Annotated in this window: 64 protein-coding genes, 1 tRNA gene and 2 pseudogenes (1 of these 67 only partly in view); 24 read left to right on the top strand and 43 right to left on the bottom strand. The window is 58.8% G+C overall.

Annotated features, from left to right (window positions below; all coding sequences use genetic code 11):
* Positions 1-4: 4 nt before the first annotated feature.
* From rplO to rpsJ, 21 genes are all read right to left on the bottom strand, one after another.
* Positions 5-442, bottom strand: coding sequence for a 50S ribosomal protein L15 (gene rplO, locus CK911_RS18435; RefSeq protein ID WP_042019377.1), 438 nt, complete (start codon positions 440-442; stop codon positions 5-7).
* A gap of 2 nt (positions 443-444) precedes the next feature.
* On the bottom strand, positions 445-624 hold the full coding sequence (gene rpmD / locus CK911_RS18430; protein ID WP_005307985.1) for a 50S ribosomal protein L30: 180 nt from the start codon (positions 622-624) through the stop codon (positions 445-447).
* A gap of 6 nt (positions 625-630) precedes the next feature.
* Positions 631-1,131, bottom strand: a complete 501-nt coding sequence (rpsE, locus tag CK911_RS18425) for a 30S ribosomal protein S5 (protein ID WP_005319713.1) — start codon at positions 1,129-1,131, stop codon at positions 631-633.
* A 14-nt stretch (positions 1,132-1,145) separates the two neighbouring features.
* Positions 1,146-1,499: a 50S ribosomal protein L18 gene (rplR, locus tag CK911_RS18420; RefSeq protein WP_042019374.1), complete on the bottom strand. Its 354-nt coding sequence runs from the start codon at positions 1,497-1,499 to the stop codon at positions 1,146-1,148.
* A 9-nt stretch (positions 1,500-1,508) separates the two neighbouring features.
* Complete coding sequence (gene rplF, locus CK911_RS18415; RefSeq protein ID WP_042019373.1) at positions 1,509-2,042, bottom strand: 50S ribosomal protein L6; 534 nt, start codon at positions 2,040-2,042, stop codon at positions 1,509-1,511.
* 13 nt (positions 2,043-2,055) lie between these two features.
* Entirely contained in the window at positions 2,056-2,448 is a 393-nt protein-coding gene (gene rpsH / locus CK911_RS18410; RefSeq protein WP_042019371.1) for a 30S ribosomal protein S8, read from the bottom strand.
* Positions 2,449-2,469: 21 nt separating this feature from the next.
* On the bottom strand, positions 2,470-2,775 hold the full coding sequence (rpsN, locus tag CK911_RS18405) for a 30S ribosomal protein S14 (RefSeq protein WP_042010205.1): 306 nt from the start codon (positions 2,773-2,775) through the stop codon (positions 2,470-2,472).
* A 10-nt stretch (positions 2,776-2,785) separates the two neighbouring features.
* On the bottom strand, positions 2,786-3,325 hold the full coding sequence (rplE, locus tag CK911_RS18400; RefSeq protein ID WP_005319725.1) for a 50S ribosomal protein L5: 540 nt from the start codon (positions 3,323-3,325) through the stop codon (positions 2,786-2,788).
* Positions 3,326-3,338: 13 nt separating this feature from the next.
* Entirely contained in the window at positions 3,339-3,656 is a 318-nt protein-coding gene (rplX, locus tag CK911_RS18395; protein ID WP_042019369.1) for a 50S ribosomal protein L24, read from the bottom strand.
* 11 nt (positions 3,657-3,667) lie between these two features.
* Positions 3,668-4,036, bottom strand: coding sequence for a 50S ribosomal protein L14 (gene rplN / locus CK911_RS18390; protein ID WP_005890908.1), 369 nt, complete (start codon positions 4,034-4,036; stop codon positions 3,668-3,670).
* Between the two features lie 148 nt (positions 4,037-4,184).
* Positions 4,185-4,433: a 30S ribosomal protein S17 gene (gene rpsQ / locus CK911_RS18385; protein WP_042019367.1), complete on the bottom strand. Its 249-nt coding sequence runs from the start codon at positions 4,431-4,433 to the stop codon at positions 4,185-4,187.
* Positions 4,433-4,624, bottom strand: a complete 192-nt coding sequence (gene rpmC, locus CK911_RS18380) for a 50S ribosomal protein L29 (protein ID WP_042019365.1) — start codon at positions 4,622-4,624, stop codon at positions 4,433-4,435. The genes rpsQ and rpmC overlap by 1 nt, the downstream gene beginning before the upstream one ends.
* Positions 4,624-5,037: a 50S ribosomal protein L16 gene (gene rplP, locus CK911_RS18375; protein WP_005319737.1), complete on the bottom strand. Its 414-nt coding sequence runs from the start codon at positions 5,035-5,037 to the stop codon at positions 4,624-4,626. The genes rpmC and rplP overlap by 1 nt, the downstream gene beginning before the upstream one ends.
* 13 nt (positions 5,038-5,050) lie before the next feature.
* Positions 5,051-5,764, bottom strand: a complete 714-nt coding sequence (gene rpsC / locus CK911_RS18370) for a 30S ribosomal protein S3 (RefSeq protein WP_042019362.1) — start codon at positions 5,762-5,764, stop codon at positions 5,051-5,053.
* A gap of 3 nt (positions 5,765-5,767) precedes the next feature.
* Positions 5,768-6,112 (bottom strand): 50S ribosomal protein L22, encoded by a 345-nt coding sequence (gene rplV / locus CK911_RS18365; protein ID WP_005890899.1) that lies wholly within the window; start codon positions 6,110-6,112, stop codon positions 5,768-5,770.
* 10 nt (positions 6,113-6,122) lie between these two features.
* On the bottom strand, positions 6,123-6,401 hold the full coding sequence (gene rpsS, locus CK911_RS18360) for a 30S ribosomal protein S19 (protein ID WP_005307960.1): 279 nt from the start codon (positions 6,399-6,401) through the stop codon (positions 6,123-6,125).
* A gap of 22 nt (positions 6,402-6,423) precedes the next feature.
* Positions 6,424-7,245, bottom strand: a complete 822-nt coding sequence (gene rplB, locus CK911_RS18355; protein WP_033130006.1) for a 50S ribosomal protein L2 — start codon at positions 7,243-7,245, stop codon at positions 6,424-6,426.
* A gap of 15 nt (positions 7,246-7,260) precedes the next feature.
* Entirely contained in the window at positions 7,261-7,560 is a 300-nt protein-coding gene (gene rplW, locus CK911_RS18350; protein WP_345893614.1) for a 50S ribosomal protein L23, read from the bottom strand.
* Complete coding sequence (gene rplD / locus CK911_RS18345) at positions 7,560-8,165, bottom strand: 50S ribosomal protein L4 (RefSeq protein WP_042019358.1); 606 nt, start codon at positions 8,163-8,165, stop codon at positions 7,560-7,562. The genes rplW and rplD overlap by 1 nt, the downstream gene beginning before the upstream one ends.
* A 17-nt stretch (positions 8,166-8,182) precedes the next feature.
* Positions 8,183-8,815 (bottom strand): 50S ribosomal protein L3, encoded by a 633-nt coding sequence (rplC, locus tag CK911_RS18340; protein WP_042019356.1) that lies wholly within the window; start codon positions 8,813-8,815, stop codon positions 8,183-8,185.
* Positions 8,816-8,837: 22 nt separating this feature from the next.
* Positions 8,838-9,149, bottom strand: coding sequence for a 30S ribosomal protein S10 (rpsJ, locus tag CK911_RS18335; RefSeq protein ID WP_042019353.1), 312 nt, complete (start codon positions 9,147-9,149; stop codon positions 8,838-8,840).
* A 378-nt stretch (positions 9,150-9,527) separates the two neighbouring features.
* Between rpsJ and CK911_RS18330 the strand changes: the two genes are divergently transcribed.
* The gene (locus CK911_RS18330; protein WP_098971759.1) at positions 9,528-10,454 is read left to right on the top strand and encodes a DMT family transporter; all 927 of its coding nucleotides are present in this window, start codon (positions 9,528-9,530) and stop codon (positions 10,452-10,454) included.
* Between the two features lie 52 nt (positions 10,455-10,506).
* Here the strand turns inward: CK911_RS18330 and envZ are convergent, their stop codons facing one another.
* The gene (envZ, locus tag CK911_RS18325) at positions 10,507-11,817 is read right to left on the bottom strand and encodes a two-component system sensor histidine kinase EnvZ (protein ID WP_172954055.1); all 1,311 of its coding nucleotides are present in this window, start codon (positions 11,815-11,817) and stop codon (positions 10,507-10,509) included.
* Positions 11,814-12,536 carry a two-component system response regulator OmpR gene (gene ompR / locus CK911_RS18320; protein WP_042019348.1) on the bottom strand — a complete coding sequence of 241 codons (723 nt, stop codon included), beginning with the start codon at positions 12,534-12,536 and terminating at the stop codon, positions 11,814-11,816. Before ompR ends, envZ begins: the two co-directional genes overlap by 4 nt.
* Before the next feature lie 247 nt (positions 12,537-12,783).
* On the opposite strand from ompR, the gene greB reads away from it, so the two are divergent.
* Together greB and CK911_RS18310 are read left to right on the top strand one after the other, a co-directional pair.
* Positions 12,784-13,257: a transcription elongation factor GreB gene (greB, locus tag CK911_RS18315; RefSeq protein ID WP_068978209.1), complete on the top strand. Its 474-nt coding sequence runs from the start codon at positions 12,784-12,786 to the stop codon at positions 13,255-13,257.
* Between the two features lie 266 nt (positions 13,258-13,523).
* Positions 13,524-15,836, top strand: a complete 2,313-nt coding sequence (locus CK911_RS18310; RefSeq protein ID WP_098971757.1) for a Tex family protein — start codon at positions 13,524-13,526, stop codon at positions 15,834-15,836.
* 56 nt (positions 15,837-15,892) lie between these two features.
* On the opposite strand, the gene CK911_RS18305 is transcribed toward CK911_RS18310, so the two are convergent.
* From CK911_RS18305 to bioH, 4 genes are all read right to left on the bottom strand, one after another.
* Positions 15,893-16,171: a hypothetical protein gene (locus CK911_RS18305; protein WP_068978207.1), complete on the bottom strand. Its 279-nt coding sequence runs from the start codon at positions 16,169-16,171 to the stop codon at positions 15,893-15,895.
* Between the two features lie 86 nt (positions 16,172-16,257).
* Positions 16,258-17,028 carry a putative metalloprotease CJM1_0395 family protein gene (locus CK911_RS18300; protein ID WP_098971755.1) on the bottom strand — a complete coding sequence of 257 codons (771 nt, stop codon included), beginning with the start codon at positions 17,026-17,028 and terminating at the stop codon, positions 16,258-16,260.
* Position 17,029: 1 nt separating this feature from the next.
* Positions 17,030-17,263 (bottom strand): flagellar biosynthesis protein FlgE, encoded by a 234-nt coding sequence (locus CK911_RS18295; RefSeq protein ID WP_098971753.1) that lies wholly within the window; start codon positions 17,261-17,263, stop codon positions 17,030-17,032.
* A gap of 71 nt (positions 17,264-17,334) precedes the next feature.
* Complete coding sequence (gene bioH / locus CK911_RS18290; protein ID WP_098971751.1) at positions 17,335-18,099, bottom strand: pimeloyl-ACP methyl ester esterase BioH; 765 nt, start codon at positions 18,097-18,099, stop codon at positions 17,335-17,337.
* A 38-nt stretch (positions 18,100-18,137) separates the two neighbouring features.
* On the opposite strand from bioH, the gene CK911_RS18285 reads away from it, so the two are divergent.
* Positions 18,138-18,866 (top strand): ComF family protein, encoded by a 729-nt coding sequence (locus CK911_RS18285; RefSeq protein ID WP_098971749.1) that lies wholly within the window; start codon positions 18,138-18,140, stop codon positions 18,864-18,866.
* An 81-nt stretch (positions 18,867-18,947) separates the two neighbouring features.
* The gene (gene nfuA, locus CK911_RS18280) at positions 18,948-19,526 is read left to right on the top strand and encodes a Fe-S biogenesis protein NfuA (RefSeq protein WP_042019334.1); all 579 of its coding nucleotides are present in this window, start codon (positions 18,948-18,950) and stop codon (positions 19,524-19,526) included.
* Positions 19,527-19,855: 329 nt separating this feature from the next.
* Here the strand turns inward: nfuA and pntB are convergent, their stop codons facing one another.
* The 3 genes from pntB to yqhD all read right to left on the bottom strand — a co-directional run bounded on the left by pntB (position 19,856) and on the right by yqhD (position 24,547).
* Positions 19,856-21,340 (bottom strand): Re/Si-specific NAD(P)(+) transhydrogenase subunit beta, encoded by a 1,485-nt coding sequence (gene pntB / locus CK911_RS18275; RefSeq protein WP_042018262.1) that lies wholly within the window; start codon positions 21,338-21,340, stop codon positions 19,856-19,858.
* Positions 21,341-21,351: 11 nt separating this feature from the next.
* On the bottom strand, positions 21,352-22,875 hold the full coding sequence (locus CK911_RS18270) for a Re/Si-specific NAD(P)(+) transhydrogenase subunit alpha (protein WP_098971747.1): 1,524 nt from the start codon (positions 22,873-22,875) through the stop codon (positions 21,352-21,354).
* Between the two features lie 508 nt (positions 22,876-23,383).
* On the bottom strand, positions 23,384-24,547 hold the full coding sequence (gene yqhD, locus CK911_RS18265; RefSeq protein WP_098971745.1) for an alcohol dehydrogenase: 1,164 nt from the start codon (positions 24,545-24,547) through the stop codon (positions 23,384-23,386).
* Between the two features lie 157 nt (positions 24,548-24,704).
* Here yqhD and CK911_RS18260 point away from each other — a divergent pair, with 157 nt between their 5' ends.
* Together CK911_RS18260 and CK911_RS18255 are read left to right on the top strand one after the other, a co-directional pair.
* Positions 24,705-25,607: an AraC family transcriptional regulator gene (locus CK911_RS18260; RefSeq protein ID WP_098971743.1), complete on the top strand. Its 903-nt coding sequence runs from the start codon at positions 24,705-24,707 to the stop codon at positions 25,605-25,607.
* A 17-nt stretch (positions 25,608-25,624) separates the two neighbouring features.
* Positions 25,625-26,137 carry a lipocalin family protein gene (locus tag CK911_RS18255; protein ID WP_098971741.1) on the top strand — a complete coding sequence of 171 codons (513 nt, stop codon included), beginning with the start codon at positions 25,625-25,627 and terminating at the stop codon, positions 26,135-26,137.
* Between the two features lie 233 nt (positions 26,138-26,370).
* Here the strand turns inward: CK911_RS18255 and CK911_RS21255 are convergent, their stop codons facing one another.
* A complete protein-coding gene (locus CK911_RS21255; protein WP_157774570.1) occupies positions 26,371-26,601 on the bottom strand; it encodes a hypothetical protein in 231 nt (76 codons plus the stop codon).
* A gap of 72 nt (positions 26,602-26,673) precedes the next feature.
* Here CK911_RS21255 and CK911_RS18250 point away from each other — a divergent pair, with 72 nt between their 5' ends.
* Genes CK911_RS18250 through CK911_RS18235 form a run of 4 tightly spaced genes read left to right on the top strand, consistent with a single transcriptional unit; the run spans position 26,674 to position 29,415 of the window.
* Positions 26,674-27,369 (top strand): DUF969 domain-containing protein, encoded by a 696-nt coding sequence (locus tag CK911_RS18250; protein ID WP_042018459.1) that lies wholly within the window; start codon positions 26,674-26,676, stop codon positions 27,367-27,369.
* A complete protein-coding gene (locus CK911_RS18245) occupies positions 27,369-28,292 on the top strand; it encodes a DUF979 domain-containing protein (RefSeq protein ID WP_098971739.1) in 924 nt (307 codons plus the stop codon). The genes CK911_RS18250 and CK911_RS18245 overlap by 1 nt, the downstream gene beginning before the upstream one ends.
* Before the next feature lie 14 nt (positions 28,293-28,306).
* The gene (gene pcp / locus CK911_RS18240) at positions 28,307-28,954 is read left to right on the top strand and encodes a pyroglutamyl-peptidase I (RefSeq protein WP_253860343.1); all 648 of its coding nucleotides are present in this window, start codon (positions 28,307-28,309) and stop codon (positions 28,952-28,954) included.
* Positions 28,951-29,415, top strand: coding sequence for a gamma-glutamylcyclotransferase (locus CK911_RS18235; RefSeq protein ID WP_098971734.1), 465 nt, complete (start codon positions 28,951-28,953; stop codon positions 29,413-29,415). Before pcp ends, CK911_RS18235 begins: the two co-directional genes overlap by 4 nt.
* Positions 29,416-29,486: 71 nt before the next feature.
* On the opposite strand, the gene CK911_RS18230 is transcribed toward CK911_RS18235, so the two are convergent.
* A complete protein-coding gene (locus CK911_RS18230) occupies positions 29,487-31,379 on the bottom strand; it encodes a methyl-accepting chemotaxis protein (protein WP_098971732.1) in 1,893 nt (630 codons plus the stop codon).
* A 319-nt stretch (positions 31,380-31,698) separates the two neighbouring features.
* A tRNA-Trp gene (locus tag CK911_RS18225) sits at positions 31,699-31,775 on the bottom strand.
* Between the two features lie 201 nt (positions 31,776-31,976).
* Here CK911_RS18225 and CK911_RS18220 point away from each other — a divergent pair.
* The 5 genes from CK911_RS18220 to CK911_RS18205 all read left to right on the top strand — a co-directional run bounded on the left by CK911_RS18220 (position 31,977) and on the right by CK911_RS18205 (position 34,885).
* Positions 31,977-32,519, top strand: coding sequence for a hypothetical protein (locus CK911_RS18220; protein ID WP_098971730.1), 543 nt, complete (start codon positions 31,977-31,979; stop codon positions 32,517-32,519).
* A 98-nt stretch (positions 32,520-32,617) separates the two neighbouring features.
* Positions 32,618-32,812 (top strand): hypothetical protein, encoded by a 195-nt coding sequence (locus tag CK911_RS21400; RefSeq protein WP_139730017.1) that lies wholly within the window; start codon positions 32,618-32,620, stop codon positions 32,810-32,812.
* Entirely contained in the window at positions 32,793-33,713 is a 921-nt protein-coding gene (pyrB, locus tag CK911_RS18215; protein ID WP_005339735.1) for an aspartate carbamoyltransferase, read from the top strand. The genes CK911_RS21400 and pyrB overlap by 20 nt, the downstream gene beginning before the upstream one ends.
* A 15-nt stretch (positions 33,714-33,728) precedes the next feature.
* Positions 33,729-34,193, top strand: coding sequence for an aspartate carbamoyltransferase regulatory subunit (pyrI, locus tag CK911_RS18210; protein WP_042018277.1), 465 nt, complete (start codon positions 33,729-33,731; stop codon positions 34,191-34,193).
* A 200-nt stretch (positions 34,194-34,393) separates the two neighbouring features.
* Positions 34,394-34,885, top strand: a complete 492-nt coding sequence (locus CK911_RS18205; RefSeq protein WP_042018278.1) for an arginine repressor — start codon at positions 34,394-34,396, stop codon at positions 34,883-34,885.
* 237 nt (positions 34,886-35,122) lie between these two features.
* Here the strand turns inward: CK911_RS18205 and gpsA are convergent, their stop codons facing one another.
* The 3 genes from gpsA to CK911_RS18190 are packed head-to-tail and all read right to left on the bottom strand — an operon-like array spanning position 35,123 to position 37,083.
* Positions 35,123-36,127 (bottom strand): NAD(P)H-dependent glycerol-3-phosphate dehydrogenase, encoded by a 1,005-nt coding sequence (gene gpsA / locus CK911_RS18200; protein ID WP_042018280.1) that lies wholly within the window; start codon positions 36,125-36,127, stop codon positions 35,123-35,125.
* Between the two features lie 2 nt (positions 36,128-36,129).
* Positions 36,130-36,600: a protein-export chaperone SecB gene (gene secB / locus CK911_RS18195; protein ID WP_042018281.1), complete on the bottom strand. Its 471-nt coding sequence runs from the start codon at positions 36,598-36,600 to the stop codon at positions 36,130-36,132.
* A 51-nt stretch (positions 36,601-36,651) separates the two neighbouring features.
* Positions 36,652-37,083: a rhodanese-like domain-containing protein gene (locus tag CK911_RS18190; protein WP_042018282.1), complete on the bottom strand. Its 432-nt coding sequence runs from the start codon at positions 37,081-37,083 to the stop codon at positions 36,652-36,654.
* A 246-nt stretch (positions 37,084-37,329) separates the two neighbouring features.
* Here CK911_RS18190 and gpmM point away from each other — a divergent pair, with 246 nt between their 5' ends.
* Positions 37,330-38,859: a 2,3-bisphosphoglycerate-independent phosphoglycerate mutase gene (gene gpmM, locus CK911_RS18185; RefSeq protein WP_042018284.1), complete on the top strand. Its 1,530-nt coding sequence runs from the start codon at positions 37,330-37,332 to the stop codon at positions 38,857-38,859.
* Between the two features lie 9 nt (positions 38,860-38,868).
* Positions 38,869-40,272, top strand: a complete 1,404-nt coding sequence (locus CK911_RS18180; protein WP_098971728.1) for a peptidoglycan DD-metalloendopeptidase family protein — start codon at positions 38,869-38,871, stop codon at positions 40,270-40,272.
* A gap of 132 nt (positions 40,273-40,404) precedes the next feature.
* Here the strand turns inward: CK911_RS18180 and CK911_RS18175 are convergent, their stop codons facing one another.
* Entirely contained in the window at positions 40,405-41,055 is a 651-nt protein-coding gene (locus CK911_RS18175; RefSeq protein WP_068978189.1) for a Qnr family pentapeptide repeat protein, read from the bottom strand.
* Positions 41,056-41,143: 88 nt separating this feature from the next.
* Between CK911_RS18175 and CK911_RS18170 the strand changes: the two genes are divergently transcribed.
* Positions 41,144-42,151 (top strand): substrate-binding domain-containing protein, encoded by a 1,008-nt coding sequence (locus CK911_RS18170; protein ID WP_098972788.1) that lies wholly within the window; start codon positions 41,144-41,146, stop codon positions 42,149-42,151.
* A gap of 123 nt (positions 42,152-42,274) precedes the next feature.
* Here CK911_RS18170 and CK911_RS18165 read toward each other — a convergent pair whose 3' ends face one another.
* Genes CK911_RS18165 through CK911_RS18155 form a run of 3 tightly spaced genes read right to left on the bottom strand, consistent with a single transcriptional unit; the run spans position 42,275 to position 45,239 of the window.
* Positions 42,275-42,916 carry a bifunctional 4-hydroxy-2-oxoglutarate aldolase/2-dehydro-3-deoxy-phosphogluconate aldolase gene (locus CK911_RS18165; RefSeq protein ID WP_098971726.1) on the bottom strand — a complete coding sequence of 214 codons (642 nt, stop codon included), beginning with the start codon at positions 42,914-42,916 and terminating at the stop codon, positions 42,275-42,277.
* 20 nt (positions 42,917-42,936) lie between these two features.
* Positions 42,937-44,733: a phosphogluconate dehydratase gene (gene edd / locus CK911_RS18160; protein ID WP_098971723.1), complete on the bottom strand. Its 1,797-nt coding sequence runs from the start codon at positions 44,731-44,733 to the stop codon at positions 42,937-42,939.
* A complete protein-coding gene (locus tag CK911_RS18155; protein ID WP_068978188.1) occupies positions 44,730-45,239 on the bottom strand; it encodes a gluconokinase in 510 nt (169 codons plus the stop codon). Before CK911_RS18155 ends, edd begins: the two co-directional genes overlap by 4 nt.
* 243 nt (positions 45,240-45,482) lie before the next feature.
* On the opposite strand from CK911_RS18155, the gene gntU reads away from it, so the two are divergent.
* The 4 genes from gntU to CK911_RS18135 all read left to right on the top strand — a co-directional run bounded on the left by gntU (position 45,483) and on the right by CK911_RS18135 (position 52,710).
* Positions 45,483-46,823: a gluconate transporter gene (gene gntU / locus CK911_RS18150; RefSeq protein ID WP_042018292.1), complete on the top strand. Its 1,341-nt coding sequence runs from the start codon at positions 45,483-45,485 to the stop codon at positions 46,821-46,823.
* A gap of 150 nt (positions 46,824-46,973) precedes the next feature.
* Positions 46,974-48,323 (top strand): CDP-diacylglycerol--serine O-phosphatidyltransferase, encoded by a 1,350-nt coding sequence (gene pssA / locus CK911_RS18145; protein ID WP_172954054.1) that lies wholly within the window; start codon positions 46,974-46,976, stop codon positions 48,321-48,323.
* A gap of 180 nt (positions 48,324-48,503) precedes the next feature.
* Positions 48,504-50,573, top strand: a complete 2,070-nt coding sequence (gene recG / locus CK911_RS18140; RefSeq protein ID WP_172954053.1) for an ATP-dependent DNA helicase RecG — start codon at positions 48,504-48,506, stop codon at positions 50,571-50,573.
* A 31-nt stretch (positions 50,574-50,604) separates the two neighbouring features.
* Positions 50,605-52,710 carry an AsmA-like C-terminal region-containing protein gene (locus CK911_RS18135; protein WP_098971717.1) on the top strand — a complete coding sequence of 702 codons (2,106 nt, stop codon included), beginning with the start codon at positions 50,605-50,607 and terminating at the stop codon, positions 52,708-52,710.
* A gap of 54 nt (positions 52,711-52,764) precedes the next feature.
* On the opposite strand, the gene CK911_RS18130 is transcribed toward CK911_RS18135, so the two are convergent.
* The 3 genes and pseudogenes from CK911_RS18130 to CK911_RS21665 form a co-directional block, all read right to left on the bottom strand.
* Entirely contained in the window at positions 52,765-53,673 is a 909-nt protein-coding gene (locus tag CK911_RS18130; protein ID WP_042059211.1) for a bifunctional GNAT family N-acetyltransferase/hotdog fold thioesterase, read from the bottom strand.
* 17 nt (positions 53,674-53,690) lie between these two features.
* Positions 53,691-53,792: pseudogene (locus CK911_RS21555) on the bottom strand (GNAT family N-acetyltransferase); the annotation flags it as partial.
* Positions 53,793-53,809: 17 nt separating this feature from the next.
* Positions 53,810-53,911 (bottom strand): annotated as a pseudogene (locus CK911_RS21665) (GNAT family N-acetyltransferase); the annotation flags it as partial.
* Positions 53,912-53,962: 51 nt separating this feature from the next.
* Here CK911_RS21665 and CK911_RS18125 point away from each other — a divergent pair.
* Positions 53,963-54,171 carry the 5' portion of a spermidine synthase gene (locus CK911_RS18125; protein WP_172954111.1) on the top strand. 472 nt of this gene lie beyond the right edge of the window, so the window shows 209 of its 681 coding nt (coding positions 1-209); it begins with the start codon at positions 53,963-53,965; its stop codon lies beyond the right edge, outside the window.

The following is a 54,171-nucleotide window of genomic DNA, read 5'->3' as shown; positions in this document are numbered from 1 at the left end:
CTGATTATTCCTCGATTTTACCGCCAGCGGCCTCGATGGCTGCACGTGCACCTTTAGTGACGGACACACCACGAACGGTCACAGCACGGTCAATGTTGCCAGACAGAACAACTTTAGCGAAAACGATGTTCTTAGTAACAACACCGGCTTGCTTCAGAGTGCTCAGATCGACCACATCACCTTCTACCATGGCGATTTCGTTCAGACGCACTTCAGCTGAAATCAGCGATTTGCGAGAGAAGAAACCGAACTTTGGCAGACGGATTTTCAAAGGCATCTGACCACCTTCGAAACCGTTGCGGACTTTACCGCCACCGGAACGAGAGGTTTGGCCTTTAACACCACGACCACCAGTCTTGCCTAAGCCGGAGCCGATACCACGACCACGACGTTGTTTTTCAGGCTTGGAACCAGCGGCCGGAGACAGAGTGTTCAGACGCATGCTTAGCCCTCCACCTTAACCATGTAATAAACCTGGTTGATCATACCGCGTACGCAAGGAGTATCTTCCAGCTCAACGGTGTGACCAATGCGACGCAGACCCAGACCACGCAGAGTCGCCTTGTGCTTTGGCAGACGGCCGATAGAGCTGCGAGTTTGAGTTACTTTTACAGTGTTAGCCATGTCGCATTACCCCAGAATTTCTTCAACGCGCAGACCACGCTTGGCAGCGATCTGGGCCGGGGATTGACCCTGTACCAGAGCGTCTACAGTTGCGCGAACAACGTTGATTGGGTTGGTGGAACCGTAGGTCTTGGCCAGCACGTTGTGGATACCAGCAACTTCCAGAACAGCACGCATGGCGCCGCCTGCAATGATACCAGTACCTTGTGAGGCCGGCTTCATGAACACGGAAGAACCTGAGTGAACACCACGCACCGGGTGGTGCAGAGTGCCATTGTTCAGCTCAACCTTGCTCAGGTTACGCTTAGCCTGTTCCATTGCTTTTTGAATAGCAGCTGGAACTTCACGGGCTTTACCGTAACCGTAACCTACACGGCCGTTACCATCACCCACCACGGTCAACGCGGTGAAGGACATGATACGACCACCTTTAACAGTTTTCGAAACACGGTTGACTGCAATCAGCTTTTCTTGCAGTTCGCCGGCTTGAGATTCGACTTTAGCCATCTTCGACTCCTAGCTTAGAACTGAAGACCAGCGTCACGTGCAGCAGTTGCCAGAGCGGCAATGCGACCATGATACTTGAAACCGGAACGATCGAAAGATACGTTCTGAACGCCTTTGGCAATAGCACGCTCAGCGATTGCTTTACCCACTGCGGTAGCTGCATCAGCATTACCGGAGTGTTTGAGCCCTTCACTGATGGCTTTCTCTACTGTGGAAGCAGAGGCCAGAACTTCGGAACCGTTGGCTGCGATTACCTGCGCGTAGATATGACGCGGGGTACGGTGAACAACCAGACGGGTAGCTCCCAGTTCCTGCATCTTCTTCCGAGCACGAGTAGCACGACGGAGACGAGCTGCTTTCTTGTCCATAGTGTTACCTTACTTCTTCTTAGCTTCTTTAGTACGCACTTGCTCATTGGCATAGCGTACACCCTTGCCCTTGTAGGGCTCCGGAGCGCGGTAAGAACGGATATCGGCGGCGACTTGGCCAACCATCTGCTTGTCGACACCACGCAGAACGATTTCTGTGGCAGTCGGACACTCAGCGGTCACACCAGCCGGCAGCGCATGCTCTACCGGGTGAGAGAAGCCCAGAGCCAGCGCTACAGCATTGCCCTTGATGGAGGCTTTGTAACCTACACCAACCAGCTGCAGCTTGCGCTCGAAGCCTTGGGTAACACCGATTACCATGTTGTTGACCAATGCACGTGCAGTACCGGCCTGAGCGTCAGCACCAGCGATGCTGTCGCGCGGGGCGAACTTCAGTACATTGTCTTCTTTGGTCACTTCTACACCGGCGTGAATAGAGCGAACCAGAGAACCTTTACCACCTTTGATGGTCAGTTCCTGGCCGTTCAGAGTCACCTCTACGCCAGCAGGAATAGTGACGGGTGCCTTAGCAACACGAGACATTTCCTACCTCCTATTAAGCGACGTAGCAGATGATCTCACCGCCCATGCTTGCTTTGCGAGCAGCACGGTCAGTCATCACACCTTTAGACGTGGACACGATAGCAACACCGAGACCGCCCATAACTTTCGGCAGATCAGTAGTGCGCTTGTAAATACGCAGGCCGGGACGGCTCACGCGTTGGATCAGTTCTACAACTGGCTTGCCCTGGAAATATTTCAGTTCAATTTCCAGTTCCGGCTTCACATCACCAGCTACGGAGTAGCCAGCAATGTAACCTTCTTCTTTCAGCACGTTGGCAATCGCCACTTTCAGCTTGGAAGAAGGCATGGAAACCGCAACTTTGCTCGCCGCCTGACCGTTACGGATGCGGGTCAGCATATCCGCGATCGGATCTTGCATGCTCATAAGTCTAACTCCCGAGATTCGTTACCAAGAAGCCTTCTTCAGGCCCGGAATTTCGCCCTTCATGGCATGCTCACGCACCTTGATGCGAGACAAACCAAACTTGCGCAGGAAACCGTGCGGACGACCAGTAATATTGCAACGGTTACGCTGGCGGGACGGACTGGAATCACGGGGCAGCTGTTGCAGTTGCAGTACAGCATCCCAACGCGCTTCTTCAGAAGCGTTCATATCAACGATGATAGCTTTCAGCTCGGTACGCTTGGTGGCGTACTTGGCTACCAGCTTCGCACGCTTTGCTTCGCGCGCTTTCATGGATGTTTTAGCCATAACCCTAACCTTACTTGCGGAATGGGAAGTTAAAGGCAGCCAGCAGAGCACGGCCTTCTTCATCGGTATTCGCGGAAGTGGTGATGGTGATATCCAGACCACGGACGCGATCGACTTTGTCATAGTCGATTTCCGGGAAGATGATTTGCTCACGCACGCCCATGGAGTAGTTACCACGACCGTCGAACGCTTTAGCGTTCAGGCCACGGAAGTCACGGATACGCGGTACGGAGATGCAAATCAGCCGTTCCAGGAACTCCCACATACGCTCGCCACGCAGGGTTACTTTACAACCTATCGGGTAGCCTTCACGAATCTTGAAGCCCGCAACAGATTTGCGAGCTTTGGTGATCAGCGGCTTCTGACCGGAAATGGCAGCCATATCGGCAGCAGCATTTTCCAGCAACTTCTTGTCAGAGATCGCTTCACCAACACCCATATTCAGGGTGATTTTCTCGATCCGAGGGACTTGCATGATAGTCTTGTAACCGAACTGTTTGGCCAGTTCATTTACTACATCTGATTTGTAGTAATCATGCAGTTTCGCCATCGTTAAACTCCAATTACTTCACAAGTTCGCCGGTGGATTTGAAGAAACGAACTTTTTTGCCGTCTTCAATCCGGAAACCAACGCGGTCAGCTTTGCCAGTGGCAGAGTTGAACAGCGCTACGTTTGATACATCGATCGGGGCTTCTTTGGTGATGATACCGCCAGCCTGACCCAATGCGGGTACCGGCTTCTGGTGCTTCTTCACCTGGTTGATGCCTTCGACGAATACCTTACCTTTTGCAATCAGGACTTGAGTGACTTTGCCACGCTTGCCCTTGTCTTTGCCGGTAAGTACGATCACTTCGTCTTCGCGACGGATTTTAGCTGCCATCGTTCGACTCCTTACAGTACTTCGGGTGCCAGGGACACAATCTTCATGAACTTCTCATTACGCAGTTCACGGGTCACCGGGCCAAAAATACGAGTACCGATTGGCTGTTGGTTGCCGTTAAGCAAAACAGCCGCATTGTTGTCGAAACGGATGACTGAGCCGTCCGGACGACGAACGCCTTTACGGGTGCGTACGACCACCGCGTTATATACATCACCTTTCTTCACTTTACCGCGAGGAATGGCTTCCTTGATGGAAACTTTGATGATGTCGCCGATGCCGGCGTAACGGCGGTGCGAGCCACCCAGAACCTTAATACACATTACACTGCGAGCGCCGGAGTTGTCGGCTACGCCCAGCATACTTTGCATCTGGATCATTTTAGTGCTCCGCTTTGTTTACTTCTTATCCCTTTCGGGATCTGGCTGCCCTCAAAAGGCGCGAAACTATAACACAGCTTTTTCAGAAAAGGTAGCCTAAAAAACAAACGGCCCCGCAATGGGGGCCGTTTGAAGTACAAAGTACCGATTAGGCCTTTTCTAAGATACCAACCAGGGTCCAGGACTTGGTCTTGGACAGCGGACGGCACTCGCGGATTTCCACGAGATCGCCAGCTTTACACTCGTTGTTCTCATCGTGCACGTGCAGCTTGGTAGTACGCTTGATGATCTTACCGTAGATCGGGTGCTTTACCTTGCGCTCGATAGCAACAGTGATGGATTTCTCCATCTTGTCGCTGATTACACGACCTTGCAGAGTACGGATTTTGTCAGTCATTACGCACCTGCCTTCTCAGTCAGTACAGTCTTGATACGTGCGGCGTCACGACGCACTTGTTTCAGAGTGTGAGTCTGAGCCAGTTGGCCGGTGGATGCTTGCATGCGCATGTTGAATTGCTCACGCAGCAGGCCCAGCAGCTCCTGGTTCAGTTCTTCGACGCTCTTTTGACGCAGATCTTGAGCTTTCATCACATCACCGTCTTAATTACGAAAGTGGTCTGAACGGACAGCTTAGCAGCAGCCAAGGCAAACGCTTCACGCGCCAGAGCCTCAGGTACACCATCCATCTCGTACAGAACCTTGCCAGGCTGGATCGGGCAAACCCAGTATTCCACGTTACCCTTACCTTTACCCATACGTACTTCGAGGGGCTTTTCGGTGATGGGCTTGTCCGGGAACACACGGATCCAGATCTTACCTTGACGCTTAACGTGACGGGTCATGGCACGACGGGCTGCTTCGATTTGACGAGCAGTCAGTTGACCACGGGATGTCGCCTTCAGGCCAAAGGTACCGAAGGATACTTCGTTACCAGTGTTGGCCAGACCGCGGTTACGACCCTTATGGGTCTTGCGGAATTTGGTACGCTTAGGTTGCAACATTTACCGAATCTCCTTACTTAGCAGCGCGGCGCTTGTTGTCACGCTTGGGCTTTGCAGGAGCTTGCTCTTGAGCAGCAGCGGCAGCAACAGCAGCCAGACCGCCCAGAACTTCACCCTTGAAGATCCAAACTTTAACGCCGATCACACCGTAAGTGGTGTGGGCTTCAGAAGTTGCGTAGTCGATGTCGGCACGCAGGGTGTGCAAAGGCACACGACCTTCACGGTACCATTCGGTACGCGCGATTTCAGCGCCGCCCAGACGACCGGAAACTTCCACTTTGATGCCCTTGGCACCCAGGCGCATTGCGTTCTGTACGGCGCGCTTCATAGCACGACGGAACATTACGCGACGTTCCAGTTGGGAAGTAATGCTGTCAGCAACAAGTTTGCTGTCCAGCTCCGGCTTGCGGACTTCGGAAATGTTGATCTGAGCAGGCACGCCAGCAATAACGGCTACAGCTTTGCGCAGTTTCTCAACGTCTTCGCCTTTCTTACCAATCACGATGCCCGGACGAGCGGTGTGAATAGTCACACGGATGCTCTTGGCCGGACGCTCGATGGTGATCTTGGACAAGGACGCGTTTTTCAGTTCCTTGGTCAGGAACTGGCGCACTTGAAAATCGCTGAACAAGTTGTCAGCGAAATCTTTGGTGTTCGCGAACCAGGTAGAATTCCAAGGCTTGGTAATACCCAGGCGAATGCCATTAGGATGTACTTTCTGACCCATTGCTTATCTCCCAGCCTTAGCGTCGGATACCACTACAGTGATGTGAGCGGTACGCTTGAGGATACGATCCGCACGACCTTTGGCACGCGGACGGATGCGCTTCATGGAGGGACCTTCGTCGACCATGATAGTAGCAACACGCAGCGCGTCGATATCGGCGCCTTCGTTGTGCTCAGCGTTTGCAATGGCAGATTCCAGCACTTTCTTAACCAGCACTGCAGCCTTTTTCGGGCTGAAGGTCAGGAGAGTCAGAGCCTTGTCTACAGACAGACCACGTACTTGATCGGCTACCAGACGAGCTTTCTGGGCAGAAGTACGGGCATAACGGTGTTTAGCGATAGCTTCCATCATTTATCCCTTAGCGCTTCTTAGCCTTCTTATCAGCAGCATGGCCGCGATAAGTACGAGTCGGTGCGAATTCACCCAGTTTGTGACCGATCATTTCTTCGGTAACAAAAACCGGAACGTGCTGACGACCATTATGGACAGCGATGGTCAAACCGATCATGTTCGGGATGATCATTGAACGACGGGACCAGGTTTTAACCGGCTTTTTATCCCCGCTTTCCACCGCTTTCTCTACCTTCTTCAGCAAGTGCAGGTCAATAAATGGACCCTTCTTGAGAGAACGTGGCATGGTGATTCCTCTATGTTAACAATTACTTGTTACGACGACGTACGATGTACTTGTCGGTACGCTTGTTCTTACGGGTCTTGAAGCCTTTAGCCTTCTGGCCCCATGGGGACACAGGCTGCATGCCTTTGTTACGACCCTCACCACCACCGTGCGGGTGGTCGACCGGGTTCATCGCCATACCGCGAACGGTCGGACGAATACCACGCCAGCGGTTGGCACCGGCTTTACCCAGTTGACGCAACATGTGCTCGGAGTTACCGACTTCACCGATGGTGGCGCGGCACTCGGCCAGAACTTTACGTACTTCGCCGGAACGCAGACGCAGAGTTACATAGTTACCATCACGAGCCAGGATCTGGATGAAAGTACCAGCGGAACGAGCCAGCTGTGCACCTTTACCAGGCTTCATCTCAACTGCGTGAACAGTAGAACCAACCGGGATGTTGCGCATCGGCAGGGTGTTACCTACCTTGATGGCAGCATCAGCACCAGATGCGATCGCGTCACCAGCTTTCAGGCCTTTCGGAGCCAGGATGTAACGACGCTCACCGTCTGCATACAACACCAGAGCGATGTTAGCGGTACGGTTAGGATCGTATTCCAGGCGCTCTACTTTAGCCGGGATACCGTCTTTGTCGCGCTTGAAGTCGACCAGACGGTAGTGCTGCTTGTGACCACCACCGATATGACGGGTAGTGATACGGCCGTTGTTGTTACGACCACCGGACTTGCTTTTGCTGTCCAGCAGAGCGGCGAAGGGCTTGCCCTTGTACAGCTCTTGATTGACGATCTTGACGACGTGACGGCGGCCCGGAGAGGTAGGCTTGCACTTAACGATTGCCATTTTTGAGAACTCCTCTTACTCGGCTGCGCCCATGAAGTCGATGTCCTGACCAGCTTTCAGGGTCACATAAGCCTTTTTCCAATCGGAACGACGGCCTACGCGTGCACCTGCGCGCTTGGTTTTACCCTTCATGTTCAGGGTACGGACGGTCTCAACTTCAACCTCGAACAGTTTCGCAACTGCTGCTTTGACTTCCGCTTTGGTAGCATCAACAGCAATTTTGAACACGATAGTGTTCTGCTTTTCTGCGACCATAGTGCTCTTTTCAGAGATATGCGGAGCCTTCAGAACTTTCAACAGACGCTCTTCGCGGATCATGCCAGCATCTCCTCGATTTGCTTAACTGCATCAGCAGTCATCAGAACCTTGTCGAAAGCGATCAGGCTGACCGGGTCGATACCGGCAACATCACGCACGTCAACTTTGTACAGGTTGCGAGCAGCCAGGAACAGGTTCTCATCGACTTCAGCTGTCACGATCAGAACGTCTTTCAGTTCCATCTCTTTCAGCTTGGCGATCAGTTCTTTGGTCTTAGGCGCATCGATACCGAATTTCTCGACAACGATCAGGCGCTCTTGACGTACCAGCTCGGACAGGATGCTACGGATAGCGCCGCGGTACATCTTCTTGTTTACTTTCTGGCTGTGATCTTGCGGCTTAGCTGCAAAAGTCACACCACCGGAACGCCAAATGGGCGAACGGATGGAGCCAGCACGGGCACGACCAGTACCCTTCTGACGCCACGGCTTTTTGCCGCCACCAGACACTTCAGAGCGAGTCAGCTGCGCACGAGTACCCTGACGGGCACCTGCGGCATATGCAACGACGACCTGGTGAACCAGAGCTTCGTTGAATTCGCGCCCGAAGGTAGTCTCGGAAACTTCAAGAGCGCTCTTGGCGTCTTTCATTACCAATTCCATTACTATCTCCTCAGACGTTACGCTTTGACGGCAGGTTTAACGATCACGTTGCCGTTGGTCGCACCCGGAACTGCACCTTTAATGAGCAGCAGGTTACGTTCAGCGTCAACACGAACCAGTTCCAGGTTCTGAGTAGTTACACGCTCAGCACCCATGTGACCAGCCATCTTTTTGCCCTTGAATACACGGCCCGGAGTCTGGTTCTGACCGATAGAACCCGGAGCGCGGTGAGACAAGGAGTTACCGTGGGTCATATCCTGGGTGCGGAAGTTGTGGCGCTTAACGCAACCAGCAAAACCTTTACCCTTGGATGTGCCAGTAACGTCTACCAGCTTAACGTCAGCGAGAAGATCTACTTTCAGCTCGTTACCAACAGTGAAAGTTTCACCGTTGTTCAAGCGGAATTCCCACAGGCCGCGACCGGCTTCTACGCCAGCTTTGGCGAAGTGGCCAGCTTCAGGCTTGGTTACACGGCTGGCTTTTTTGGCGCCAGTGGTAACCTGAATAGCGTTGTAGCCGTCGGTTTCTACAGATTTGACCTGAGTTACACGGTTAGCTTCAACTTCGATAACAGTCACCGGGATAGAAACGCCATCTTCAGTGAAGATGCGAGTCATACCCACTTTGCGACCTACAAGACCGATTGTCATTGTTATCAACCTCTTTCCGTAATTAACCCAGGCTGATCTGGACGTCTACACCAGCTGCCAGATCCAGACGCATCAGAGCATCTACGGTCTTGTCAGTCGGCTCAACGATGTCTACCAGACGCTTGTGAGTGCGGATCTCATACTGATCACGCGCGTCTTTGTTGACGTGCGGGGAAGTCAGAATGGTGAAGCGCTCTTTGCGAGTCGGCAGCGGGATAGGACCGCGAACCTGCGCGCCAGTGCGCTTTGCAGTTTCAACGATTTCCGCTGTAGATTGATCAATCAGGCGATGATCAAAAGCCTTCAGGCGAATACGGATTCTTTGGTTCTGCATTGACAGAGCTCCAATAGATAAAAGAACATAAACCAGCACCGCCCGACCGAGATTACTCCCGCCAGAGGTGTGATTTTTCACGTTTCCTCCCATATCGGGAGGACTGTATGGCTGGCTCTCGTAAACGAGGAGCTCAGCAGCAGACATATCGTCTGGCTTACCTCATGGGTAAGCGGGGGATAGTATACGGATTTTTCAAATTTACGCAAGGGAGCGCGCACATATTGTGCACAATTTTATGTGGCAGATGGATCTCTGTCAGGGGGCATGTCATTACCTTCGCAGCGAGCTAATCCCATCAAGGAATGTCCGGCGTCACGACAAGCTCATCGCCAGACTGATAGACTGCGACTTTCTTCCGTTTATGACATAACAACGATGATCAAAGATCAAAAGAAAGCCTACCAGTACGCGCTCTGCGCGGTGGCCCTGTGGTCAACGGTGGCCACCGCCTTCAAAATTTCCCTCGCCTATTTTGCGCCGGTGCAGCTGCTACTGGTTGCGGCGCTGACCTCCACCTTGTTGCTGGGGGGGATCGTGCTCAAGCAGGGTAAACTGCCGCTGCTGTGCAGTTATCTGCGCAGCCGCCCGTTTTATTACCTGATGCTGGGGGTGATGAACCCCTTCCTCTATTACCTGCTGCTGTTCAAAGCCTATGATCTGCTGCCTGCCCAGCAGGCGCAGACCCTTAGCTACACCTGGGCCATCACCCTCACTCTGCTATCGGTGCCGTTCCTCGGCCAGACGCTGCGCCGCCGCGATGGCGTTGCCATCGTGCTGGGTTATTTCGGCGCGCTGGTGATCGCTACCAAGGGTGACGTCTTCGGCCTGCATTTTGACAATCCATTGGGGGTGGCGCTGGTGTTGCTCTCGACCCTCATCTGGGCCAGCTACTGGATCCTCAACACCCGCAATCAGGGAGACCCCATTGTCAGCCTGCTGCTCGGTTTCATTATCAGCCTCCCCTTTATCGTGCTCGCCACCTGGCTACTGGCTGACTTCCAGCTGACAGCCTGGCAAGGATGGGTGGGGGCAATGTATGTCGGGATCATCGAGATGGGATTTGGCTTTGTGCTGTGGCTGATGGCGATGCGCCATGCCACCAACACAGCTCCTATCAGCAACCTTATCTTCATTTCACCATTCGCCTCACTGGTACTGCTGAACCTGCTGGTTGACGAGGCAATCGATCCTGCCACCCCGATCGGGCTGGGATTGATTGTGGCGGCACTGCTGATCCAGCAGCTGAGATATGGCAAGCGCTATCGCAAGGCGGCCGCCACCACTCCGGAGAAAGTGCTCTAATAAAAAGTGGTCTGATAATGCAGAAGGGCGTATCCACCGATACGCCCTTCTTTCAATCCATCCACTCCTGCGGCTGATTTTTCGGCAACCGTATATCTACCAGCAAGCCCCCAAGTTCAGCATTGCCCAACCTGATGGTGCCGTGGTGCTGAGCGACTATCTTGGCCACGATGGCCAATCCCAGACCACTGCCTCCTTCGGTGCGCGCCACATTCCCCTGAGTGAAAGGTTTGAGCACTCTGAAATAGTCCTGCTCCGGAATACCGGGGCCATCATCGGACAATCGCAAACGAACCCAATGTCCATCATCTTTCAACTCGGCATGTAAACGGCTCGCCCCATAGCGCAGTGAGTTGCTGGCAAGATTACTCAATACCCGCCGCATGCTGACCGGATTGCAGGCAACCAGCACAGCGTCTTGCGGCAACATCAAGTCAACCTCCAGTCCCTGCTCTGAGTGGATCAACAGGGTATCGTGGATCAACTGAGTCAGGTCGATCGGCAGCAAATCCTGCCCTTCATCTGGACGGATGTAGTCGATGAACTGATCGATAATGGCGTTGGACTCATCAATGTCGGAGTTGATGCTCTCTTTGAGGTACTCATCACCGGACGACATCATCTCGATCGCTAACCGAATGCGGGTCAGCGGCGTACGCAAATCGTGAGATACCCCGGCCATCATCAGGTTGCGCTCTTCGATCAGGCTCTTGATGGAGTGCGACATATGGTTGAAGGTTCGGGTCAGGCGACGCACTTCCCGCGACCCCAGCTCTCCCAGCGCATCCGGAAAATGTCCTTTGGCCACCGCAACCGCACCCGCCTCAAGATCCTCAAGCGGGCGCACCAGTTGCCGGGCAAAACGCCAGGCTGCAAACAGGGTGATCACCAGCAACACGCTCAGATAGATAATGAGGGGTTCGATATCGTCATCTTCAATCTCGGTCAGCGGGATCCGCACCCAAATTTTGCTGGCCTGGGGCGGCTGGATCCAGATGATGTAGTGATCCTGGATCTCGACCCGCACCTTGGCATCCCCCCCCAGTTCACGGCTGATATTCTCTTCCAGATAGGGATAAGGCTTTGCATTGCTGAATCCATGCTGGATTGCCTCGCTCTGGGTATAGATATCGGTACCGGTGGTCACATAGACCAGCGCCTCGGCATCTTCACTCAACGCCAGCTGCTCACTGTTGAGCGGCAAGATCAGCTTGACCTGATTGGCCAGCAGATGACTGATCTGTTTGACTGTCGGGGCCAGTAGATAATTGTAAAACGTGACGTAGGAGACGGCCTGATAGACCACCAGCACGGCGGCCAGAAACCAGAGCATGCGCGAGAACATGCTGCCGATTTTTTTCATGTTCTGTCACCGTCCGGGACAAACACGTAGCCCAAACCCCAGACGGTCTGCAAATAACGAGGCTGGGTTGGATCTTGTTCTAGCAAGCGGCGCAAGCGGGAAACCTGCACGTCGATGCTGCGTTCGGTGGCGGTGTATTCGCGGCCACGAGCCAGATTCATCAGCTTGTCGCGGGAGAGCGGTTCGCGCGGATGGCTAACCAGTACTTTCAGCACCGCAAACTCGCCACTGGTGAGCGCCATCGGCTCACCGTCACGGCTTAGCTCGCGGGTCGCCAGATTGAGCTGGAAGGCACCGAAGTTGACCACCTTCTCTGCGGCAGAGGGGGCCCCCGGCAGCTCGACGGTATGGCGACGCAACACGGCACGGATCCGCGCCAGCAGTTCGCGGGGATTGAACGGCTTGGGCAGATAGTCGTCAGCCCCCATCTCAAGCCCGACGATGCGATCCACTTCATCCCCCTTGGCGGTGAGCATCAGCACCGGGATCTGGTTGCCAGCCTCCCTCAGACGGCGGCAGATGGAGAGCCCATCCTCCCCCGGCAACATCAGGTCGAGCACCATCAGGCTGAAGTTTTCTCGGGTCAGCAAGCGGTCAGCCTGTTCGCCATTGGCCACTCCGCGCACCACGAAGCCCTGCTCGGTGAGATAGCGCTCCAACAGGGAACGTAATTTCAGGTCATCGTCCACCACCAGGACCTTGTATTGCTGCTGACTCATTGCTTTGCCTCTTTATTCTTTAGCTGCCCCCAATACTAGGGGGGGATATAGCGGGAGCAAAGCATAAATATGTTACCGGTTATTACCCATCCCGAGAGCGTGACGGCCATCAAGTCAGCGCGCTGGCCAGCCCACCCCAGGATGGAGCCAGCCAAGCCCCCACGATTTACCTCGACAGCAAGAGTGCAAAAGCTAATATTCTCGGGCAGTTAGCTCCCCCTCCCCCTTTGACCAGGTCACAGATCCCATGAAGACAAAGCTGATCACCCGCGAAGGCTACAACAAGCTCAAAGATGAGCTCGATTTTCTGTGGCGTCAGGAGCGCCCCGAGGTCACCAAGAAGGTGGCATGGGCCGCCAGCCTGGGAGATCGCAGCGAAAATGCCGACTACCAGTACAACAAGAAGCGGCTGCGGGAGATCGACCGGCGGGTACGCTATCTGCGCAAGTGCCTCGAAGAGCTGGGGATCGTCGACTATGCCCCTGCCCAGGAGGGCAAGGTGTTCTTCGGTGCCTGGGTCGAGGTGGAGAACGACGAAGGTGAGACCAAGCGCTTTCGCATCGTCGGCTATGACGAGATCTTCGAGCGCAAGGATTACATCTCCATCGACTCCCCCATGGCCCGCGCCCTGCTCAAGAAAGAGGTCGGGGATGAGGCCGTGGTGCCTACGCCAGTTGGTGACGCCTGCTGGTATATCAACGAGATCAGCTACCCCAAATAAGGCACCTTCACGCCACCGCACACTCCCCAACTGGCGGGCGACCTACAAGCCGAGCCGCCGATTCGGGATGGAAACAGCACCCTCTGTCGGGACTGGCATCCCGCAGCCCGACCCCATATAGTGCTCACACTCGGCGCCTTGTGGCGCCAACCGGCACGCGCGGCAGTGGCCTGGTGGTACCTTGAGTTCCGCCAGGATAGACCCCCCTGTACGGCGATATCGCCCCGCGCCAATCCGTTGACCAGGACCCGACCAAGAGATCTTCGATGCAAAGCCACGTAATAGAACATCAGATTGCCGGTGAGCTCAATGCTCGCCCGGAACAGGTGCAGGCTGCAGTGCGCCTGCTGGATGAAGGCTCGACCGTGCCCTTTATCGCCCGTTACCGTAAAGAGGTGACCGGGGGTCTGGACGACAGCCAGCTGCGTACTCTGGAGAGCCGCCTCGGCTATCTGCGTGAGCTGGAAGATCGCCGCAAGGTGATCATTCGCTCCATCGAGGAGCAGGGCAAGCTGACCCCCGAGCTGGCCCGCGAATTGAACGGTGCAGACAGCAAGACCCGGCTGGAAGATCTCTACCTCCCCTACAAACCCAAACGCCGCACCAAGGGACAGATGGCCATTGAAGCCGGGTTGGAGCCGCTGGCCAATCTGCTACTCAGCGACCCGATGCAGGATCCCGAGCAAGCGGCTGCCGCCTTCCTCAATGCCGAACAGGGCATTGCCGACAGCAAGGCCGCCCTCGATGGCGCCCGCTACATCCTGATGGAGCGCTTCGCCGAGCAGGCCGATCTGCTGGAAAAGCTGCGCGACTACCTGTGGCAACACGCCACCCTGCGAGCACGCGTGGTGACCGGCAAGGAGCAGGAAGGGGCCAAATTCAAAGACTACTTCGAACATGACGAACCGCTGCACAAAGCGCCCTCTCACCGGGTGCTGGCCATGCTGCGCGGACGTAACGAGGGGATCCTCAATCTGGCGCTGGTGACGGGCGAGGAGACAAGTGCCAGCCCCTGCGAAGGGATCATCGCCCACCACCTCAAGCTCAATCTACAAAACCGCCCGGCCGACAAGTGGCTGCAAGGGGTGGTTAGCTGGACATGGAAGATCAAGCTCTCCCTGCAGATGGAGACCGAACTGGTCGGCCGCATCCGCGAATCGGCAGAGGACGAGGCAATCAAGGTGTTTGCCATGAACCTCAAGGATCTGCTGATGGCGGCCCCGGCCGGTATGCGCTGTACCATGGGGCTGGATCCCGGCATCCGTACCGGGGTCAAGGTGGCTGTGGTGGATGCCACCGGCAAGCTGGTCGATCACGCCACCATCTATCCGTTCGAACCGAAACGCCAGATTGATCAGAGCCTCAAGACCCTGAGCGAGCTGTGCCAGAAACACAAGGTCGAGCTTATCAGCATCGGCAACGGCACCGCCTCGCGGGAGACCGACCGACTGGTCAGCGATCTGTTCGAACGCTACCCCGCCGCCAAGGCGCAGAAGATAGTGGTGAGCGAAGCGGGGGCCTCGGTCTACTCCGCCTCGGAACTTGCCTCTCAGGAGTTCCCGGATCTCGACGTGTCGATCCGCGGTGCCGTCTCCATCGCCCGCCGCCTGCAGGACCCGCTGGCCGAGCTGGTCAAAATCGACCCCAAGAGTATCGGGGTCGGCCAGTACCAGCACGACGTCGGCCAGAGCCAGCTGGCCCGCAGACTGGATGCGGTGGTCGAGGATTGCGTGAACGCGGTCGGGGTGGATGTGAATACCGCCTCGGTCGCCCTGCTCAACCGGGTTTCCGGCCTCTCCCAGACCCTGGCCCAGAACATTGTTGCCTATCGGGATGAACACGGCGCCTTCAAGAGTCGTCAGCAGTTACTCAAAGTGAGCCGGCTCGGCCCCAAGGCATTCGAGCAGTGCGCTGGTTTTATGCGGATCCGCGACGGCAGCAACCCCCTCGACAGCTCGGCGGTCCACCCGGAGTCCTATCCGGTGGTGGAGCGGATCCTCGCCAAGCTGGCACAAACCGTGGACAGCCTGCTCGGCAATAGCGGTCTGTTGCGCAGTCTCAAGCCTGCCGACTACACCGACGCGCAGTTCGGCATACCCACAGTGACCGATATCATCGGCGAGCTGGACAAGCCGGGCCGCGATCCGCGCCCCGAGTTCAAAACCGCGACTTTCAAAGAAGGGGTGGAGAAGATCAGCGACCTGGTGCCCGAAATGGTGCTGGAAGGGGTGGTCACCAACGTCACCAACTTCGGCGCCTTCGTCGATATCGGTGTCCATCAGGATGGGCTGGTGCACATCTCATCCCTGACCGACCGTTTCATCAAGGATCCCCGCGAGGTGGTCAAGGCGGGTGACATTGTGCGGGTCAAGGTGCTGGAAGTGGACGCCCCGCGCAAGCGGATCAGCCTGACCATGCGGCTCGACGAGAAAGCGGGGCAACCCGCCCGCAAACCGGCGCAATCGCGCACGTCGGATGCCTCCAACAACAGACCCAAGCCTGAGTCGCGCCCAAACGCACCCGTCGGCGGCGCCATGGGCAACGCCTTCGCCGCTGCCCTCTCCAAGACCAGGAAATAACTCCCTCAGTAATGAAAAAGCCCCGCAAGGGGCTTTTTTAACAGTAAAGATCCGGCTCATTGAGCAAGGGCAGCAAGAATGCTCTCGGGCTCGCCATGCTGTGCCAACACTCCCCGCAGACGATTGAATGCCTTGCAGGCCTCCTGCGGATACTTGCCATAAGAGACGACGCCGGTGTGGCTCCAACCAGCCGCCAGCATCACTTTTTTCTTGAAATGGGTTCCTTCGGTTCCCCCTCCTCCAAGCTGCATCAGAAATTGTTCCATCTGCAGGTGAGGTGGCGGCACACGGGAGAAGGTGGTGAAATCTTCCGCTTTGACTTCATCGAAATGCATGACAGCTCCTGTGAAATAGTGATGGGCCTGATCTTCAGGTTAGTTGTAAAACACTTACCACTCGATGAAAGTTTGGCGAGACAGACTCAGATATGCAGGCTGAGGGACTTGGTAGCGGCCGGACTGACGGCCTGTTGATAGTGGCCCGCGATGACGCTGTTGCGCTTGTCCATATAGGCACTCAACACGCCACCCGATTTCGCGCTCTGCTCGGCCATCAACTCTTTGCGCGCCTTGGCTTCACTCGCAGCGGCACTGCGCGCGACCGACAGGTCTTGAGCAGAGGGCTCGGCCGGCGCCAGCGCCGCAGAGCGGATCTGCTGCATCTTGGCGATGGTAGCGGCGGGGTCGCCGGGCACAGCGCTGGTATCGATCTGAACTTCACCGCCCGTCGCGTAACGCTTGCCATCCGGGCCTTGAGTAAACTGGTAGGTTGGAGAGCTGGCATGCTCGCCACCCGCGGACTGGTGAGCCTGCTCGTGAGTGCGTACCTCCTTGTCCCGATCAACCAGATCCTGAACCTGCTGCTCTTGCCGCTGTTGCTGTTCCTGCTGTTTGGGATCTTGCTGCTTGCGCTGCCCCTCTTCACCGGTCGCTTCGACAAAACGGTAATCCAGAGGGTTTTGCACCGCAGGCTGATTGCCATCACGGCTACCTTGGGTCGCCGGATTACTGTTGGCCGCCTGACTGGCTTTGGATTTCTCTTTCTGGGAGCCGACTTCAGATTCGGCACTGGATGCTTGACCCGAACGGGCCTGCGGGATCAGCTCTGCCCGGCGATTATCCGTCCTGGCCGCTTCCACCTGGGGTTGCAGCTGCGTAGGGATAAGGGGGGGCAGACTGACATTGATGTTCATCTCACACCCGGATGTCGATCAGGGTTCCCATCACATCGCTGGCGGTCTGCACTACCTTGGCGGAAGCGCCAGCCTGCTGTTCGGCCACCTTGAGATTGACGAGCTCATCGGTCACTTGCACCTGATCCCTACTGGGGGTATTGAGGCGGGCGATCTGATTGGATGCCTTGTCGGCAATCTGCTCGGCTCGCTGAAATCCCTGTACCCCACTGTTGAAGGCTGAATCAATACGCATGATGTTACTCCTCTGGTCACAGCTTAATTATCCGCCAGACCAGAGGATTTATGAAGCCTGCAGGCTATTTTTTAGCCAACAAAATCTCTAACGATTTCAATGAATTTGTCAGGGTGGGAAATAAAGGGTGCGTGTGAGGCTTTGTTAAGAGTCACGCTGTGGCTGGCAGGGTAGAGATTGTCCAGCAGGGGAATGGCCGCCTTGGGTACCAATGAATCCAGTCGGCCATAGATCCGCAACCAGGGCAGATCCAGCCCGCGTAGCGGTTCGCGCAGGTCAATGTCGGCCAACAATGTCAGCCCGGCCTCGAGTGCGGCAAACTGGGGCGCCGGGCGCTCGGCCAGCCAGTGGCGCAACTGGCGGATATCGTCCCGGGCATGTTCGCTGCCCATCGCCTGGATCGCCAGAAAACGCTCTATGGTCTGACGAAAATCCCCCGCCAGCATCTGGTTGAAGCCGGTCAGCACCTTGGGGGCAATCCCCGGCCACTCGTCGCGAGCCATGAAACAGGGGGAGCTGGCCACGGTGATCAGGGAGTGCAGCCGCTCGGGATGGGTCAATGCCAACTGGCTTGCCACCAGACCGCCGAGCGACCAGCCAAGCAGATGGCACTTATCCGGCAAGATGGCGGCCACCTGCTCGGCAAGCCAGGGCAGGCTGTAATCCACCTCGTCTGCCAGCTGACTGTTGCCAAAGCCGGGCAAGTCCACCAGATGAACCCTGTAGTGGGCCGCCAACTGTTGGGCAATCCCATGCCACACCGCGCCGTTCATGCCCCATCCGTGCAACAGAACCAAATCGGGCCCCAGGCCAAACTGCTCTACCGATATGCTCATCTAGACTCAAGATCCCTGTTCATGCTCTTGGGGTCAGCATGTTAAAGCGACTGCTCGCTAAAGCAAGTCCACTGCTCGGCAGCCACGACGACTGGCAAGGTAGCTGCCTGCTCTGCCATCAGCCTTGCGACAACGAGCCCCTGCTCTGCAGCTGGTGTCGGCAGTCACTGCACCAGTCCCAGCCCAAATGCCGCCTCTGCGCCGCGCCGCTGGCTGACCATATAGAAGAGAGCATACCTGTCTGCGGCCGCTGCCAGCACAGGCCTCCCCCTTGGGAGCGGTTGCAAGTGATCGGCGACTACCAGGCCCCCTACCCCATGCTGATCCCACGGCTCAAATATTCTGGCCAGATCCTGCTGGCGCCATTGCTTGCCCGCCTGTTGGCCGATCATCTGGATAGCAGCGATCCCCCTGAGGCGATCATTCCTGTTCCCCTGCACTGGTGGCGAAAATGGCGACGGGGTTTCAATCAAGCGGAGGAGATAGCGCAAACCCTTGGCGAGCTCACCGGCATCCCCTGCGACAACACTCTATTGCAGCGCATCAAGGCGACCCCGCAGCAAACAACTCTCAGCGCCGGGCAGCGGCGGCGCAATCTGCGCGGGGCATTCAGTATCCAACCTCACCAGTACCGCCACGTCGCGCTACTCGATGATGTGGTGACCACTGGTGCCACCGCAGGCCAGCTTACCCGCGTGCTCCATGAGAGCGGTATCACAAAGGTAGAAGTGTGGGCAATCTGTCGTACCCTCCGGCACAGCAAGTAGCCATCGCCATGGCTACCCAAGCATTAATAACCGCGTTATCATGAATACCCTAGTCGTACACTCAGGTTTATGAGGATAGTGATGATCAGCATTTCCGACGCCGCCCAGGCCCATTTCCGTAAACTTCTGGAAAAACAGCCTGATGGCACCAACATCCGGGTGTTTGTGGTCAATCCGGGAACCCAGAATGCCGAGTGTGGCGTATCTTATTGCCCACCCGATGCAATGGATCCGGAAGATCAAACCCTGCCCTTCAGCGGTTTCGACTGCATGGTCGATACCTTGAGCGCCCCCTATTTGATCGATGCCACCATCGACTTCGTCACCGATCAGATGGGATCCCAGCTGACCCTGAAAGCCCCCAATGCCAAGATGCGTAAAGTGGCCGATGATGCACCACTGATCGAGCGTATCGAGTATGTGCTGATGTCCGAGGTCAACCCCATGTTGGCAGGTCACGGTGGCAAGGTCACCCTGGTCGAACTGACCGATGACAAACTGGCTATTCTGCAGTTTGGCGGCGGCTGCAACGGTTGCTCCATGGTCGATTACACCCTCAAAGAAGGGATCGAGAAGCAGTTGCTAGAAAAATTCCCGGGCGAGCTCAACGGCGTAAAAGACGCGACCGAGCATCAACGCGGCGACCACTCCTACTATTGATCAGCCCCGTTTGCGCGGCCCCACCATCCTGAGGCTGATGCCTACGCGCATATGAGCAACGTCTGTTTGCTGTAAAAAATCCGGCACCAATGAATGGGTGCCGGATTTTTTAATGCCCATGGCGCCATTCTGAAACGACGTTATGAGCGCTACTGGCACTCGATATGAGCCCCCTGCCACCTCGTTACCCCTGAATACTCTTCTCACCAAGTCATGAGGCTGACAGATCACCACGCCAGTTAACCAACGGCCCATAAAAAATGCCAGTCAGCGTTAACTGACTGGCATCAAGGCCGAAGCCTGTTTGAGGTGCGATACCTGACGGGTGCTTACAGCGCCTTGAGGATCGCCTCGACGCTGGCCTTGGCATCGCCAAACAGCATCTGGGTATTCTCTTTGAAGAACAGCGGGTTCTGGACACCGGCATAGCCAGTGTTCATGGAGCGCTTGAAGCCGATGACGTTCTGCGCCTTCCACACTTCCAGTACCGGCATGCCGGCGATCGGGCTGCCCGGATCTTCCATCGCAGCCGGGTTAACGGTGTCGTTGGCACCGATCACCAGCACGGTATCGGTATCGGTGAAGTCGTCGTTGATCTCGTCCATTTCCAGCACGATGTCATACGGGACTTTCGCTTCCGCCAGCAGCACGTTCATGTGGCCTGGCAGACGACCGGCAACCGGATGGATACCGAAACGCACCTTGATGCCGCGATCACGCAGCTTCTGGGTGATTTCAGCCACCGGATACTGGGCCTGCGCCACCGCCATGCCGTAGCCCGGGGTGATGATGACAGAGCTGGAGTTCTTCAGCAGATCAGCCACTTCCTCGGCGCTAGTTTCGCGGTATTCACCCATCTCCTGGTCAGCCGTAGAGGCCACGCCGTCGGAGCCGAAGCCACCGGCGATGACGGAGATAAAGGAGCGGTTCATCGCCTTACACATGATGTAAGAGAGGATCGCACCGGAAGAACCTACCAGCGCACCCACCACGATCAGCAGGTCGTTGGAGAGCATGAAGCCCGCCGCCGCCGCCGCCCAACCGGAGTAGGAGTTGAGCATGGAGACCACTACCGGCATGTCGGCACCACCGATGGAGGCAACCAGATGCCAGCCGAAGGCGAAGGCGATCAGGGTCATCACCAGCAGGGCGAAGGTAGAACCACCCGCGTTGACGAAGTAGACCATCAGCGCCAGAGAGGCGACCACCGCCAGCAGGTTCAGCTTGTGGCGGTGCGGCAGCATCAGTGGCTTGGAGGAGATCAGACCGCGCAGTTTGCCGAAGGCAACCACGGAACCGGTGAAGGTCACGGCACCGATGAAGACGCCCAGGAAGATCTCGACCAGGTGGATGTTCAGCATGGCGCCGGTGAGGTGCTCGACCTGGGCGACGCTGGCCGCCTGTTCGAACGCCGCACGGGCGGCTGCCAGTGTCGCATCCAGATTGGAACCGACGGACACCACCACTTCAGCAGGGGCAGAGGGGTGCAGATCGATGAAGCTGTTGACGCCCACCAGCACCGCGGCCATACCGACGAAGCTGTGCAGCACGGCTACCAGCTCGGGCATCTCGGTCATCTCGACCTTGAGTGCCAGACGCACGCCGATGGCACCGCCGATCACCATGGCCAGGATGATCCAGTGCACGCCACTGGTCTCCGGGTTGAATACGGTGGCGAGCAGGGCGATAGCCATACCCGCGATACCGAACAAGTTGCCATGCTTGGCCGTTTCTTGCTTCGACAGTCCCGCGAGACTGAGGATGAAGAGCACGGCGGCAACGATATAGGATGCTGTTACCAGTCCTTGAGACACGTTAAACCCCCTTAATCCTTACGGAACATCTTCAGCATGCGCTGGGTGACGGTGAAGCCACCAAAGATGTTGATACTGGCAATCAGCACAGCGACAAACGAGAGCGCAGTGACGAGCGTAGAACCCTGACCAATTTGCAACAGGGCACCGACCACGATAATGCCGGAGATGGCATTGGTGACCGACATCAGCGGCGTATGCAGGGAGTGGGAGACGTTCCACACCACGTAGTAACCGACCACACAGGCCAGAATAAATACGGTAAAGTGAGAGAGGAACGCGGCAGGTGCCACCGAGGCGATCCAGCCAAAGGCCGCGATGCCGAGGGCGCCAAACACAAACTTCTTGTTGGAAGGTTGCTTTGCTTCGGCCTTCTTGATCGGGGCTGCCACAGGTTTCTGCGGTGCGGCAGAGACAGCGATGGCGGGCGGCGGGAAGGTCACTTCACCGGCCTGGATCACCGTCATGTTGCGCTGAACCACGTCTTCGGAGTTGATGGCTACGTTGCCGTCCTTCTCCTTGCACATCAGCTTCATCAGGTTGACCAGGTTGGTACCGTAGAGCTGGGAGGATTGGGCAGGCAGGCGACCCGGCAGATCGGTGTAACCGATCACCTTGACGCCGTTGGGGGTGACGAACAGCTCGGTCGGCTTGGTGTATTCACAGTTGCCGCCGGTTGCTGCAGCCAGGTCCACGATGACGGAACCCGGCTTCATGCTGTCGACCATCTCCTTGGTAATCAGCTTGGGAGCCGGACGACCAGGGATCAGGGCGGTGGTGATGATGATGTCCACCTCTTTGGCCTGCTGGGCAAACAGCGCCATCTCGGCTGCGATGAACTCATCAGACATGACCTTGGCATAACCATCGCTGGATGCGCCGTCTTCACCACCGAAGTCCAGCTTGAGGAATTCCCCACCCATGGATTCGATCTGCTCGGCTACTTCCAGACGGGTATCGAACGCCCGCACGATGGCACCGAGGGAACCGGCAGTACCGATGGCAGCCAGACCGGCTACGCCGGCACCGATCACCAGCACCTTGGCAGGTGGCACTTTACCGGCTGCGGTGATTTGACCGGTAAAGAAGCGACCGAACTGGTGCGCAGCTTCAACCACGGCGCGATAGCCACCGATGTTGGCCATGGAGGAGAGGGCATCGAGGGACTGGGCACGGGAGATCCGCGGCACCATATCCATCGCCATCACATTGATGTTGCGCTCGGACAGCTTCTTGACCAGCTCAGGGTTCTGGGCAGGCCAGATGAAGCTCACCAGAGTGGCACCATCTTTAATTTGTGCGATCTCGGCATCGGTCGGTGCATTGACCTTGAAGATAAGGTCGGCTTGCCAGACGCTCGGCACCACGCTGGCACCGGCAGCCTCGAAGGCGGCATCATCGAAGCTGGCCAACTGGCCTGCGCCGGACTCGATGGCGACCTCGAAGCCGAGCTTTTTCAGCTGCTCGACGGTAGCCGGGGTCGCTGCGACCCGGGTCTCACCGGCGAGACTCTCTCTCGGTATTCCAATCTGCATGACTATTCCCTGATGGTTAATAAACAATCGCTGCCCAGTGTCTCACTTCTGATGAAACAAGACATGACCAAAGTGCAGGTCCAGGGCTCTTTGTTATGAAAATCAGTAGGCTTTACCTCAACCTCCTGTCATGGTCAGGCCCCCCGCTTTTCAGGCGCGAAGGTGATTAGTATCAAATTTTGGAGTTTTATTACAACCGCAGTCCCGACGGCACTCGTACAGAATTCAGCCCATCCCAGGCTACGATTAAAAAAAACAAACCAAATTAGAGGCTTATACCAGTAAAAACGGCTGAAAAAAGTGATCCAACCAGTCAAAAAAAATGTTTTACCGGCCCTCTATCTTAGCGTTTTTTGTTCTTACGAAATTCGCTTTCGTCTCACTAATCGTCTCGAAATGCCCAGAAGTAACATTTTCTCAACAAAAACGGGGCCACCTCGCCGCCAGATGGCGGGAGACGGCCCCGACAATTCAATCGTTTCGCCCCTGTGGCGCCGATTGACGGCCCTTACCAGGCAGCTTGATAAATATGCTGGCTCTGCACCAGATCGATATCGCCGTGCTCGCCCAGACGGGTCATGCCGTGCTCACCCAGCTTGCCGATCAGGGTATCGATACCCAGATCTTTCAGACCATAGTCACGCAGTCGGGTCTTGACCCCCATCCGCTCGAAGAAGTCACGGGTTGCGGCGATGGCATCGTCGATGCGCTCAGCTTCGCTGCCGCTGCGCAGACCCCACACCCGCTCTGCATATTGCAGCAGCTTGGCATGCTTCTGTTTACGCTTGGCCTGCAACAGAGCGGGCAGTACCGCCGCCAGGGTCTGGGCATGGTCGAGACCATGCAGGGCAGTCAGTTCATGACCCAGCATGTGGGTGGCCCAGTCCTGCGGCACACCGGCACCGATCAGACCATTCAGCGCCATGGTGGCGCTCCACATGATGTTGGCGCGCACCTCGTAGTTTTGCGGCTCGGCCAGCGCCTTGGGGCCCTCTTCGATCAGGGTCAGCAGCAAGCCTTCGGCGAAGCGATCCTGCACCTTGGCATTGACCGGATAGGTGAGGTACTGCTCCACGGTATGAACGAAGGCATCCACCACCCCGTTTGCCACCTGACGCTCGGGCAGGGTGTAGGTGAGCACCGGATCCAGCACGGCGAAGCGCGGCATCACGAACGGCGAGAAGAAATGCACCTTGTCGCCACTGCTGCGACGGGTGATGACGGCGCCCATGTTCATTTCGGAACCAGTCGCCGGCAAGGTCAGCACTGAACCCAGCGCAATGGCGGAGCGCACTTCGCTGCCGACGGTCTCGAGAATGTGCCAGGGCTCTTTGGCCAGATCGTAGTGCGCGGCAGCGGCGATAAACTTGGTGCCATCGAGCACGGAACCGCCGCCAACGGCGAGCAGGAAGTCGACCCGCTCGGCACGGGCCAGCTCAACGGCACCCATCAGGGTCTCGTAGGCCGGGTTGGGTTCGATGCCACCAAATTCAAACAGGGTCATGCCAGCCAGTTTGCTGCGGATCTGCTCCAGCAGGCCGCTGCGCACCACACTGCCACCGCCATAGGTGATCATGACGCGGGCGTCGCTCGGGAGCTGCTCGCGCAACTGGGCGATCTGCCCTTGGCCGAACAGGATTTTGGTCGGGGTATGGAGCGTAAAGTTGTTCATCGACATTGCCTTCTTCTGATAGTCAGGGCGGCCAGGCCGCGAAATCGTGATTGCATTTTTCTCCAGAACCACCCTACCATCAAGACAACATCCTGCTTGATTCTTGCCTATTTCTACAAAGCAGCGAAAACCGGAACAGTTGAGTCAAAGAGCGCCCATGCAAAACCGTTACAGCGACCTCGCCGCCAGAGTGACCCGCCACGTCACCGCCCCCGGCATCACCCCCTCCCCAGTGGAGCAGGTGAATTTCATCTATACCACCGAGTACCACGGCCGCACCCCGGTGCTCTACCAGCCGCGGATGATCGTGATCCTGCAGGGGCACAAGGTGGGTTATCTGGCGGATCAGGTGTTTCGCTACGACCCCAACCACTACCTGCTGATGACCTTGCCGCTGCCCTGCGAGTGCGAGTGTTTCGCCTCCCCCGAGCAGCCGCTTATCGGTTTTACCATCGAGATCAACATGGTCACCCTGCAAGAACTGCTGCTGGAGCTGGGAGACGCCCTGCCCGCTCCCGCCCCGCAGAAGAGCGGCGTCCTCTCGGTGCCCCTGTCGGAGGCGATGTTCTGCGCCGCCGAGCGACTGATCGATCTGATGGACAACCCGCTGCACGCCAAGGTGCTGGGGCCGCAGACGGTGCGGGAGATGCTGTTCCACGCCCTCATCGAGGGGGGCGGCCCCGCCTTGCAGGCGCTCGCCAATCGCCACAACCATGTGGGCCAGATCGCCCGGGTTCTGCGTATGATAGAGTCCCGTTATGCCGACAACCTCACCATGGAGGAGCTGGCGCGGGAGGTGAACATGAGCGTCTCCGCCTTTCACCACCACTTCAAGGCGGTCACGGCCACCTCGCCGCTGCAGTACATCAAGTCGTTTCGCCTGCACAAGGCGCGAATGATGATGCTGCACGACGGCATCAAGGCGGGCACCGCGGCGGCCAGAGTCGGTTACGAGAGCAACTCCCAGTTCAGCCGGGAGTACAAGCGCTTCTTCGGCAGCACGCCGACAGATCAGGCCTCCCGCTTTCGGGATGGCCAGCTGCGCATCATCGAGGGATAACTAGAGAGGGATTACCTATGCGTTCACTACTTTGCCTGTTCACCGCTTTGCTACTGACGGCCTGTACCGGGATTGCCGACGGCATCCGCCCCGTCACCGGCTTTCAGCTCGATCGCTATCTCGGCACCTGGTACGAAATCGCCCGCCTCGACCACAGCTTCGAGCGGGGGCTGGAGCAGGTGAGCGCCACCTACAGCCTGCGGGACGATGGCGGCGTCAAGGTACTCAACCGCGGCAAACAGAGCGATGGCAGCTGGCGCGAGGCCGAGGGCAAGGCCTACTTCGTCGGCAACCCGGATGAGGCACGGCTCAAGGTGAGCTTCTTCGGCCCCTTCTACGGCGGCTACAACGTCATCGATCTTGACCCCGACTACCAGCTCTCGCTGGTGACCAGCTACAACCACGACTACCTCTGGATCCTCGCCCGCTCCCCCAATCCGCCCAAGGAGAAGGTGGACGCGCTGATCGCCAAGGCCAAGGGGCTGGGCTTTGCCACCGACCAGCTGATTTGGGTCAAGCAGACCCCTTGAAGCCGAACGGGGAGCCCTGCTGGCTCCCCGTTTTTTTCAACCTCCCCCGCCTTTGCCCCCATCCTTGCTGCAAACCGCTCCGATTCACACCCTGCCTGGCTGCTGCGCACTGCCGGTTTTAGTGCGTTGAATTACCCTCTTCGGTCAACCCAGATTCATGACGACAGCGCGCACCGATTAACCACCAGATTCACAACCTCTATATGACAGTACACCAACATATCGCCAGATTATTAACAGATACCTATAGATGAAAATGAAAAGACAACACCAGATATCGGCATAACCACTATTTTCACGGCCAACAGAAATATATTCCCCGCACCGCCAAATGGTGTTGCAGAAAGGGACTGATATGAGCCTTTTATATTCTCCTTTCGCTTTAAATCTGCACAACAAACCAGCAAACAGACTTCAGAAAACCCCAAACGACGCCGCTTTAACTGATTAATTGTTGCCATCATTTTTGTTCGGTGATAAACAGCTAATCATTTAAAAATTACTCATAAATATTCAAATAGAGAGAGGTGGTCAATTTGGAATGGATTAAACTGAGCGGCATACTCATTATCTTGCTAGGTTTTTACTTCAGGCTCGATACCCTGGCCGTCGTGCTGGTCGCCGCAGTCACTACCGCCCTGGTCTCCGGTCTCTCCTTTACTGAATGCCTCTCCCTGCTGGGTGAAGCCTTCGTCTCCAACCGCATGGTGACGCTGTTTTTGCTGACCCTGCCGATGATCGGCATCTGCGAACGCTACGGCCTCAAGCAGCAGGCAGTCACCCTGATCGAGCGGATCAAGAAGCTCACCCCGGGCAAGTTCATGACCCTCTATATGTTTATCCGCGAGCTGGCCGGTCTCTTCTCGGTGCGGGTACAGGGCCATACCCAATTTATTCGTCCGCTGGTCAACCCGATGACTCAGGCTGCCGCCAGCAAGGTGCATGGCAAATTAAGCGAAGAGGACGAGGAATATATCAAGGCGCGGGTCTCCGCCACCGAAAACTATGGCAACTTCTTTGCCCAAAATACCTTCGTCGCCTCCGCCGGGGTATTGCTGATTGTCGGCACTTTCGACTCGCTGGGATATAACGTCTCTGCCGTCGATATTGCCAAAGCATCCATGCCGATTGCCATCATAGCCCTGTTTATGGTCGCCGCCTCCAATATGTGGTACGACCGTCAGATGGCCAAAAAATATGCATCGAGTAATAGCAAGGGAGGTCAACAGTAATGGCTGCACTCATCCCCAATTTGCTCGAATTCTTCTATGTGCTGATCGGCGTCATTCTCTTTAGCAGCGCCTGGCGCGTCCTGCGTGATGCCAATCACCCGGCCAAAATTGGTACCGCCCTGTTCTGGACCATCCTGGGGGTGCTGTTCGCCTTTGGTAGCTATATCCCCAACATGATCAACGGGATGCTGATCCTCGCCATGGGGGTCATCACCCTGTTCAAGCAGGTGAAGATCGGCAAGCTGGAGCAGGCGAGCGAGGAGGAGTCCCAGCGCCACGCCAACCGCATCGGCAACCGGATCTTCCTGCCCTGCGTGTTGCTGGCGCTGCTGGCGGTAGTGATCGCCCAGTTCACGCCGCTCGGCGGTCAGGTCGGTATCGGTCTGGCGGCGGTGATCGCCTTCGTCATCACTGTGCTGCTGACCCGCGCCACCCCCTCCACCGTGGTGGGCGACTCGGACCGGATGATCCAGCAAGTGGGCATCACCGGCATCCTGCCCCAGTTGCTGGCCGCCCTCGGGGTGATCTTCAACACGTCCGGCGTCGGCGATGTCATCTCCCACGGGATCTCCACCGTGGTGCCGATGGGCAGCCCCTTCGTCGGGGTGGTGGCCTACTGCCTCGGCATGATGGTCTTCACCATGATCATGGGCAACGCCTACGCCGCCTTCACCGTCATCACCGCAGGGATCGGCATTCCCTTCGTGGTCGCGCAAGGGGGTGATCCGGTGATCGCCGGTGCACTGGCCATGACCGCCGGTTTCTGCGGCACCCTGATGACCCCCATGGCCGCCAACTTCAATGCCCTGCCCGCCGCCCTGCTGGAGATGAAGGATCTCAACAAGGTGATCAAGGTGCAGGTGCCGATGGCGCTGACCCTGGTGCTGATCCATATCGCCCTCATGTACTACTGGGCATTTTGAGAATTCGGGAGACGATGATGAAAGTTCTGATTACCGGTTTTGACCCCTTCGGCGGCGAGCCCATCAACCCGGCGTGGGAGGCGGTGAAACGCCTGCCGGACACCATTCTGGATGCCACCGTGATCAAGGCGCAGATCCCCACCGTATTCGGCAAGTCGGCTACCCTGCTGGCGGCGCTGATGCACCAGCACCAGCCGGATGTGGTGATCAACGTCGGTCAGGCGGGCGGTCGCTTCGCCATTACCCCGGAGCGGGTCGCCATCAACCTCGACGACGCCCGCATCCCCGACAACGAGCAGCAACAGCCCATCGATGAAGTGATTCAGGCCGATGGCGCTCCGGCCTACTTCTCCCGTCTGCCCATCAAGGGGATGGTGCAGCACATCAAGGAGAACGGCATTCCGGCTGCGGTCTCCAACACCGCAGGCACCTTCGTCTGCAACCACATCATGTATCAGTTGCACTACCTGATCGAAAAAGAGTTCCCGGCGGTGCGCGGTGGCTTTATCCACGTCCCCTACATCACCGAACAGGTGGCGGACAAGGTGAACCAGCCCTGCCTCGCCATGAGCGACATCACCCGTGCACTGACCCTGGCCATCGAGGCGGTGGTACTGCAGCAGGATGGCGACCTCAAGATCGTGGGCGGCGAGATCTCATGAGCCTCGGCCAGCCACGCCCGTTGTTCGTCTATGGCAGTCTGATGGACGGGCTCTTCAACTACCGGCGCTATCTGGCCGCTCATGTGAGCCAGCCGCCACGACGCGCCCGGGTGCGCGGCGCCCTCTATCACCTGCAGCACAAGGGCTATCCGGCCCTGCTGCAGGGGGAGGACTGGGTCTATGGCGAGCTGTTTATGCTGGACGACTTCCCCGCCGCCATCGCGGCGCTGGACGAGATGGAGAACTTCCACGGCGAGGATGATCCCCAGAGCGAATATCTGCGCCAGCTGGTCGAGGTGGAGATCTTCGACCCGCAGCAAGGGCGCTATGTCGGTCAGCAGCTGGCCTACCACTACCGCTACGTGGTGCAGCACGACCCCCAGTGGCAGCAGGGCAAGCACTACCTGCCCGACGGCAACTGGCGCGCCTTCCATCTGGCGCAGCTGGAGAGCGCCGCCTGACGGCCACCGGCAATAAATAAACAAAGGACAGCCCGCGGGCTGCCCTTTCTGTTGCTGGAGTGGCGGGATGATCAGAGCCGGAAGCGGCCAATCTCCTGCTCCAGTCGCTCGGTCAGTGACTTGAGTTCGGCTGCCTGCGCCGCCTCGTTGCCCGCCTGCTCAGCCAGCTCTTGCGAGACGTGGCGGATATTCTCGGTATTGCGGCTGATCTCGCCGGTCACCGAGGTCTGCTCCTCGGCCGCCGCCGCGATCTGGGTCGCCATGTCGCTGATGGAACCGATCGCCTCGTTGATCCGGCCAAGGCTCTGGTTGGCCGCTTCCGCATCCTCCACGCTGGTGCCTGCCAGCTGACGGCTGGTCTCCATGCCACCCACGGCGCGACGGGTAGTCTGCTGCAGGGTTTCGATCATCTGCTGGATCTCGTCGGTGGAGTCGTGGGTACGGCGCGACAGCACCCGCACCTCATCCGCCACCACCGCAAAGCCACGGCCCTGCTCACCGGCCCGGGCCGCTTCGATGGCGGCGTTGAGCGCCAGCAGGTTGGTCTGCTCGGCGATGCCGCTGATGGTAGCCAGAATGCCGCTGATCTTCTGGGCATGGCTGTCGAGCTCGTTGATCACCTGACTGGCATCGGCCACTTCGTCCGCCAGACCGGTAATACTGCGCTGACTCTGGCCAACCTGGGATTGACCGGCGACCGCCAGTGCAACCGCATCGGTGGCGGTGGCGGCGGCAAACTCGGCGTTGCCAGCGATCTCCTGAGTGGCGGAGGCCATCTCGGTCACCGCGGTCGCCACCATCACGATCTCGTCCTGCTGCTGACGCACCCGCTGACTGCGGGCTTGCGCCCCGGCCGCCTGGGTACGGGACTGGGCCGCCAGCTCGACGGTCACATCCCGCAACCGGCTGACTATACCGTGCAGCCGCGCCACGAACTGGTTGAAGTTCTGGGCCAGCTGACCCACCTCATCCTTGCTGTGGGTATTGATGTGAACGGTGAGATCCCCCTCGCCGTGGGCGATGTCGTGCAGGGCGTGCGCCACCCGACCGAGATCGGCGAACAGGTATTTGAAGGTGGCGGTGAGCAGGGCGCTGAACACCAGCATCAGCACCAGCGTCAGCCCCACCAGCTGCCACAGCAGGTTGCTGAGCGGCGCCTCCAGCACATCGCGATACATCACCATGGCCAGCAGCCAGTCGGTGCCCGCTACCGGTTGTACCGCCAGCAGCACATCCCGCCCGTCGATAGTGGCAGCGTGCAGCGCGCTGTTTTCGCGACCCCACTGCAGGAAGGTGGCGGCAGAGAGTCCCGGCGCCAGCTCGGCGATGGGCTTGAGCGCCAGATCCTTCTGCGGATGGCCGACGATGAGGCCGCTGCTGTCGAGCAGCATGGCATAGCCCTCACCCTGTACCTTCATCGCCAGCACTTCATCGATCAGCTTGTCGAGCGCCAGATTGGCCCCCACGGCACCGACCAGCTCGCCCTGATGGCGCACCGGCTCGGAGAGGGTGACCACCAGCTTCTGCATGGTGACGCTGACATAGGGGGCTGTGACGATCAGCTGCCCCGCCTTCACCGCATCCTGATACCAAGGGCGCTCGCGCGGGTCATAGTTGCCGGTGTTGAGGGAAGGGTCCTGCCGAGTCATCACCCCCTGCGCGGAACCGAAATAGGTAAGACCAAAGCTGCCGGAGGTATAGGCCTGCTTCAGGTGTGGCACCAGTTCGGCTTGCGGGTTGTTGCTGATCAGGTTGACCAGCGCGTGGACCGTGTTCTTGCGATCCGCCATCCAGTCGCCGATCGCCACCGAGTAAGCGTGACCATAGTTGACCGCCTCGCTCTGAATGGCGCTCATGGTGCGGGATTTGAGGGTGTGAAAGGCAACGATGCCGAGCAGTGATGCCATCAGCAGCACCACGCCAAGACTGGTGGCCAGCAGCTTGCCGCGCAGAGAGAGGGTCATGACGACGAATCCTTGTTGTTGTGTCAGGCAGGGAAAACCCCGTGAGATCTGGGCTATCGGCCGCAATATGAACAGACTTTAGTGAATCTGTATATTTTTACATCTATCAACAACAGGAACCGCTGCAAGCTGTAGGGAGATCACTATTCCATGCTATTCAGTGCCGAATAAGTGCCGAAGTAATCAGATCGAAGGGCAAAGGCCATACCCCGCGAACCACTGGTCAGGGGAAATGATCAATAACAAAGAGGGGCAACAGCGCAGGAGGGAAATGTCAGAAATGCGAAAGGCCAGCTCAATGAGCTGGCCTTTCTGAAAATGGCAGGGGCGGCAGGACTCGAACCCGCAACCATCGGTTTTGGAGACCGCTGTTCTACCAATTGGAACTACGCCCCTGCAACAAACGAGGCGAATTATACAAAGTGAGGGTCAAAGGTAAAGGCTTTTTTTGCACTTTCAGTGTGATTGAACAATTCCCGAACAGGCTGTGGCTATTTGTGCAGCAAACCAGGATAACTTGCTGTATTTGCAGCCCTGTCGGGGTAGGAATGGGACATAAATGGGGGTAGGGTGAAATCAGGTACCGGGAGGCCACTTATGCTCAATTACCGATTACTCCAACAACTGGCGCCCCTCAACTTCAGGGATGAGCGCAAGACAGAGTCCCTGCCCGCCTATCTTGAACGGGTCGCGCCGCTGGTGCCCTTTATTCCTGAAAATGTGCTCTCCCAGTGGATTTACCGTCATTGGCGCGGTTTTGAGTCCAACTGGAGCTTTATCGATCTCGCCAGCCATCAGTTCAGCTGCGAAAGCTGGCCCACCGCACAACTGGTAGATCAGGTAGGCTCCCGCCATATGGAGGTGATCGAGCGCTGGGGGGAGATGCTGCGCAGCAACCGCTATGTGCGCCGCTCCTGGCTCGGCGAGAAGATGCTGAGCGAAGGCAGCTGGCCCGAACCTGTCATAGTGCTGGCGCCAGCCGAGGGGAGCAGTTACCCGAACGGGCAACCGCTACCGCAACCCTACTGCCTGCTGGAAGGGCACCACAGACTCGGTTATTTGCGCGCCATGGCCCGCGATGGGGAACCGCTGCAAGAGACGCACAGGGTGTGGATTTGTCGTCCTGTTCCCGCCACTTAAACGTTTTTCATGCTGAAATTGGCATCATAAATAAAATTTTGACAATTAAAAAAGCGGCCCTATAATCTGTCCGGTTTGAAAAAGGTCGGGACGAGACGATGCAGTTTTTGATTCAGAAAACAGCCTTGCAGACGGGTGGTGCGCACCAGAGCGGCCCCGTTGTTTCCAGTTCCCACCCCAAGGATCCCCAGTTATTTTTAAAAAAAGCCCCTGTTTCAGGGGCTTTTTTTTGTGCCCGAAAAACCTCCAATGATGTCAAAGGGAATGCAGACGATGACCAATCCACTCTATAAGAAACATGTCATCTCCATTTCGGACCTGACCCGGTCAGAAATGGAACTGGTAGTCTCAACCGCACAACGGTTGAAGGCTGAACCTGACACCAGCCTGTTGAAAGACAAGCTGGTTGCCAGCTGCTTCTTCGAAGCCTCCACCCGCACCCGCCTCTCGTTCGAGACCGCGGTCCAGCGCCTCGGCGGCAACATCATCGGCTTCGCCGACGGTGGCAACACCAGTGCCAAGAAAGGCGAGACGCTGGCTGACTCCATCAAGATCATCGGCTCCTACTCGGATGCGGTGGTGATGCGCCACCCGAAAGAGGGCGCGGCCCGTCTGGCCTCCGAGTTCTCCCGGGTACCGGTCATCAACGGCGGCGACGGCTCCAACCAGCATCCGAGCCAGACCCTGCTCGACCTGTTCACTATCCATGAGACCCAGGGTCGTCTGGACAACCTCAACGTCGCCTTCGTCGGTGACCTGAAATATGGCCGCACCGTGCACTCGCTGGCCCAGGCTCTCAGCCTGTTCAACTGCCGCTTCTTCTTCATCTCCCCGGAAGCGCTGGCGATGCCGGACTACATCTGCGAAGAGCTGGAAGAGAAAGGCATCCAGTTCAGCGTCCACCAGACCATGGAAGAGGTGATGCCGGAGCTGGACATCCTCTACATGACCCGCGTCCAGAAAGAGCGCTTCGACGAGACCGAATACAAGCACATGGCTGCCAAGTTCATTCTGGAGCTGGCGACTCTGGAAGGAGCCAAGCCCACCATGAAGATCCTGCATCCCTTGCCCCGCGTCGACGAGATCGATGTAGCGGTCGACAAGACCCCCCACGCTTGCTACTTCCAGCAGGCGGAGAACGGGGTCTATGCACGCCAGGCGCTGCTGGCACTGGTACTGAACGAAACTGTCTGAGCTTAGGGGAATATCATGTCTGACAAGAACCAACTGCAAGTCGAAGCCATCCGTCACGGCTCCGTCATCGATCACATCCCCGCTGGCCAGGGCATCAAGATCCTCAAGCTGTTCCAGCTGGTCGAAACCCAGGAGCGGATCACCGTCGGCTTCAACCTGAAATCCGGCGCGCTCGGCAAGAAGGATCTCATCAAGATCGAGAACACCCGCCTGACCGAGCAACAGGCCAACCAGCTGGCGCTGTTCGCCCCGAAAGCGACCGTCAATATCATTGAAGAGTTCAATGTGGTGAAGAAGCACCAGCTGGAGCTACCGGAGTTCATCACCGGGGTGTTCCACTGCCCCAACTCCAACTGCATCTCCCACAACGAGCCGGTGGACAGCTACTTCCGGGTGCGCGAGGTGAAAGGCGTGGTGCGGATGAAGTGCAAATATTGCGAGAAGTCCTTCACTCAGGACATCGTCAGCGAGCGTTACTGATATCTGATTGGGCCCTGCGGGGCCCATCTTTGAACCCTGTCACATCACCGAATTTCCAGTCAGCTATAATTTGCCATCCCAAGATGGTAATGCCCGCTCATTCCCTGCATACAGATGGATTATCAGTATTTTTGGCTGATAACTGACAGCTATGACAGATATCGCGCGTTTACCTCCGGTCATCGTCAAAGGAATTCGCCGTGGTCAAAACTCTCAGTCGTCCCGTTGCCCAAGAGCCCGATCTGGCCCAGCTGGATGCCTGTCGCCAGATCATCGGTCAGCACTGCTACAGCACTCAGGAAGAGATCCGCCACCAGCTGTCAGAGCGCGGTTTTGCCGACATCAGCCAGTCCACCATCTCCCGCCTGCTACGCCGCCTCGGCGTCGCCAAGGCCCAAAATGCCAATGGCAAGAAGGTCTACACGCTAGTGGACGACCAACTGGAGCCCGCTGGCAGCACCCGCTCGATCCACGACATGGTGCGCGACGTGGTACATAACCAGCAGATGGTGCTGATCCTCACCACCCCGGGCGCAGCTACCGTGGTTGCTCGCCTGCTGGATCGCAACGCCAATCCCGAAATCATGGGCGCCGTCGCAGGCAACGATGTGGTGCTGGTCGCACCGCGCCATATTAGCCGCACCCGTCAGGCCCACGCCGCCGTGGTACGCACCCTGGCGCAAGCACGCTAAATCAGTCATCCGGTCAGGCGATCCGCTTTCACCTTGTCATTCAAACATGCAACGCCATCTTGATACCCTGGTGGCGGCTCGCGTTCCCCATCAAAAGGGGTACAAAATTGCACCGTAGCCTGAAGCCAATCCTGCGGAGTAATGACGCTAGCGGCCCATAAAAACAATGCCAGTCAGCGTCACTGACTGGCATTACACCCTCTGGCGTGGGCCTGTTGCATGGCACAACACCTGCGACTACTCGTCCTTCTTGTCTCGCGACAACAGGGCGATGGCCGCCTCTTTCGGGTTCTTACCCTCGTAGAGCACCTTGAAGATCTGCTCGCAAATGGGCATCTCCACACCGTAGCGGGCCGCCAACAGATGGACCTCCTTGGTGTTGCGATACCCTTCGACGACCTGACCGATCTCGGTCATGGCGGTATCCACATCCTTGCCAGCCCCGAGAGCCAGCCCGAAGCGGCGGTTGCGCGACTGGTTGTCGGTACAGGTGAGCACCAGATCCCCGAGCCCCGCCATCCCCATAAAGGTTTTGGCATCAGCACCGAGGGCGGCCCCCAGACGCTGCATCTCTACCAGCCCCCGGGTGATCAGCGCGGTTCTGGCATTAGCGCCAAAACCGAGCCCGTCGGAGAGACCGGCACCGATGGCGATGACGTTCTTCACCGCGCCACCCAGTTGCAAACCGACGAAGTCCGGGCTGGTATAAACCCGGAACGAACGGCCACAGTGCAGCAGTCGGGAGAGATCGTCGGCGAAATCGTCGTGGGTCGAGGCAACCGAGATAGCCGTCGGTAGACCGGCAGCCAGCTCCTTGGCGAAGGTGGGACCGGAGATCGCCGCCAGCGGCATCTCGTCTCCCAGCACCTCACGCGCCACATCCTGCAGCAGGCGGCCACTGTCCGGCTCCAACCCCTTGGTGGCCCAGGCGATACGGGTATCGGGGCGCAAGAAAGGTTTGATCTGAGCCAATACCTGACCAAACACGTGGCTCGGTACGACCAGTAGCAGCACAGGGGCAGCTTGCACTGCATATTGCAGATCCGCCGTCAGCTGCAGATCGGCGGGAAAAGGGACATCAGGCAAAAATGCCTTGTTGCAGCGGTCTTGTTCCAGCACGGCGACATGAGCAGGATCGTGACCCCACAGCAGGGTCGGATGGCCGTTGCGCGCCAAAGAAATGGCAAGGGCGGAGCCATAAGACCCCGCCCCCAAGACCGAGATAGCGATCTGGTCAGCCATTATCAGGCTTCCGCAGTCGCCTGCTGGGCCTGTGCTTGCGCCATGTGCTGGGCAAACAGAGCATCGAAGTTAACCGGTGCCAGGTTCAGCTGCGGGAAGGAACCTTTGCTCACCATGTTGGCCACAGCTTCGCGGGCGTACGGGAACAGGATATTCGGGCAGAAAGCGGCCAGGCAGTGAGCCAGCTGCGGCTCTGGCAGGTTACCGATGGTGAAGATACCGGCCTGCTGAACTTCGCACAGAAAGGCAGTTTCGGTTTCCAGTTTGCAGGTCACGGTCAGGGTCAGGACAACCTCGTACACGTTGTCAGCCAGGATGTTGGTCTTGGTATCCATGTCCAGCTTGACGTCCGGCTGCCACTCTTTCTGGAAAATGTGCGGGGTGTTCGGCGCTTCGAAAGAGACATCCTTGGTGTAGACACGCTGGATGTTGAATTCCGGTTGTACTTCCTGGTTGTTGATCTCGTCAGCCATTTCGTTTGATTCCTTTATATAGGGATAAGTGGGCACAGGCCCTTAAATCAATCAGCGCTTTTTGGTTACCGGCAGATTGTCTGCACGCCATTGAGCCATACCACCGCTGAGCACATATACCTGCTTGAAACCGGCCTTGCTCAGCTGACGACCCGCGCCGCCCGCAGTCATGCCCGACTCGCACACCACTATGATGGGGGCATCTTTATGCTTTTCAACCGGGCCCAGATTATTGCTCTGGATCTGGGTCAGCGGCAGATGCTGGGCACCGGCCAGATGGCCCTTGGCGTACTCTTCCTGACTGCGAATATCCACTACAGTGGCATTCTCACGGTTGATCAGCAGAGTGGCTGTGTGGTTATTGACGGTTTTTACCGGAGAAAAACGGGCACGCACAGTGGTGTAAACCAGGGTGCCAGCCAGACCCAACCAGGCTGCGGTCAGCAGCGGGTTACGGGTCGCAAAATCCAAATACTCTTGCATCTTCTACTATCCAGGGACCAAGACAAGGGCCCGAGTATACATGGGGGTATTGATAAGATCAGCCATCTTGGCGGCAAAGCGCGAGCAGGCTCCCATCATCAGCAGACAGTGAGCATGGCAGTAAGGGCGTGGCTTGCGGGGGCTCGGGAGCCCCCCTTGGCTATCAGGTGACTATTTCGGCAGATGTAGTAATATTACGCTAGTTTCATTTCCCGCATTTTTTCCAATCCGAGAGGACATAGTCTTATGTCAACAGCTAAGAAACCTTTGGTTCTGGTCATCATGGACGGTTGGGGCTATAGCACCAAGCAAGAGCACAACGCCGTCGCTGCCGCCAAGACTCCCAACCTCGATCGCCTGGCCCGTGACTACACCAGCACCCTGATCTCCGGCTCCGGCCTGGATGTCGGTCTACCGGATGGCCAGATGGGTAACTCCGAAGTGGGCCACGTCAACATCGGCGCCGGTCGCATCGTCTATCAGGAGCTGACCCGCATCTCCAAAGACATTAAAGATGGCGACTTCTTCCAGAACGTCGAGCTGGCCAAGGCTGTTGATGCTGCCGTGACCAACGGCAAAGCCGTCCACATCATGGGCCTGATGTCTCCGGGTGGCGTACACAGCCACGAAGAGCACATCATGGGCATGATCGAAATGGCCGCCAAGCGTGGCGCCGAGAAGATCTACCTGCACGCCTTCCTGGATGGCCGTGACGTTCCGCCGCGCTCCGCCCAATCCTCCATTGAGCTGTTCGACGCCCTGTTCGCCAAGCTGGGCAAGGGTCGTTTCGCCTCCATGATCGGCCGTTACTTCGCCATGGACCGTGACAACCGCTGGGATCGCGTGCAGCAAGCCTATGACCTGATGACTCAGGGCAAGGGCGAGTTCACCGCCAACAGCGCCACCGAAGCGCTGGCTGCCGGCTATGCCCGTGACGAGAACGACGAATTCGTCAAAGCGACCCGCATCGGCGAAGCTGCACCGATGGAAGACGGCGATGCGCTGATTTTCATGAACTTCCGTGCCGACCGCGCCCGTGAAATCACCCGCGCCTTCGTGGATGCCGACTTCACCGGTTTCGCCCGTGCAGTTGAGCCAAAGCTGAACTTCGTGATGCTGACCGAATATGCGGCCGACATCAAAACTGCCTGTGCCTATCCGCCGACTGCCCTGGTCAACACCCTGGGTGAGTGGCTGGCCAAGCAGGGCAAGACCCAGCTGCGCATCTCCGAAACTGAGAAGTACGCGCACGTCACCTTCTTCTTCAACGGTGGCGAAGAGTCCTGCTTCACCGGCGAAGATCGCGAGATCGTCGCCAGCCCGAAAGTGGCTACCTACGACCTGCAGCCGGAAATGAGCTCCGAAGAGCTGACCGACAAGCTGGTTGCAGCCATCAAGAGCGGCAAGTACGACGTCATCATCTGTAACTACCCCAATGGCGACATGGTCGGCCACACCGGTGTGTTCGATGCCGCCGTCAAAGCCTGTGAAGCCGTTGACCACTGTGTTGGCCGCGTCACCGAAGCCCTGCGCGAAGTGGGTGGCGAGTGCCTGATCACCGCCGACCACGGCAACGCCGAGAAGATGCAGGATGAAGAGACCGGTCAGGCCCACACCGCCCACACCAGCCTGCCAGTGCCGCTTATCTATGTCGGTCGCAAAGCCGAGGTCGCTGAAGGTGGCAAACTGTCCGATCTGGCCCCCACCATGCTGACCCTGATGGGTCTGCCGGTGCCGCCGGAAATGACTGGTAAGCCCCTGATGATTCTGAAATAATCCGTCCCCATGCGGGGATGCGAAGTTATTTCACAGAAAACCAGTCGCGTCGGCCTGTTGGCCGGCGCGCTGTTTTTTTGTCTGTCGTTTGGCGCCAGTCCGGCGGTTGCCGCCAATCAGCAGCTGGGCGCCATGCAGTCCCAGATCAAAGAGCAACAGCAGACCATCAAGCTCAGCAAAGAGGAGCTTGCCAAGCTCAATACCCAACTCAAAGCTGACGAGCAGGCTATCTCGACGGCCGCCGCCAAGCTCAACCAGACCAAGCAGCAACTGCAGCAGAACCAGCAGAAGCTGGCAACCCTGCAAAAAGACAAGCTGGGACTGGAACAACAAGCCAAACATCAAAAGCAATTGCTGGCCAAACAGGCGGAAAGCGCCTTTCTGGCGGGCAACCACGACTACCTCAAACTGCTGCTCAACCAGCAGGACCCGGCCAAACTGAGCCGCTCCCTCGACTACTACGACTACCTCAACAAGGCCCGCATCGAGGCCATTGACGCCCTGCGCGCCACCCACGACAAGCTGGCGAAAAACCAGCGGGCCACCAAAGAGACCGAAACCAGACTGCAATCTCTGCTCGGCGAGCAACAAGAGCACCACCAGACCCTGCTGGCCAGCCAGCAGAGCCGGGCCAAGGTGCGTAACCAGCTGCAGCAATCGGTACAGGATGATGAACAGAAGCTCACCAAACTGGTCAAGGCGGAGAAAGCGCTGAAAGCCCGGCTGGAAGAGCTGCGCCGCAAGCGCGAAGAGCAGGAGCGCCGTGAACGGGCCGAGCGGGAACGCCTTGCCAAGTTAAAAGCAGAGCAAGAACGCCAGCGCCGTCTCGAGGCACAACGTCTGGCCGCCGAACAGAAGCGAATTGCCGAACAACAGCGGATCGCGGCGCAACAGCAGAAGATCGGCGAACAGCAACGGCTCGCCGCCGAGCAGCAGAAAGTCGCCAAGCAACAGAACCGGGTAGCGGAACAGCAAGCCGCCGCGCGTAACAGCGCCAAGGCCAGTACTGGCGGCTACGGTGGCCTTAGCACCACTGGCAGCCTGCGCTGGCCGGTACAGGGGCCGATCCTTATCTCCTACGGTTCACCACGCACCGCCCAGCTCAAGTGGAAGGGTACTTTGATCGGTGCCAGTGAAGGGACCCAGGTCAAGGCGGTGGCAGCCGGTCAGGTGGTGTACGCCGATTGGCTGGATGGCTTCGGTATGCTGCTGGTGATCGACCACGGCAAGGGCTATATGAGCCTCTATGGTCACAATCAGTCGCTGCTGCGCCAAGTGGGTCAGAATGTGGAACAGGGTGAACCGGTGGCACTGGTGGGTGACAGTGGTGGCCAGGACAGGCCCGGCCTCTACTTCGAGATTCGCCATCAGGGCGAGGCCATCAACCCGACCAAGTGGCTGGCCAAGGGTTGAGTTAACCCGACCGACAAGCGCGTCACACGCTCACGACAAAAGCCTGCATCACGCAGGCTTTTGTCGTTTCAGGAGCACCGCCACTCACTGTCGGTCCCCATTTGATGAAAAATTACCTATTTTTCGGTCAACTCAGGGGAACACGACCAGACCGATCTGTTCCAGCAAAGTCTGCTGCTGATCCTCGTTGATCTGCACTCCCTGCAGGTCAACCCGGCGCAGATCCAGCCCCGGCAGATCGCACTGGCGCAGATCGCAGCCCTGCAATTTGAAGCTGGTCCACTCGATCTGGCCAAACTCGGAACCGCTAAGGTCTGAACCCGCCAGCGAGGCGCCGAACAGGTTGGCCCCCTGCCAGCGGTTGCCGGTCAGCTCGCACTTTTCCAGCAGGCAGCCCTCGAAGCTGGCGTAGCTGAAGTTGTTGTCGGTCAGATGGGCCTCGCAGAAGTAGCTCTTGGCGGTGATCTGGTTGGCAAAACTGGCGTGGCCGAAGTTGATGCCGACCGCCTGACAATCGCGCATCTCCAGCCCCAGACACTGGCTGCGGCTGCAATCGGCCATGGTGAGATCGCAACGCAGAAAGCTGGTCTCCCGCAAGTCGCAGCCCTGCAACAGGCAGCCCCGCTCGCTCTCCCGATCGTAGAAGCTGCAATCGATGAAACGACTATCGCTCAGATCCAGCCAGGAGAAGTTGCAGCCGATAAAGCGGCACTCCGAGAACTGCTCCCCCTCCACATCCTGCTGCTCGAACCGGACATCCACGAACTGCTTGCCTCTGATCATCGAAAACTCCTCTTACTACGGTTTCATATGCTGACTTTGTCGGCCGAAAACGGTAATGTTACATGTAACATCCATGCTGGACACCCCGATGAACACCACCCGCAAGCGCCGCCCCACCCTGCAAGATATCGCCGACCAGACTGGCGTGACCAAGATGACTGTCAGCCGCTATCTGCGCGACCCGCAGACAGTGGCGGAGGGTACCCGCGAGCGGATCGCGGCGGTGGTGGAAGAGCTGGGCTATATCCCCAACCGGGCGCCGGATATTCTCTCCAACGCCACCAGCAAGGCGATCGGTATCCTGATCCCCTCCCTCTCCAACCAGGTCTTCTCGGCGGTGATCCACGGCATCGAATCGGTCACCCGCCCTGCCGGGTATCAAACCCTGCTAGCGCACTACAGTTACAGCCCGGAACGAGAGGAGGAACAGATCGCGTCGCTGCTCTCCTATCATGTTGATGGCCTGATCCTCTCAGACAGCCAGCACACCGAGCGCACCCGCAAGATGATCGCCACCGCTGGCATTCCGGTGGTCGAAACTATGGATCTGCCACCCAATCCCATCGACATGGTTGTCGGCATGGATCACCGGGCCGCGGCCCGGGCCATGGTATCAGAGATGCTGCGCCGGGGCAGGCGTCAGGTGGTCTATCTGGGGGCCCGGCTCGACGTGCGAACCCAGCTGCGGATGGAGGGCTATTATCAGGCGATGGCTGACTTCGGCCTCACGGGCAAGCATCTGCTGACCGAACAGTCCTCCACCTTTACCCTCGGCGGCGAGCTGCTGGATCAGGCGCTGGTACGCTATCCCGACCTCGACGGTCTGTTCTGCACCAACGATGATCTGGCGGTCGGCGCCCTGCTGCAGTGCCAGGCAAAGTGGATCCCGGTGCCACAACAGATCGCCATCGCCGGTAGCAATGCCCTCGATATTGGCCACGCCATGACCCCCAAACTGGCCAGTATTGCCACCCCGCGGGAAGCGATCGGCATGGAGGCAGCCACCATGCTGCTGGCCCGTCTCAGCGGCCAGCCACAGACCGAGACACGCAAGGATATCGGCTTCTCCCTCTATCTGGGAGAAAGCTTGGGCTAACCCCTTCCTGCACCGGTTGGTGTCGCGACGCACTACTGCTACGCCCCCATGTGACCGCCATTAGCCGATAACAGAACAGGCCACCCGAGGGTGGCCTGTTTGATTTTTCTGAATGGCTAGCGCTTAGCGTTTAACCATTTCAACCGCAGCGCGGGAGAGGCGAGTCACCTCTTCCCAGTTGCCGCTCTTGACCGCATCGGCCGGCAACATCCAGGAGCCGCCAACGGTGGCGACGCACTTGAGCGCCAGATAGTCGGCCACGTTGTGCGGGCCGATACCGCCGGTGGGGCAGAACTTCACCTGGGGCAGCGGTGCGGCAATGGCGGAGAGCGCCTTGGTGCCGCCGTTTGCTTCGGCCGGGAAGAACTTCAGGTGGTCGTAGCCCGCTTCCAGCGCCTGCATCACTTCAGACGGCGTAGCCACGCCCGGGATCAGCGGCGCTGTGCTGCTGGCCGCGTGGGCCAGCAGGGCCGGAGTCATCCCCGGGGAGATGACGAAGCGGGCACCGGCGGCAACGGCAGCGTCAAACTGCGCGCAGTTGAGCACGGTACCGGCACCGACCATGGCATCCGGCATCGCCTTGGCGATGAGGGCGATGGCGTCGAGGGCTACCGGAGTGCGCAGGGTGATTTCGAAGACGGAGATGCCGCCGTCGAGCAGCGCCTTGGCCATCGGCAGGGCCTGATCCAGCTCGTTGATAACCATCACGGGCACCAGCGGAGAGGCGGCAAACACTTCGGCAGGGGTCACTTTCCAGTTCTGCATAGCTCTTCCTTAGTCAGCTCTTAATCAAAAATGGTGGCGCCACACTCGGCGCTCGATACTGCGCGACGCATCACGCTAAACAGTTCACGACCCCACCCCTCTTGTTCCAGAGTGAGGTCAATCTCGGCCTGGGTGCGGCCACTCAAATCGGTCAGGCAGTCGAGGCGACCGCTCACTGCATCCACTCGCAGCAGATCGCCATCTTGCAACAGGCCGATGGCCCCGCCGTGCAGCGCTTCTGGTGTAATGTGAATGGCAGCCGGGATCTTGCCGGAGGCACCGGAGAGACGGCCATCGGTGACCAACGCCACCTTGTGACCCGCCTTCTGCAGGTTGCCGAGCACTGGCATCAGCTTGTGCAGCTCCGGCATGCCGTTGGCGGCCGGACCATTGTGGCGCACCACGATCACGGCATCCTGATTGAGATCGCCCGCCTTGTAGGCGGCTTCCACCGCATGCTGGGAGGAGAAGACCAGCGCCGGGGCTTCAATCACCCGATATTCGGGGGCGACGGCGGAGACCTTTACCACGGCGCGGCCCAGATTGCCCGCCAGCAGCTTGGTGCCACCGGTGGCCTGGAACACGCAGCCAGAGAGAGAGAGCACGCTCGCGTCGCTGCTTTCGCCAACCGGCTGCCACTGCAACTTGCCATCGACCAGCGCCGGGCGGCTGAGGTAATCCTGCATCTCGCCAAACACCGGGGTGGCATCCATGTGGATCAGCCCATCTTCGGCCAGACGGCGCATCATCCCGGGCACACCGCCCGCCTGCTCGAAGGCGTTGACGTCGGCCGGGCCGTTCGGGTACATGCGCACCAGCAGCGGCACCACGTCGGAGAGATCGCTGATGTCATCCCAGGTCAGTACCAGACCGGCCGCGCGGGCCAGCGCCACCATGTGGATGCTGTGGTTGGTGCTGCCGCCGGAGGCGAGCAGGGCCACCAGACCGTTGACCAGCGAGCGCTCGTCCAGCACTGTGCTGAGCGGGCGATAAGCCGGAGATCCCGGGATCATGGCGCTGATGCGGCGGGCAGCCTCATCGGTGAGGGCGCGGCGCAGTTCGCTATGGGGATGCACAAAGGCGGAGCCCGGCAGCATCAGGCCCATGGCCTCGAATACCAGCTGGTTGGTGTTGGCGGTGCCGTAGAAGGTGCAGGTACCCGCCGCATGGTAGGCGCCGCACTCCATCTCCAGCAGGGCAGCGCGACCCACTTCACCGGCCGCGTACTGCTGGCGCACCTTCACCTTCTCATCGTTGCTGATGCCGCTCGCCATCGGGCCAGCCGGTACGAAGGCGGTGGGCAGATGGGCGTGGGAGAGCGCCCCCATGATCTGGCCCGGCGCAATCTTATCGCAGATGCCGAGCAGCAGGGTGGCGTCGAAAGTGTTGTGAGAGAGCGACAGCGCGGTCGCCTGCGCGATGAGGTCGCGGGAGAAGAGGGACATGTCCATCCCCGGCTGACCCTGAGTCACCCCATCGCACATGGCGGGCACGCCACCGGCGACCTGAGCGCTGTGGCCCAGCTCGGCCAGCGCGGCCTTGATCTGGTCCGGATAGCCCTGATAGGGCTGATGGGCACTCAGCATGTCGTTGTAAGCGGTGACGATGCCGACGTTGGCACGGGTCATGTCGAGAATGCGACCCTTCTCGTCACTGCTGCAGGCAGCCACGGCGTGCGCCAGGTTGCCACAGGCCAGCGCAGCGCGGGTCTTGCCCTGCTCGGCCTGACGCTGGATACGGGCCAGAAAAGCCTGACGACGGGCGGCACTGCGCTCGCGGATACGGGCGGTGACGTCGGAAATTACCTGATGAATCATTGGGCTTGCTCCAATGCAGTGACGGCGCGATCAACCACCTGTTCGAAGGTGCCGTCAATATCAATGTGGAATACACCGGCTTCGCCCTCGGGGCGCTCCAGAGTATCGAACTGACTTTGTACCATGGTTTCCCGCATGAAATGGCCTTTGCGGGCGCGCATCCGCTCGAGGATCAGCGGCTGGCTGCCATCGAGGAAGATAAAGCTGACCGACTCGTTACCTTCGCGGATCTGGTCACGGTACTGCTTTTTGAGGGCGGAACAGACAATGATGCCGGTCTCGTTCTTCTGTTCGAGACTGTAGGCGGCATCGCGGATCCGCTCCAGCCAGGGGGCACGATCCTCATCGTTGAGGGGATTGCCGCCAGCCATCTTCTGGATGTTGGCCTTGGGGTGCAGATCATCGCCATCAATGAACTTGGCATTTAGCGCCTCGGCTACTTTCATGCCAACGCTTGATTTGCCGCTGCCACATACACCCATCACGATAATGCACTTACCCGCCATAATTTGACCTCTGTCCCACTTTTCAAAAAACCAGCTGTTGATGGGTTCTAATCTATCACGTTACCGGTAACATGTTACCGGTAACGCCTGAAAATGTGAAGTCGGCCACAGACTGAAACTAACACTCGCCGGCCCCGTGCCTGATGCTGCAGACTAGCCATATATACAAATAAATCATAATGTTATGGCTAGTAATGAGTCCTGCGGCATTGCCACTGAACAACTAACAAGGAACAGAGAACAATGTCGGATATCTCTTTGATCATGACGGCCGCCGGCTCGATCGTGCTGCTGCTCTTTCTGGTAATGAAGGCCCGGCTCCACGCCGTGGTCGCCCTGATCCTGGTCTCCATGGTGGCGGGTCTCGCCGCTGGCATGAACCCGGCCGATATTGCCGCCACCATCCAGAAAGGGATGGGTGGCACCCTCGGCTTCGTCGCCGTGGTGGTGGCGCTGGGCGCCATGTTCGGCAAGGTGATGGAAGTGACCGGCGCCCTCGACCGGGTGGCCCACACCCTGCTCGGCAAGTTCGGAGTCCAGCGCGCCAACTGGGCCATGGCGCTGACCGGCTTTGTCTGCGCCCTGCCGTTGTTCTTTGACGTGGCCGTGGTGCTGCTGATCGGCGTCGCCTTCGCCATCGTCCGTCGTGGCGGCGGCAGCGTGGTGAAAATCGGTATCGCCCTGCTGGCGGGTATCGCCACCTGCCAGGCGTTCCTGATCCCGGCGCCGGGCCCGATCCTGGTGGCGTCCCAGCTGGGTGCCGACTTTGGCTACATGATCCTGTTCGGTCTGATCGCCGCCGTACCTGCGCTGATCCTGGCAGGCCCGCTGTTCGGTGACTTCATCAGCAAGATCGTCGATGTACCGCTACCTGCCGATGCCCAGAACAGCATCCACGATGACAGCAAATCCCTGCCCTCGTTCGGGCTGGCGATGGGTCTGATCGGTCTGCCGCTGCTGCTGATCGGCCTCAAGACTATCGTCGGTCGCTTCGTCGAGACCGGCTCCACCCTGCACAACTGGCTGGAGTTCATCGGTCACCCCTTCACCGCCATCATGGTCGCCTGTCTGGCCGCCTTCTACCTGCTGGGTATTCGCCGCGGCATGTCCCGTGACGAGGTGATGAGCGTCTGCAACAGCGCCATCCAGCCAGCCGGTGTCATCATCCTGGTGACCGGTGCCGGTGGCGTGTTCAAGCAGGTACTGGTGGATTCCGGCGTGGGCGCAGCCCTTGGCAACATGCTGGCCGACTCAGGTCTGCCCATAGTCGCGCTGGCCTTCATTCTGGCGGCCGCGGTGCGGGTGATTCAGGGCTCCGCCACCGTCGCCATGCTGACTGCCTGTGGCTTGGTGCTGCCGATGCTGGAACCCCTCGGCCTCAACGGTGCCCAGCTGGCGGCTGTCACCATCGCCATCGGCGGCGGCTCCATCGTGCTCTCCCACGTCAACGACTCCGGTTTCTGGCTGGCCAACCGCTACCTTGGCCTCACCGAAAAACAGACCCTGCAAACCTGGACCGTGATGGAAACCATCATCGGCACCACCGGCGGTGTGATGGCGATGATCATCTACAGCTTCCTCTGATAAGAGGTAAAAGCTGACAAAAAGGCCTCACTTGTGAGGCCTTTTTCATCTTTCTGACGATTCTTGCTTTGGCCCAGAGGGTGAGATTGCTAGAATCGCCTATTCATCGCTCCGAGCGGAACGCTTAATCCCGTGATTTCAGGTTTATCTATGCATTCATCGGCCCATTATCGACAACTGCTGGCACGGCTGCCCCAGATCGCCGTGGTGGCGGATCAGTTTGAGGTGCTCTATAGCGCCGAGGATTTCAAACGCCGCATTCTTGCGCTGATCGCCAGTGCCACCCGACGCATCTATCTGGTGGCGCTCTATCTGCAGGATGACGAAGCAGGCCGGGAGATCCTCTCTGCCCTCTACGCCGCCAAGCAGCGCAATCCGGCTCTCGACATCAAGCTGTGCGTCGACTTCCACCGTGCCCAGCGCGGCCTGATCGGCAAGGGCAAGCAAGGTGGTAACCATCTGATGTATCAGGAGATGGCCGCCAGCCACAAGCACCAGATCGAAATTTACGGCGTTCCGGTCAAAGGACGTGAGCTGCTCGGGGTGCTGCACCTCAAGGGCTTCATCTTCGATGACGTGGTGCTCTACTCCGGCGCCAGCCTCAACGACATCTACCTGCACCAGCAGGAGCGCTACCGCTTCGACCGCTATCACCAGATCACCAGCCCGGAGCTGGCCCGCAGCATGGTCAACTATGTGGATGACCTGTTCGTGAAGAGCGACGCGGTGCAGCGGCTGGATCACAGCGACATCCCCAGCGCCAAGCAGCTGAAGGGGCCGATCCGCCGCTTCAAGCAGAGCCTGCGCCAGAGCCAGTATCGTTTCAGCGCCATGCCGGTCAACACTCAGGAAGTGGCCGTCACTCCCATGGTGGGTCTGGGCAAGCGCAACAACCAGCTCAACCTGATGATCCGCAATCTGGTGCGCTCCACCGAGCGGGAGATCTTCATCTGCACCCCTTACTTCAATCCGCCCAAGGAGTTGAGCAAGGATATCGAAGATCTGCTGCAGCGCGGCTGCAAGGTGACGATCGTGGTAGGCGACAAGACCGCCAACGACTTCTTCATTCCGCCGGAGGAAAAATTCTCCACCATCGGCGGTCTGCCCTATCTCTACGAGACCAACCTGCGCAAGTTTGCCGAGCACAACCAGCGTCATATCGACGACGGTCGCCTCAACCTGATGCTCTGGTGTTGCGAACGCAACTCCTACCATCTCAAGGGGATCTTCGTGGACGATGAGTGGGCCCTGCTCACCGGCAATAATCTCAATCCTCGCGCCTGGACGCTGGATCTGGAAAACGGCCTGCTGGTGCACGATCGCCGCCACCTGCTGCGTCCCCAGTTCAACGCCGAGCGGGAGAACATTCTGGCCAACACCAAGCGGATCAGCCACTTCGATCAGGTAGAGCAAATTCAGGACTACCCGGAACAGGTGCGCAAGCTGTTGGGACGGATCCACAGAGTGAAGGCGCATTTGCTGCTAAAACGCATCATCTGACTCCGGGGTGCATCGCACTCACCGGCAGCTACCCAAAGGCCTCCCGTTTTCGGCAGGCCTTTGTTATATCCGCCGTTTCCCCCGCAGCGGCGGCCCTGCCAGCAGCAACTCGGCTTGCATCGGGCCAGCAACAACCCCTATCATCTGGACATATTTACAGTGCTTTTGGGCATCTAATTGATGAAATTGGATAAAATCTCCCTCGACAGCCTCAAGGGCGTCGGCAGCAAGATGCAGGAAAAACTCGAGCGACTGGGGCTGGCCACGGTACAGGATCTGCTGTTCCACCTCCCCCTGCGCTACGAGGATCGCACCCAGGTGTGGCCCATCGGCGATCTGCCGCCCGGACTGCACGGCGCTGTCGAGGGCGAAATCCAGGACACTCAGCTGGTGATGGGGCGCCGTCGCATGCTGGTCTGTCGCATCAGCGATGGCACCGGCACCCTCACCCTGCGCTTCTTCAACTTCACCGCCGCCCAGAAGAACAGTCTGGCGGCGGGCCGCCTGATCCGCTGTTTTGGCGAGGTGCGCCCCGGCAAATACGGGCTGGAGATGGCCCACCCCGAGTACAAGCTGCTCGGCGAGGAGCAAGCGGGCCAGACCGAAGAGGCGCTCACCCCCGTCTACCCGACCACCGAAGGGCTGCGCCAGCTCACCCTGCGCAACCTCACCGATCAGGCGCTGGCCCAGCTCGACCTCTACGGGGTCGAGGAGCTGCTGCCCGCCGGACTCTATCCCCACCAGATTGAACTGGCCGCCGCTCTGAAACTGTTGCACCGTCCGCCCCCCTCGGTGGCGCTGCCACTGCTGGAAAGCGGCCAGCATCCGGCCCAGCAACGGCTGGTGCTGGAAGAGCTGCTGGCTCACAACCTCTCGGTATTGAAAGTGCGGGCGCAGGCGCAAACCCAGCTGGCCCGCGCCCTCAAACCGGCGCCCGCGCTGGTTGAACAGCTGCTCGGCGCCCTGCCGTTCAAGCCCACCGGCGCCCAAAGCCGGGTGGTGGCCGAAATAGCTAAGGATCTGCAGCAGAGCCACCCCATGATGCGGCTGGTGCAGGGGGATGTGGGCTCCGGCAAGACCCTGGTCGCGGCGCTGGCTGCCCTGCAAGCCATCGGCAACGGCTGTCAGGTGGGCTTGATGGCGCCGACCGAGCTGCTGGCCGAACAGCACGCCATCAACTTCGCCAAGTGGCTGGAACCGCTCGGCATCGGTGTCGGCTGGCTGGCGGGCAAACAGAAAGGCAAGGCGCGGGAAGAGGCGCTGGCCGCCATCGCCGATGGCAGCGTCAAGATGGTGGTGGGCACCCACGCCATCTTTCAGGAGCAGGTGGTGTTCCAGCGTCTGGCGCTGGTGATCATCGATGAACAGCACAGATTCGGGGTGCACCAGCGGCTCGCCCTGCGCGAGAAAGGGGAGCGGGAAGGAGTACATCCCCATCAGCTCATCATGACCGCCACCCCTATCCCCCGCACCCTGGCGATGACCGCCTATGCAGATCTCGATACCTCGGTGATCGACGAGCTGCCGCCAGGCCGTACCCCCATCACCACGGTGGCGCTGCCCGACAGCCGTCGCGGCGATGTGATCGAACGGGTCAAGCTCGCCTGCACCGAGGGCAAGCAGGCCTACTGGGTCTGCACCCTGATCGAGGAGTCGGAGGTACTGGAGTGTCAGGCCGCTGAGGATACCGCCATCGAACTGCAAGCCCAGCTGCCCGGCCTGCATATCGGGCTGGTGCACGGTCGGATGCGGCCGGTGGAGAAACAGCGGGTGATGGAGGAGTTCAAGGCGGGCATACTGCAACTACTGGTTGCCACCACCGTCATCGAGGTGGGGGTGGATGTGCCCAACGCCAGCCTGATGATCATCGAAAACCCGGAGCGACTGGGGCTGGCGCAGCTGCACCAGCTGCGCGGCCGGGTTGGCCGGGGATCGGTGGCCTCCCACTGCGTGCTGCTCTATCATGCTCCCTTGTCCAAGACGGCCCAAAGCCGGCTCGGGGTACTGCGGGAGACCAACGACGGCTTCCTGATCGCCCAGCGCGACCTGGAACTGCGCGGCCCGGGGGAACTGCTCGGCACCCGCCAGACTGGCCTTGCCGACCTCAAGATCGCCGATCTGGTGCGCGACCAGCCGCTTATTCCGCAGGTACAAAAGATGGCGAGATTCCTGATGGATCGTCATCCCAGCCATGTTGAACCCTTGATCCGCCGCTGGCTCGGTCTGCGGGACCACTACTCAAACGCCTGACAACACACCCCAAAACAGGAGGAAAGCATCCATGAATTCCTGGCTACGCGGCCTGCTCTACACCTTCGCCTTCCTGCTGTTGTTGGTCTGGGTTGCCCTCGGCCTGTTCGACGCCGAGCGCGCCAAAGGCCCTATCGCCAGCTGGATCAGCCAGCAGACCGGCGTGCCGGTCACCATAGGGCGGCTGGTGTTCAACCCGCTTCACCCCTACACCCTGCTGGCGGAGCAGGTGCGCTACGGCGATGCGGTCTCCCTCGACAAGATCTATCTGGAGATCGAGAGCATCGACTGGCTGAGCCGCGACGTGCGCATCGCCCATCTCGATCTCATTCGCCCGGCCATCAAACTGCCGCCGCCTCAATCGTTATCTAATCTGCTGCCGAGCCTGCCGGTGCACTCCCTCACCATCAGCGACAGCACAATCGATCGCCTCAGTCTGGAGAGCAGCGAGCTGACCCTGCGCGGCCTCAATGCCACCCTGAGCGACTGGGAGCTGATCGACCCGAAACGGCAACCACAGGCCAACCTGAGCCTCAACATTGGCCAGCTGGAGACCCCGCAATTCACCTTGGCCCGCCTCAATCTGCAAGGACGGCTGGAGGGGGAAGTGCTGCGCACCGACAAGCTGGTGACCAACCTGTTCGACGGTCTGCTGGAGACCGGCATGGTGCTGGACTGGCCCGCCCGCACCCTGCAACTGCACGATCTCAAGGCGCGCGGCATGCGGGTAGAGCTGGGTGATCTGACGCAGCAAGGCTTCCCGCAGCGCTTCCCGTTGCAAAGCGTGTCGCTGGATCGCGGCCAGCTGGATGCCGTGAGCCTCAACGACATCAATCAGGAGCTCTCCTTCAACAACTTCAGCGGCCAGCTCACCGCCTTCAACTGGCAGGCGGGTAGCCAGCCTACCGGCTATCTGACCGGCACTCTTGGCGACATGGGCCGCGGCCTGTTCCAGCTGGAGGAGATCAAGGGCAAGCTCGCTTTCTCCTCCCAGCAGATCGATGCCGAACTACAGGGCAAGGCCTATGAAGGGGAGTTCAACGTCGAGCTCTCCCTCGATAGCCAGCAGCAGAAGCTGACCCTGAAAGACGTGGCGCTGAGCGGCATGGATATCAGCCTGCCGCAGGGGTGGTGGCAGGATTGGCAGAGCTGGCGCCCGCAGCAGGTGGATATCCGCAAGCTGGCGTTCGACAAGCTCAAGGTGCTCTCCTTCGACGATACTCTGCCCCTGTCGCTGACCGGCTGGCAGCTCTATCTGAGCGATCTCGCCCTGCGCGATAACCAGCCCGGCCCGCTGCTCGGCCGTGCCCGCATCGAGAGCAAGTGGTTCGAGCTGGTGTGGGATGGCCTCAGCGCCCGTAACGGCGAGCTGGATGGGGAGCTGACCCCCAGCTCGTGGCAGTTGGGCAAGCTCACCAGCTCGCTGCCGGATGAGGGCAGCCTCAGCCTGAGTGGCCAATGGGGCCGCGAACCGGGCCAGAGCAGCACCCTGCAGTTGAAGGCAACCAAGCTCGATCTGGTGCAGTGGGGCAAGATATTCCACGCCCCTCTCTCCTTCGCCGGCAAAGCGGACGTGAGCGCCGACCTGCAAGCCGAACACGGTAAGGCAGCTGGCGAGTGGCGCCAGACCCTGCAGGGCAGCTTTGCTCTCGATGCCGACGAGCCGTTCTGGGACAAGGTGAAGATAGACCCGCTGCTGGATGAGTGGTTCAAGGGGGCGACCCCGCCCACCCTGACGCCGGATCAGCTGTGGCAAGGGATGCAGGAGGGTGACACCCCCTTCTACCGCATCAAGCTGCAGGGCAAGATCGACAAGGGGCAACTGCAGATTGAACAGGCTGGCGCCTCCACCATCACCCATCTGCTGGCGCTGCAAGGGGGGATTGATCTGGTCAACGAGCAGTGGCAGCTCGATCTGGGGATCCTCAACGGCAACCGCTGCGCCGAGCTGCTCGGCCAGTGGCGCGGGCCGCTGACGGCCCCCACGCTGGTCTGGAGCTTCCCGCAGCAGCAAGATGCCTGCGGCTGGGAGGTGGGGGTACGCTATCCGCCACAAGGCAACAGCGCTCCGCTCTGGCGACCGGCTCCCGCGCCGAAAGCCCAAGCCGGGCAGACAACCGATAGCCCGCAAGGGTAAAAACAGACAAGGCCTCATGATGAGGCCTTGTTGTTTGATGGGGAAACGGGGCGGTTACTGGCCCGGGCGGCGGGGTGGCTGCACCACGTAGTGGCCGCAGAACTCAGCTGCCAACTTGCTGCCGCTGAACAGCTGGATCTTGAGGCTGAAGGAAACCGGCTCGCCCCGCTTGAGCGGCTGCAGCACGGCGGGCATCCCCTCGCGGGCCACCCGCGCCTCCGGCTCTTCATCGACCGGACCATGATATTTGATGGTGCTCTCGGCCAGCACCGGTTCGCCCACCAGCCCCTCTTCTTTAAGTTGCAGCCAGATCAGCCCCCAGCCCGCCAGCACGCACTGGCTGTAGACACTGCCAGCGAACATGCTGCCATGCACGTTGAAGTTGGCCGCCAGATTGGCCTTGAGGTGGAAGGTCTGGCCGTCGTAGTGGCTGATGTGCATCCCCATCTTCTCGCTGATGGGCACCCCGCGCGACCAGCGGGTGGTGAGATCCTGACACCACTCCGGGCGGTACTGGATGGTCTGCAACGGGCTCAGGGATTTGATCATCTGGCGATGGGGAATGCGACCAAAGGAGACGGGGCCGCCCCCCACTTCAAGAAAGCCGCACTTGCGATAGAACTCCACCGCCTCCTGACGGGCGTTCATCACCAGCCGTTTCACCTTCTCGCTGCGGGCCAGCTGCTCAAGATCCTCCACCATTTGGGCACCCAGCCCCTGGCCGCGATATTCGGGGCGCAGCGCCATAAAGCGGATCTGCGCCTCGTCGCCGCCGATAAAGAGGCGGCCCACCGCGATGGGGGTGCCATCGGGTGCCAGCATCAGCCGGTGAATAGCGACGGTGTCGTATTCGTCCCGCTCGGAACCGACCGGCAGATTGAAGGGCTTACGCAGAAGTTCCCAGCGCAACTGGTAGTAGGCATCCAGCTCGGCCGCTGTCTGTGGGGTGACTACCCGATACATAGTTTCATCCTTGAGTTTGCGCCGACCGGCAGATTGAAGGGCTTTCGCAGACGTTCCCAGCGCAGCCTGCAGTAAGTACCCAGCTCCGCTGAACTCTGAGGGGTGACTACCCGGTACATAGTTTCATCCTTGAGTTTGTGCCGACTGGCAGATTGAAGGGCTTACGCAGAGGTTCCCAGCGCAGCCTGCAGTAAGTACCCAGCTCGGCCGCTGTCTGTGGGGTGACTACCCGATACATAGTTTCATCCTTGAGTTACACTGGCCGGAAACCATCTTGCCGTGCAAATTCATGGACTTCAATCTGCAAGCGTACCAAGCCGATCACTTGTTGCACCTGAGCGTCAAACCCCAGCGCCGCCTCACGGTACAGGAAAATGACCAGCATCGCTGGCTGGAGATAGACGGCGTGGTGCAATCCGCCATGTCGCTCGCCGACCCCGCCGCCCTCTGTCTGCCCCATCAGCGGGTCATCGCCTGCCTGCTGCCCGAGCAGGCCAC

Origin of the sequence: Aeromonas sp. CU5 (assembly GCF_002586745.1) — a bacterium.
Taxonomy (GTDB): Bacteria; Pseudomonadota; Gammaproteobacteria; order Enterobacterales; family Aeromonadaceae; genus Aeromonas; species Aeromonas sobria.
Note: the sequence above shows the minus strand (reverse complement) of the source record. Positions and strands in the feature narration are given on the sequence as shown.

Bases quoted from the DNA above. Each gene is read 5' to 3' on its own strand.
- pcp (WP_253860343.1), top strand. From the start codon at position 28,307: ATGATGAAAGTTCTGATTACCGGTTTTGACCCCTTCGGCGGCGAGCCC.
- CK911_RS18270 (WP_098971747.1), bottom strand. From the start codon at position 22,875: ATGCAGATTGGAATACCGAGAGAGAGTCTCGCCGGTGAGACCCGGGTC.
- envZ (WP_172954055.1), bottom strand. From the start codon at position 11,817: ATGAAAAAAATCGGCAGCATGTTCTCGCGCATGCTCTGGTTTCTGGCC.
- rplN (WP_005890908.1), bottom strand. From the start codon at position 4,036: ATGATCCAGATGCAAAGTATGCTGGGCGTAGCCGACAACTCCGGCGCT.
- CK911_RS21255 (WP_157774570.1), bottom strand. From the start codon at position 26,601: ATGATGGCAACAATTAATCAGTTAAAGCGGCGTCGTTTGGGGTTTTCT.
- CK911_RS18305 (WP_068978207.1), bottom strand. From the start codon at position 16,171: ATGCATTTCGATGAAGTCAAAGCGGAAGATTTCACCACCTTCTCCCGT.
- CK911_RS18330 (WP_098971759.1), top strand. From the start codon at position 9,528: ATGATCAAAGATCAAAAGAAAGCCTACCAGTACGCGCTCTGCGCGGTG.
- CK911_RS21400 (WP_139730017.1), top strand. From the start codon at position 32,618: ATGCAGTTTTTGATTCAGAAAACAGCCTTGCAGACGGGTGGTGCGCAC.
- rpsS (WP_005307960.1), bottom strand. From the start codon at position 6,401: ATGCCACGTTCTCTCAAGAAGGGTCCATTTATTGACCTGCACTTGCTG.
- rplD (WP_042019358.1), bottom strand. From the start codon at position 8,165: ATGGAATTGGTAATGAAAGACGCCAAGAGCGCTCTTGAAGTTTCCGAG.
- CK911_RS18255 (WP_098971741.1), top strand. From the start codon at position 25,625: ATGCGTTCACTACTTTGCCTGTTCACCGCTTTGCTACTGACGGCCTGT.
- rpmD (WP_005307985.1), bottom strand. From the start codon at position 624: ATGGCTAACACTGTAAAAGTAACTCAAACTCGCAGCTCTATCGGCCGT.
- CK911_RS18235 (WP_098971734.1), top strand. From the start codon at position 28,951: ATGAGCCTCGGCCAGCCACGCCCGTTGTTCGTCTATGGCAGTCTGATG.
- gntU (WP_042018292.1), top strand. From the start codon at position 45,483: ATGTCGGATATCTCTTTGATCATGACGGCCGCCGGCTCGATCGTGCTG.
- CK911_RS18165 (WP_098971726.1), bottom strand. From the start codon at position 42,916: ATGCAGAACTGGAAAGTGACCCCTGCCGAAGTGTTTGCCGCCTCTCCG.
- rplX (WP_042019369.1), bottom strand. From the start codon at position 3,656: ATGGCAGCTAAAATCCGTCGCGAAGACGAAGTGATCGTACTTACCGGC.
- rpsH (WP_042019371.1), bottom strand. From the start codon at position 2,448: ATGAGCATGCAAGATCCGATCGCGGATATGCTGACCCGCATCCGTAAC.
- CK911_RS18190 (WP_042018282.1), bottom strand. From the start codon at position 37,083: ATGCAAGAGTATTTGGATTTTGCGACCCGTAACCCGCTGCTGACCGCA.
- CK911_RS18295 (WP_098971753.1), bottom strand. From the start codon at position 17,263: ATGCGTATTGATTCAGCCTTCAACAGTGGGGTACAGGGATTTCAGCGA.
- rplE (WP_005319725.1), bottom strand. From the start codon at position 3,325: ATGGCGAAACTGCATGATTACTACAAATCAGATGTAGTAAATGAACTG.
- bioH (WP_098971751.1), bottom strand. From the start codon at position 18,099: ATGAGCATATCGGTAGAGCAGTTTGGCCTGGGGCCCGATTTGGTTCTG.
- CK911_RS18130 (WP_042059211.1), bottom strand. From the start codon at position 53,673: ATGTATCGGGTAGTCACCCCACAGACAGCGGCCGAGCTGGATGCCTAC.
- CK911_RS18175 (WP_068978189.1), bottom strand. From the start codon at position 41,055: ATGATCAGAGGCAAGCAGTTCGTGGATGTCCGGTTCGAGCAGCAGGAT.
- rplO (WP_042019377.1), bottom strand. From the start codon at position 442: ATGCGTCTGAACACTCTGTCTCCGGCCGCTGGTTCCAAGCCTGAAAAA.
- CK911_RS18260 (WP_098971743.1), top strand. From the start codon at position 24,705: ATGCAAAACCGTTACAGCGACCTCGCCGCCAGAGTGACCCGCCACGTC.
- CK911_RS18220 (WP_098971730.1), top strand. From the start codon at position 31,977: ATGCTCAATTACCGATTACTCCAACAACTGGCGCCCCTCAACTTCAGG.
- rplR (WP_042019374.1), bottom strand. From the start codon at position 1,499: ATGGACAAGAAAGCAGCTCGTCTCCGTCGTGCTACTCGTGCTCGGAAG.
- gpmM (WP_042018284.1), top strand. From the start codon at position 37,330: ATGTCAACAGCTAAGAAACCTTTGGTTCTGGTCATCATGGACGGTTGG.
- greB (WP_068978209.1), top strand. From the start codon at position 12,784: ATGAAGACAAAGCTGATCACCCGCGAAGGCTACAACAAGCTCAAAGAT.
- CK911_RS18300 (WP_098971755.1), bottom strand. From the start codon at position 17,028: ATGAACATCAATGTCAGTCTGCCCCCCCTTATCCCTACGCAGCTGCAA.
- CK911_RS18170 (WP_098972788.1), top strand. From the start codon at position 41,144: ATGAACACCACCCGCAAGCGCCGCCCCACCCTGCAAGATATCGCCGAC.
- rplF (WP_042019373.1), bottom strand. From the start codon at position 2,042: ATGTCTCGTGTTGCTAAGGCACCCGTCACTATTCCTGCTGGCGTAGAG.
- yqhD (WP_098971745.1), bottom strand. From the start codon at position 24,547: ATGAACAACTTTACGCTCCATACCCCGACCAAAATCCTGTTCGGCCAA.
- CK911_RS18155 (WP_068978188.1), bottom strand. From the start codon at position 45,239: ATGGCGGGTAAGTGCATTATCGTGATGGGTGTATGTGGCAGCGGCAAA.
- rpmC (WP_042019365.1), bottom strand. From the start codon at position 4,624: ATGAAAGCTCAAGATCTGCGTCAAAAGAGCGTCGAAGAACTGAACCAG.
- CK911_RS18245 (WP_098971739.1), top strand. From the start codon at position 27,369: ATGGCTGCACTCATCCCCAATTTGCTCGAATTCTTCTATGTGCTGATC.
- rpsE (WP_005319713.1), bottom strand. From the start codon at position 1,131: ATGGCTAAAGTCGAATCTCAAGCCGGCGAACTGCAAGAAAAGCTGATT.
- ompR (WP_042019348.1), bottom strand. From the start codon at position 12,536: ATGAGTCAGCAGCAATACAAGGTCCTGGTGGTGGACGATGACCTGAAA.
- CK911_RS18180 (WP_098971728.1), top strand. From the start codon at position 38,869: ATGCGGGGATGCGAAGTTATTTCACAGAAAACCAGTCGCGTCGGCCTG.
- rplB (WP_033130006.1), bottom strand. From the start codon at position 7,245: ATGGCAATCGTTAAGTGCAAGCCTACCTCTCCGGGCCGCCGTCACGTC.
- secB (WP_042018281.1), bottom strand. From the start codon at position 36,600: ATGGCTGACGAGATCAACAACCAGGAAGTACAACCGGAATTCAACATC.
- CK911_RS18135 (WP_098971717.1), top strand. From the start codon at position 50,605: ATGAATTCCTGGCTACGCGGCCTGCTCTACACCTTCGCCTTCCTGCTG.
- gpsA (WP_042018280.1), bottom strand. From the start codon at position 36,127: ATGGCTGACCAGATCGCTATCTCGGTCTTGGGGGCGGGGTCTTATGGC.
- CK911_RS18230 (WP_098971732.1), bottom strand. From the start codon at position 31,379: ATGACCCTCTCTCTGCGCGGCAAGCTGCTGGCCACCAGTCTTGGCGTG.
- nfuA (WP_042019334.1), top strand. From the start codon at position 18,948: ATGATCAGCATTTCCGACGCCGCCCAGGCCCATTTCCGTAAACTTCTG.
- pssA (WP_172954054.1), top strand. From the start codon at position 46,974: ATGCATTCATCGGCCCATTATCGACAACTGCTGGCACGGCTGCCCCAG.
- recG (WP_172954053.1), top strand. From the start codon at position 48,504: ATGAAATTGGATAAAATCTCCCTCGACAGCCTCAAGGGCGTCGGCAGC.
- rplP (WP_005319737.1), bottom strand. From the start codon at position 5,037: ATGTTGCAACCTAAGCGTACCAAATTCCGCAAGACCCATAAGGGTCGT.
- rplC (WP_042019356.1), bottom strand. From the start codon at position 8,815: ATGACAATCGGTCTTGTAGGTCGCAAAGTGGGTATGACTCGCATCTTC.
- rpsC (WP_042019362.1), bottom strand. From the start codon at position 5,764: ATGGGTCAGAAAGTACATCCTAATGGCATTCGCCTGGGTATTACCAAG.
- CK911_RS18310 (WP_098971757.1), top strand. From the start codon at position 13,524: ATGCAAAGCCACGTAATAGAACATCAGATTGCCGGTGAGCTCAATGCT.
- rpsN (WP_042010205.1), bottom strand. From the start codon at position 2,775: ATGGCTAAAACATCCATGAAAGCGCGCGAAGCAAAGCGTGCGAAGCTG.
- pyrI (WP_042018277.1), top strand. From the start codon at position 33,729: ATGTCTGACAAGAACCAACTGCAAGTCGAAGCCATCCGTCACGGCTCC.
- pyrB (WP_005339735.1), top strand. From the start codon at position 32,793: ATGACCAATCCACTCTATAAGAAACATGTCATCTCCATTTCGGACCTG.
- rpsJ (WP_042019353.1), bottom strand. From the start codon at position 9,149: ATGCAGAACCAAAGAATCCGTATTCGCCTGAAGGCTTTTGATCATCGC.
- rplV (WP_005890899.1), bottom strand. From the start codon at position 6,112: ATGGAAGCTATCGCTAAACACCGTTATGCCCGTACTTCTGCCCAGAAA.
- CK911_RS18285 (WP_098971749.1), top strand. From the start codon at position 18,138: ATGTTAAAGCGACTGCTCGCTAAAGCAAGTCCACTGCTCGGCAGCCAC.
- edd (WP_098971723.1), bottom strand. From the start codon at position 44,733: ATGATTCATCAGGTAATTTCCGACGTCACCGCCCGTATCCGCGAGCGC.
- rpsQ (WP_042019367.1), bottom strand. From the start codon at position 4,433: ATGACTGACAAAATCCGTACTCTGCAAGGTCGTGTAATCAGCGACAAG.